This is a genomic window from Janthinobacterium sp. B9-8 (assembly GCF_000969645.2).
In the GTDB taxonomy this organism is placed as follows: Bacteria; Pseudomonadota; Gammaproteobacteria; order Burkholderiales; family Chitinibacteraceae; genus Iodobacter.
Genome location: NZ_CP014222.1, coordinates 4485312 through 4542982 on the forward strand (window position 1 = coordinate 4485312; position 57671 = coordinate 4542982).

Sequence of the window (57671 nt, forward strand, 5' to 3'; positions counted from 1 at the left end):
AAAGATGCTGGCCGTATTGCTGGCCTCGATGTAAAACGTATCATCAATGAGCCAACAGCAGCTGCACTGGCTTTTGGTATGGATAAGAAAGAAAAAGGCGATAGCAAGATTGCCGTGTATGACTTGGGTGGCGGTACATTCGACGTTTCGATTATTGAAATTGCCGATGTGGATGGCGACAAGCAGTTTGAAGTGTTGGCTACCAATGGCGATACATTCTTGGGCGGTGAAGACTTCGACCAACGCATCATCGATTTCATCATTGATGAATTCAAGAAAGACACGGGTATCAACCTGAAGCAAGACGTGATGGCACTGCAACGCCTGAAAGAAGCAGCAGAAAAAGCCAAGATTGAGTTGTCTTCTACCACCACAACAGAAATCAATCTGCCTTACGTGACGATGGATGCGACTGGTCCTAAGCATTTAACACTGAAAATCACCCGCGCTAAGTATGAAAGCTTGGTTGAAGATTTAGTGGCTCGCACGATTGAGCCTTGCCGTATTGCTCTGCAAGACGCTGGCCTGAAAATTACTGATATCGATGACATCATCTTGGTTGGCGGTCAGACCCGTATGCCAATGGTGCAAGATAAAGTTAAAGAATTCTTCGGCAAAGAAGCACGCCGCGATGTAAACCCAGATGAAGCGGTTGCTGTTGGCGCTGCCTTGCAAGGTTCGGTATTGTCCGGGGATCGTACTGATGTATTGCTGCTGGATGTAACCCCGTTGTCCCTAGGTATTGAAACCATGGGTGGCATCTTGACTAAGCTGATCAAGAAAAACACCACGATTCCTACAAAGGCATCGCAAGTATTCTCGACAGCAGAAGATAACCAAACAGCCGTAACCATCCACGTGCTGCAAGGTGAGCGCGAAAAAGCGTCAGCGAATAAGAGCCTTGGCCAGTTTAACCTAGGCGATATTCCAGCTGCTCCACGTGGTGTGCCACAAGTTGAAGTTACTTTTGATATCGATGCTAACGGTATCTTGCACGTTGGCGCTAAAGACAAGGCCAGCGGTAAAGAAGCACGTATCACGATTCAAGCTTCTAGCGGTTTGTCCGAAGCTGAAATCGAAGCAATGGTTCGCGATGCAGAAATGAATGCTGAAGAAGACAAGAAATTGTCTGAACTGGTTGGTGCACGTAACCAAGCTGACGGTATGGTTCACTCGGTGAAAAAATCACTGGCTGAATTTGGCGACAAGATCGGCGCAGACGAAAAAGCCAAGATCGAAGCGGCTATGGCCGAAGTTGAGCTGGTATTGAAAGACCATAGCGATGATAAAGAAAAAATCGAAGCGGCAACAGCAACCCTAACCGAAGCATCACACAAGTTAGCTGAGCAAATGTACGCACAACAACCGGAAGGTGCTGCAGCAGGCGCGGCCGCAGGTGCTGCAAGTGACGCCGATGCTAAGAAAGATGATGGCAATGTGGTTGATGCTGAATTCACCGAAGTAAAAGATAAATAAGCCCCGCTTATTTAAATGAAACAGGCCCGCTGATGCGGGCCTGTTTTTTTTGTGCATTTAAAAAGATCTGTAGACACAGAGATCAGGAAGAACACAGAGCAGAGAAAACCTTAAGTAAGTCATTTTATTTGTTTTTCTCTGTGTGCTCCGTGCCCTTATTTAGCTCTGTGTCTACAGATTTTTTGCAGTAAGTAGGGTGCTCTCGAAGCGAAGCGCCGTGCGTGGCCCCCTGAAAAAATCTGTTCACTTCGCACGATTGTGGCGTACTGCGCTTCTGAGGGCGGCAAAGTCATTACCCTCAGAAGCTTCGAGTACGCCCTACTCTTGAAACCAAGATTTAAGCCAGTTTAAATCGGCTGATTGATTGCTTCAGGCCCGTGGCTAATTGCACCAGTTTGCCTGATGAATTGGCGACTTCTTCTACTGCGGCGCGGTTTTCCTCGGCCATTTGTGCAATGCGCTCTACGTTCTGTGCCAGATCGGTGCTGACCGAGCGCTGCTGGGCTAAAGCGGAGGCGATATCATTAATTGAGGTTTGCACCTTGAACGAGCCCGCTTTGATTTGCTCCATCACCTGATTGGTGCGCTCGGATGCGGTAGAAACCTGGCTCACGCTTTCCTGGCTGGATTGCATGCCGCTCACTGCGGCACGTGTGCCTTGCTGGATGGTTTGGATCATGCCGGTGATTTCTTGTGCCGAGCTTGTTGTGCGCTCTGCCAGTTTGCGTACTTCATCGGCCACCACGGCAAAGCCACGGCCTTGTTCCCCTGCGCGGGCCGCTTCAATGGCGGCGTTTAAGGCGAGTAAATTCGTTTGATCGGCTACATCTTTGATCACGGTGGCGATATTGCCGATATGGGTGGAGCTTTGTTCCAGATCTGCAATATGTGCGCCTGTGCTGTTCACATTTTCTAAAACATTATCGATCAGCGTATTCGCTTTCCTGACTTCTTCGCTGCCAGAGTTAGCCAGATTACCTGCGTCATTGGCCTGCTGGTTGGCTTCGCTGGCGCTGGAAGAAACACTGTCAATGCTGACGGTGAGCTCTTCCACGCCCGCAGCAGATGAAGCCGCAGATTCGGATTGAGTTTGTGAGCTGACAGCGACTTGCTGCGAGGCGCTGGCTAATAAGTCCGACATGCTGACCAGCTCATCACTATTGCTGATAATGCCTCTGATTGTGGCTTTTAAATCGGCTTGCATCTTAAATAAATCTTTTTGCATATTGGCCAGCTCGTCCGAGCCTTCTACTTCAATATGGCCGCTTAAATCTCCTTGGCTGATTTGTTCTAATGAGCGGCGTACATGGGAAACCGGCGTGGTAATGCTTTTGGTTAAGATCAGGCCCAGTGCCGTGCCCAGCACAACGGCAATGAGTGTAATAATGATCGATTCGGTTTTAACCATAGACAGCTCTTCGCCACTTTTGGCAAGTGCCTCATCGGCTAATTTTTTGTTTAAATCAACTAAGGCGCTGAGGTCATCATCTAAGGCCTGAAATGCAGCTGCCACACTGGTCGACATAAGTTCTGAGGCCAGTTTGGAGTCGTTGGCTGTGCCTGCGGCCATAGCGGGTTTGGCTGCTTCAAGATATTTTGGCCAAAGATCATCTATTTTTTTGAGGAGTTCTTCTTCTGATGGGCTTAATTGAGAGGCGCGGTATTTGTCCAGCAAGCTCTTCATTTTTGCCTCATGGCTATTCATGCTTTCTTTAATTTTGGCCATTTTGGCGTCATCGGGCTCTAGCCCGTAGGCGTAGAGTGCTCGGTGATGGTAAATGGCGGCCATATTGGTATTAGCCACATCAATTACGGGGAGTAGCTGGTTGGTGTGCATTTCATATGTAAGTTGCTGCATGGAGGCTGCGCCCTGATAGCCTAAAATACCCAGAACCAGTGTTAAAAATGCGCAAAGTAAAAAGCCGACGATGAGTCTTGTGGAAATCGCAACATTACTTAAAAAACTCATGATCAGACCTCTTTATCTGTAAGTGAAAATATACCTATTCATAGCTACATTAGTGCTTTCATTCAAGCGTAATGTCATAAAGCTCTGGCTTTGTTTACATCGTTTTGACGATTGTAATTACTCATGATTTTTACGCTTTGTTTTTTGTGGCTTATCGGCGGTAGGCCATTGGCAATATTAAAGAGTATTGCCTGGCAAATAATGTGCTGAGCCAAGGGGCTGGCCCAGTTAATACGTAAAATGTGTTGGGTATGATTCAAAAAGCAAGGCCCATGATTGCTTTGGGGGCTTGTAGATTGAAGACTTCGCCCCAATGTGCAATCCGTTGATGAATTCGTGGGGCGCGGCCTCCTGTGCAGGGTTAAAAAGATGGCTAAAAAAGATTTATACGACACGCTGGGCGTGAACCGCGATGCGGGTGATGACGAAATTAAAAAAGCGTATCGCAAACTGGCGATGAAATATCATCCGGACCGTAATCCGGATAGTAAAGACGCGGAAGAAAAATTTAAGGAAGGCAAAGAAGCTTACGAGGTCTTATCCGACGCACAAAAACGTGCTGCCTACGATCAATACGGCCATGCTGGCCTTGATCAGCAATCAGGTATGGGCGGTGGTGGTGGCGCAGGCTTTGGTGACGCCTTCTCTGATATCTTTGGCGATATCTTTGGCGCGGCAGGTGGTGGTGGTCGTGGTGGGCGTTCTAACGTCTACCGTGGTGCTGATCTGCGTTACAACTTAGAGATCAGTCTAGAAGAAGCGGCACGCGGTGTAGAGCGCCAGATTAAGATTCCATCGCACGAAGAGTGCGGTAGCTGCCACGGCAGCGGCGCCAAAGCAGGCACGCAAGCTAAAACTTGCCACACCTGCGGCGGTCACGGCCAGGTCCGCGTTTCGCAAGGCTTCTTTAGCCTGCAACAGACTTGCCCAACTTGCCACGGCAGCGGCAAATATATTCCTGATCCATGTCGTCCGTGTTCGGGCACTGGCCGGGTGAGCACGCATAAAACGCTGGCAGTGAAGATTCCTTCTGGTGTGGATGAAGGTGATCGTATCCGCTTAAGCGGCGAAGGCGAAGCCGGCGTTAATGGCGGTCCATCGGGTGATCTGTATGTTGTGATCCATGTGAAAGCGCATTCGGTATTCCAACGTGATGGCAATGATTTGCATTGCGAAATGCCGATCAGCTTTACTATCGCGGCCTTGGGCGGCGAGATTGAAATTCCGACGCTGGATGGCAAAGCTCGGATTACGATTCCGCCAGAAACGCAAAGCGGCCAGCAATTCCGCTTGCGTAGCAAGGGGATTAAAGGCGTTCGCAGCGCGATTACTGGCGATTTGATGTGCCACGTGATTCTGGAAACGCCAGTGAAACTGACTGCGCGTCAGAAAGAGCTGTTGAAAGAATTTGAAGAAATTAGCCAGGGCGATTCAGATAAGCACAATCCACGTGCTAAATCGTTTATGGATAAAGTAAAAGATTTCTTTGCTTCATGAGCCTGAGCGAGTCTTCCTTTAGCAAAGAGGAAGTTCTTGCTTCGTAGGTGCAAAAAAATAGCGATGGCTCAGCCATCGCTATTTTTTTATCTGATGAATAGCTATCCACAAAAAACATAAACGGTAGGAGGAAACAAGCGATTATTTCTCTTGGTTTTCTCCGTGTAACTCTGTGTTTTCTGTAGTTCAAGGTTTGGGGTTTTTTCGTCTGTCTAAGCAGTTACGATTATTTAATCAAGCGAATCGCAAATGGCAGGCGGTAAGTTTCACCCTTGCTGGCACTGACCGCCGCAATAATGCAAAAAACCAGATTGGCAATACTCAATGCAAAAGCGGCCACAAAGCCAATCAGAATAAGCATCAAAATGCCTGCTATTGCATAGCCCACCATCAGGGTGATGGCCCAGTTGAGTGCTTCTTTAGCGTGATCTTGCACAAAGGGGTCTTCTTTCTTGATGAGATAAACGACCAGTGCGGGGACAAAGCTAAAGAAAATACTGCCAATCCACATCAGAATAGCGATGGTATTGGAATCTGAATGATTGGTGTTATTGCTGGTTTTGACAGGAAACTGGTTTTCATCCATCTTGGTTCTCGGCAGGAAGGTCGAATCTTGATTATGCCTGTGCAAATATCAAATTGGGCTTCTGCTTGATGGCAAAGAGACTAATTAACCATCGTTATGATTAAGTCTTTAGCGCTTAGCTAATAATGGCCCAAAATTGACCAATAATACCCCTGCGGCAATCAGCAGCGCGCCCAAAATCCGCAAGCCGCCAATCTCACGTACCGGCAAGCCCAAAATACCAAAGCGATCGAATAAGAGCGAGGCGACAATCTGGCCACTGATAATCAGCGACACCATCGCCGCTATACCGATTTTAGGCGCAAGCAAGGTGGTGCCAAATACAAACAGCGCACCCATTAGCCCACCGGTCAGCATCCACCAAGAAGCATTGCCCAGATTAGCCAACCCCGCCCATTTTTGCCCACTGAGTAAGGCACACAGCGCTAAAGTTAGCGTGCCGATAGAAAAAGACAATAACGCCGCCAGCAGCGTGCTACCACCAATAACAGCTTTGAGCTGGTTATTAACGGCAGATTGCAGTGGCACGATCAGGCCAATGATGAGGGCGAGTAAAAAGTAAGGAAGTTGCATGGGTTTTGTGGGGGAAAAGTAAGGCAGGCGAGACTAGCATGTTTTTTTGTGAGGCAGTGGAGAGTAGGGCGTACTCGAAGCGAAGCGCAGTGCGCCATCCCGCCATCTCCGCTACACCCCCTCATCAACAATCTTGGCGTACTGCGCTTTTTAGGGGGAATAAACACTCCTCCTGAAAAGCTTCGAGTACGCCCTACGCTTCAAGTACGCGATGCTTTACTAGGCCTTGTGATAAACCTCGGCACCTTTCTTAATAAATTCAATCGACATCGTTTGCATACCGACCTGATTGGCATCCGCTTCTGCAATCCCCTGTTTGGCCGCAAACTCACGCACATCTTGGGTAATTTTCATCGAGCAGAAATGCGGGCCACACATCGAGCAAAAGTGCGCCACTTTGCCACTGTCTTTTGGCATGGTTTCGTCGTGGTAAGAGCGGGCGCGATCCGGATCGAGGCCCAGATTAAACTGGTCTTCCCAGCGGAATTCAAAGCGTGCTTTGGATAGCGCGTTGTCACGAATCTGTGCGCCGGGGTGACCCTTGGCAAGATCCGCAGCGTGTGCTGCCAGCTTATAAGTAATGATGCCTTCTTTTACATCGTCTTTATTGGGCAGGCCTAAATGCTCTTTTGGCGTGACATAGCAAAGCATGGCGGTGCCGTACCAACCAATTTGCGCTGCACCAATGGCCGAGGTGATATGGTCGTAGCCGGGGGCGATATCGGTAGTCAGCGGCCCGAGTGTGTAGAACGGCGCTTCATGACACCATTCCAGTTCCTTATCCATATTTTCTTTAATCAATTGCATAGGTACATGGCCAGGGCCTTCGATCATCACTTGCACATCGTGCTGCCAGGCGATTTGCGTTAGCTCGCCGAGTGTTTTTAGCTCGCCCAGTTGTGCTTCATCATTGGCATCCCAGATCGAGCCAGGGCGCAGGCCATCGCCCAAGCTGAAGGCCACATCGTAGGCTTTCATGATTTCGCAGATGTCGGCAAAGTGGGTGTAAAGGAAGTTTTCTTTATGATGCGCCAAACACCATTTGGCCATAATCGAGCCACCACGGCTCACAATGCCGGTCATGCGGCCAGCGGTCATCGGCACATAGCGGAGCAATACGCCAGCATGGATGGTGAAGTAATCAACGCCTTGCTCGGCTTGCTCGATCAGCGTGTCTTTGAAGATCTCCCAAGTTAGATCTTCAGCCTTGCCGTTTACTTTTTCGAGCGCTTGGTAGATAGGGACGGTGCCGATGGGTACAGGACTGTTGCGTAAAATCCACTCGCGGGTTTCATGGATATTCTTGCCGGTGGACAAATCCATGATGGTGTCCGCACCCCAGCGAATGCCCCAAGTCATTTTTTCTACTTCTTCACTAATGCTGGAGCTGACGGCGGAGTTACCGATATTGCCGTTAATCTTAACCAGAAAATTACGGCCAATAATCATTGGCTCGGATTCTGGGTGGTTAATATTATTGGGAATAATGGCGCGGCCACAGGCGATTTCGCTGCGCACAAATTCCGGGGTGATCTCATCCGGCATCACTGCGCCGTAGTTTTCGCCCTTATGTTGGCGATTCATCATCGCCAGCATTTTTTCACCGGTAGGGCTGCTGTCCCGCAGGCTTTGTAAATAAGCCGCACGATTCATGTTCTCACGAATCGCTACGTATTCCATTTCTGGGGTGATGATGCCTTTACGGGCGTAGTGCATCTGGCTGACGTTGGCACCCAGCTTGGCTTTGCGTGGCTGACGTTTTAGCTCAAAGCGTAATTCATCCAGCTTGGCATCCGCCTCGCGCATACGGCCATAATCGCTCGTGAGCTGGCTCAGCAGTTCGGTGTCATTGCGCTCGCTAATCCATGTGCTACGAATGGCTTGCAGGCCTTTGCGTACATCAATTTTTGCATCTGGATCGGAATAAGGGCCGGAGCAGTCGTAAACAAAGATAGGCGGGTTTTTTTCTGTTGCGCCGCTGATACTCATTTGGAGCGGGGTATCGGCCTGACTGATTTCTCGCATCGGCACACGGATGTCGCTACGTGAGCCTTGAACGTAAATCTTGCGCGAATTGGGGAGTGGCTGGATGGCTGCGTCGTCAACGACGGCAGTGGATGCTAAAAATTGGGCTTTTGCGTTCATGCTCTACTCCACAAAGGCGCGGGTGAGCTAAACGAAGTATCTAGCTCGCTTCCCTACGCCGGTATTAACCGAATCAGGTTCAGAGGGTAATTCTCATCTGCGCCCAAATCTGGCGCAGAACCCCTAGCGATAAAGCAGAGAAGGTATATAAAAAACCAGCAAACAGCAAATTTAAGATGAAGGCCGGCTGATTTATATCAAGGTTAATTGGGCGTGGAGAGTGGGGAGTAGAGCGTGTGAAAGCCGCCGTTTTACTTGTTAATCTTTGGCCTTATCGCTCGCGATCTCAGGCTCTATAGCCACACCGGGCTTGGTCTGTGGGATAATTGCGAAAATTTTCAAACGCTGGGTTTGATCCCAGCTCGCTTTGAGGTGATATAAATGGATTGGGAAAACGCACGTTACTTATTGGTTGAGCAACAAATCCGCCCTTGGGATGTGCTGGATCAAAAGGTGCTCAACCGTGTATTGGCGGTAAAGCGCGAAGAATTTGTACCCGCAGATAAAAAAGAGCTGGCTTTTGTGGATATCGAGCTGCCGCTGGCAAATGGCGCACAAATGCTGGCCCCAAAGATGGAAGCCAAGCTGCTGCAGGATATTGATCCGCAGGTGAGCGATAAAGTACTGGTGGCTGGCGCGGGTACAGGTTACCTGATGGCCTTGGCTGCAGGCTTGGTGGCGCATGTTTATGGTGTGGAAATTGATGCAGCTTTGGTTGATACCGCACGCGCCAATTTGGCAACTGCAGGGATTAAAAACGCCACAGTATCGCAAGGCGATGCGCTTGCTGCTGCTCAGGTGCAAGGCCCGTTTAATGCCATTATCGTGACCGGCTCTTTAGCCGAGGTTCCTGCCAGCTTGAAAGATCAACTGGCTGTGGGCGGACGTTTGATTGCCGTTGTGGGCGAGTTGCCGATTATGTCTGCAACGCTATTCACCTGTGTGGCCAAGGGCAGCTTTAGGGCCACTAAGTTGTTTGAATACAATTTGCCACGCTTGAAAAACGCAAAAGAAAAAGCGGCTTTTGCATTTTAAAAAATGCCAAAAACGCTGTAAACACATCGCCCATCATTCTTTTGTGATACAGGATTGATGGTGCTTTTTGATCTGTGAATCGATGTGTTTATAGCTTTTATTATTTTGTAATGCAGTTATCAGGGCTTTTGAATGCAACAAATTAATCCTCTCGAATTATCCCAATGGCTTAGCGATGCAGAGCGTGCCGACCCTGTGCTATTAGATGTGCGCGAAGTGGGTGAGTATGAGATTTGCCATATTGCAAATAGCCAGCTTATTCCTATGAATACCATTGCTAGCTGCTTTACTGAATTGGATGAAGATGCAACGATTGTAGTGATTTGTCACCACGGCATGCGTAGCTATCAAGTGGCTTCTTTTTTAGAGCGTCAGGGCTTTGCCAATGTCATTAATTTAAATGGCGGGATTGCGCGTTGGGCCGAGGAAGTCGATTTGGCGATGGCTAGGTATTGATGTAATTACTTGTTATTGCGTGTGGCTTCATTAAATTGTCATTATATTGTGACTGCTTTAAGTGGCATGGTTTTAATTTTCCATCACTTCCATATGACAGTCTGAGTTGTTATAGTCTCCCCGCTTGTTTGTCCGCACCCCTTGCCTTTCATAAGATATTACTCACCATGAAATTATCCAGAAGCTCCGCTGTTATTTCACTTTCGCTGCTTTTAGCTGGCCCTGCGTGGTCTGCGACCTGTTTATCTGGTGCTGGTGATTGCCAAACGATGCCGGATGATCCATCTGCATTGACGATGAATCAAGGGCCTTTGCCGCTGCAGAGTAATACGCTGGGCTATCCCCAGCAGGGTATGCAAAATCAGCAGGGGCAGCAGCAGTCTAATCAGCAGCAACAGAAGAGTTTGGCTCAGCAGCTGCAAACGCCAATGGCACCCATTTCTTGTGATGATGTGAGTGGCAAGTCTGTTCTGGATCGCAATAACCGATATAAAACGCCTGCTGCGCCGCTGAATGATTTCCAGAAATATCTCTGCAGTAGCGCAAATTTACCTTTGCCCGTGTTTGGTCAGCAAATATTTCAGATGCAGCAAGCGGCTTATTCACCTTTTGAAGCTGCGCCGGTTTCTGCTGATTACTTGATTGGTGTGGGGGATAATTTCTCGGTTCGCCTTTGGGGCCAGCTGGATGCCGATTTACAGCTCAAAGTAGATCGCTCTGGTGCGGTATTTATCCCTCGGGTGGGGAATGTCAGCGTAGTGGGTATTCCTTTTGGTGCGCTCAAGCAGCATTTAAGCCGCGAAGTAGGCAAGGTTTATCGCAACTTTGATCTGGCCGTTACGATGGGCCAGCTTAAAAGCGTACAAGTTTTTGTGGTGGGTTTTGCACAAAACCCGGGCAGCTATAGCCTTGGATCGCTTTCTACCGTGGTGAATGCCCTGTTTGCTGCGGGTGGCCCATCGGCGAATGGCTCCTTGCGTAAAATTCAGGTGAAGCGCGCTGGCAAAGTGGTCAATGAATTCGATTTATACGATTTGCTGCTTAAAGGCGATAAAAGCCACGACCTGATGCTGCAAGGCGGTGATGTGGTGTATGTGCCACCAGTGGGCGGGCAAGCGGCGATTTCTGGCAGTGTAAAAGCACCGGCTATTTATGAAGTGAAGCCGGGTGAAAATTTGCAAGATCTGATTGCCTGGGCGGGCGGCACAGGCAATTTTGCGCAAGATGGTAAGGTATCGATCGAGCGGGTAGTCGCGCAAAAATCGCGAAAAGTAGAATCGGTCGAGCTAGCCAAGGCCGCTAGTTTTGTCGTGCGTGGTGGCGATGTGGTGCAACTTTATGGTCTAAGCCAGAAAATTGACGATATGGTGTCTTTGCGCGGCAATGTGGCGCAGTCGGTGCGTATGCCTTGGTTTGAGGGCATGAAGGTAAGCGATTTAATTAGCAGTAAAGATATGCTGATCGCGCCGCGTTTTTGGGAAAATAAATACCAAGACAAAACGGCGAGCAGCAAAGATATTCAGGAAGAAGAAGACCAGCAAGAGCTGCTGAAACAGCAGCAAAGTATGCTTAACCCTCCAAGTGCTTTAAACCCGCCGCCGTTAAAACGCAAAGTCGATCGCACGCTTTTGGGCGCTTTGCGTGGCAATCAGCAGGAAATTAACTGGAATTACGCCGCCATCGAGCGTACCAATGAGCTAGATAGCACGACAACGCTCGTGCCATTTAATTTGGGCGCTGTGGTCTTAAAACGTGACGCATCGCAAGATAAGCTCTTGGCTAAGGGCGATGTGATTCATGTCTTCTCTAAGACCGATATCCGTGTTTCTACCCAGCAAAAAAACCGCTTTGTGCATATCGAAGGCGAGGTGGGCACGCCGGGTATTTATCAGGTGAGCGAAGGCGAAACGCTGGCAACCTTGATCGATCGTATCGGTGGTTTAACTTCCAGCGCCTATCTTTACGGTGCTGAATTCTCGCGTGATGAAGTACGCAAAAAGCAGCAGGATGAGCTGGAACGCCTGGCTGATTATGTTGAGCGTAATGCGCAAACATCTGCAGGGCAGTTGGCACAAAACTCTTTAAATGAAGGTGGCGTAAAGGCTGCGACGATTCAGGCCGATCAACAAAAATTGCTTGCCCAGAAAATTCGTACCACTAAAGCAGATGGTCGCGTGGTGCTGGGTTTAAGCCCGGAAAGCAGCAAAGTAGCAGATATTCCTGAAGTAGCGCTGGAAGACGGCGATCGGGTGTTTATCCCTTCGAGATCGAGTACTGTGGCGGTGATGGGCTCGGTATTTAGCCGTAATAACGCGTTTATTTATAGCAAGAATCGTAGCGTTGGCGATTATCTGGCGCTAGCAGGTGGCCCGACCGAAAGTGCTGATGCAGATAGTGTATTTGTGGTGCGTGCTGATGGTTCGGTAGTAAGCGCTCAGCAATTTGGATTGTTGACTCGCTCATTTAAAGGTACTCCTTCCCTACCGGGTGATGTGATCGTGGTGCCAGAAAAGTTTGACCGCACTGGTTTTGTGAAAAACGCGCTGGATTGGACACAAATTCTAGCTAACTTTGGTACCGGCTTGGCGGGTATTAAAGTATTGGGTAATTAATTAAAAAAGCTCATAAGGCAGATTGCTTTATGAGCTTTTAACTTTGATTAAATAAACACGACCTTAACAATTAGAAGCCCATGGAAAACAAAGCAATTACCCAGGAAAATGATCAGGATGATGAAATCAGCCTGATTGATTTATTAATTGTATTGGCAAAGCATAAAAAATTGATTTTTGGTTTGCCTATTGTGTTTGGAATTTTGGCTTTAGTGTATGGCTTAGTTGCAACGCCCATTTTTGAAGCTAAAACAACGATCTTGCCACCGCAGCAACAGCAATCTTCTGCATCGGCAATGTTGGCTCAATTGGGGGGGCTGGCGGGTGGTGCAGGGGCCGCTCTGGGCGTGAAAAGCCCGAACGATATTTATATCGCCATGATGCAAAGCCGCCGTTTGGAAGAAAAGCTAATCGAGCGTTTTAAACTGCAAACAATATATGGGACTAAAACGGCGGGTGAAACCTTGCTTGCCCTTGAGGGCAACAGCAAGATTGCTGCGGGCAAAGATGGCTTAATTTCAGTTACGGTAGAAGACAAAGACCCTAAGCTGGCTGCTGCCATTGCTAATGCGTATGTTGAAGAGTTGCGTAATTTAAGCAAGGTGCTGGCCGTGACCGAGGCCGCACAGCGTCGTCAGTTTTTTGAAGGTCAGATCGTAACGGCGAAAAAAGAGCTGGCTGACGCCGAGGTTGCCTTAAGGCAGTTGCAGGAAAAAACCGGCGTGATGCAGCTTAATGAGCAAGGTAAGGTGGCGATTGAAGCATTAGCGACTTTACGCGCCAAAGTCTCTGCCAAGCAAGTGCAACTGAATGCTATGCGGAACTTTGCCACTGAAAGCAACCCAGAATTACAAAGAGCCAAGGCAGAGCTGGATAGCCTGCAAACCCAGCTGGCAGATATGAGCAAGGGTGGCGAAGAAAATGAAGATGCATTAGTCGCCAAGAGCAAAGCGCCAGGAATTGGCTTGGATTACATTCGCAAAATGCGCGATGTAAAATACCAGGAGACGCTGTTTGAGCTGATGTCTAAGCAGTATGAAATCGCTAAATTAGACGAAGCTAAAGATGGTGCAAACATTCAAGTATTGGATAGCGCTATTGCCCCGGAAAGAAAAGCCAAGCCTAAGCGTGCCATTTTGATTTTATTGGCCCTCTTTGCTGGTTTCTTTCTGGCCATTTTGGCGAGCTTTATCTTAGAAGCATTTAATAAAATGGGCACAAATCCAGACCAAAAACAGCGTTTGGATTTATTAAAGAATACATGGAAGGGCGTAGCATGATTTTAGTCACGGGTGGTGCTGGTTTTATTGGCGGTAATTTTGTATTGGATTGGCTGGCACAATCAGACGAACCCGTTATTAATGTTGATAAGCTCACTTACGCCGGTAATCTAGATACTTTGGTTTCATTAAAAGACGATGCACGGCATATCTTTGTGCGCGCAGATATTGGTGATAAAACAGTCATCAGCGAATTGCTGGCCAAATATCAGCCACGCGCCGTGCTTAATTTTGCGGCTGAATCGCATGTGGACCGATCAATTAGCGGGCCTAGTGAATTTATCCAGACCAATGTAGTGGGCACATTTAATTTACTGGAAGCAGTGCGCGGCTATTGGACAGATTTAGCAACGGATAATAAAGCGGCATTTCGTTTTTTGCATGTATCGACCGATGAAGTTTATGGCTCTTTAGCAGGCGACGATCCTGCGTTTACAGAAACAAAGACTTACGAGCCAAATAGCCCGTATTCCGCATCTAAAGCCGCATCCGATCATTTGGTTCGAGCATGGCACCATACCTATGGCCTACCAGTATTGACCACTAACTGCTCAAATAATTACGGTCCCTATCATTTTCCAGAGAAACTCATTCCGCTGGTGATTTTGAATGCGCTCGCTGGCAAAGCCTTGCCTATTTACGGCGATGGCCAGCAGATCCGCGACTGGCTGTATGTAAAAGACCATTGCAGCGCCATCCGCCGCGTGCTGGAAGCTGGCGTGGTGGGTGAAACATACAATGTAGGTGGTTGGAATGAAAAGCCGAATCTGGATGTAGTGCATACCATTTGCCAAATTCTTGACGAGCGCCAGCCATGCAGTGACGGCAAGGCTTACGCTGAGCAAATTACTTACGTAACAGACCGCCCCGGCCACGATAAACGCTATGCTATTGATGCGAGTAAGCTTGAGCGAGAATTGGGCTGGAAGCCCGCAGAAACCTTTGAAACCGGTATTGCTAAAACGGTTGATTGGTATCTGATACATCAGGATTGGGTGCAGAATGTGACATCTGGCGCTTATCAAAACTGGATTGAGCAGCAATATTCTTAAGATGGGGTATCCAGTATTGGATACCGACTAAAGTATTCGTGGATGACGGTTTAATCAGCGCTTTCAATACTCTAAGTATTTGCCAGTAATAGCAGCCCAAAATATGATGCAAACAAACTCTTCAGCTATGCCTCTACGTATTCTCGTCACCGGCAAAAACGGCCAGCTAGGCTTTGAGCTGCAGCGCAGCCTAGCCGTGCTTGGCTCTGTGATTGCGGTTGATCGGGAAAACTGTGATTTAAGTGATCCGGATGCGATACGAGCATTGGTCGCTAGGATACAACCGCATGTGATTGTGAATCCTGCAGCGCACACTGCGGTGGATAAGGCCGAGAGTGAGCCAGAGCTAGCGCATGCAATTAACACCATTGCTCCGCAAGTCTTTGCAGAGGAAGCGGCCAAGATTGGCGCACTGCTGGTGCATTACTCCACCGATTATGTATTTGATGGCACAAAAGACGGTTGGTATAGCGAGACCGACACGCCCAACCCGCAGTCTGTGTATGGCAAGACCAAGTTAGCCGGTGAGCTGGCGATTGCGGCAGCGAACCCACGACATTTGATTTTTAGAACCAGTTGGGTATTCGGCGCACACGGTGGCAACTTTTTAAAAACCATTTTGCGCTTGGCGGGTGAGCGGGACGAGCTAAAAATCATCGCAGACCAACATGGCGCACCAACCGCGGCAAGCTTATTGGCCGATATGACGGCCCATGCGATACGCCAAGTTTTGCAGATTGAATCAGTGACTGATTCTCAGCTTACAGATTTATACGGCACATATCACTTGGTAGCCGCTGGCAGCACAACATGGCATGGCTATGCAGAGAGCGTGGTTGAGCTAGCAAAAGCGGCTGGCGTTCCGATTAAAGCAGCACAAATTCTAGCTATTCCGGCAAGCAGCTACCCCTTGCCTGCACCAAGGCCAGCAAATTCACAGCTAAGCACGCAAAAGTTGCAAGCCGCATTCGGCCTTTGTCTGCCTGACTGGCATGATGGTGTAGCACAAGTGATGACTCTGTTAAGTAAAAAATAATGCTGCTTTAGTGCTCACAAAGCGCAGTGGAGCAGGTCGCTAAAGTGTGAAATAACTGATTGTTTGGACGATGCAAGCCGCCAAATAAAGACAAGCGAGATCAAGATGACAACTTTTAATGCTTCAGCATCAAGCCGAAAAGGCATTATCCTTGCCGGTGGCAGTGGCACCCGCCTTTATCCAGCCACCTTGGCGGTGAGCAAGCAACTGCTGCCTATTTACGATAAGCCGATGATCTATTACCCGCTCTGTACTCTGTTGCTGGCGGGCATTAAAGAGATCCTGATTATCTCCACCCCGCAGGACACCCCGCGTTTTGAGCAACTGCTTGGCGATGGCAGCCAGTGGGGTATTCAGCTGCAATATGCCGTACAAGCCTCACCAGACGGCCTTGCTCAAGCCTTTATTATTGGCGAAGAATTTATTGGCAAAGATAATTGCGCCCTCGTGTTGGGTGACAACATCTATTACGGCCACGATTTTGCTGGATTACTGCAAGATGCATCGGCTAAAACCAGCGGGGCCAGCGTATTTGCTTACCGTGTTACTGATCCAGAGCGCTACGGCGTAGTGGAGTTTGATGAGCAGGGTAAAGCGGTCAGCCTAGAAGAAAAACCACTCAAACCGAAATCAAACTACGCCGTAACGGGCCTTTATTTCTACGACAACCGTGTCATAGAAATTGCCAAGACCATTAAACCGTCCCCTCGTGGAGAACTAGAAATTACCGACGTAAACGCCGCCTACTTAGCCATGGGCGAGCTAGATGTACAAACCATGGGCCGAGGCTATGCTTGGCTGGATACCGGCACCCACGAATCCTTGCTAGAAGCCAGCCAGTTCATCCAAACCATCGAATCGCGCCAAGGTTTAAAAGTATGCTGCCCAGAAGAAATCGCCTACCGCTCTGGTTGGATTGATGCCGCACAGATACAGAAACTAGCCCAGCCCTTAAAGAAAAACGCTTATGGGCAGTACTTATTGAACATGCTAAAAGACAAAATATTCTGATGATTTATTATGGCAAGCGTGTTTTACTGGCCAACCACTTGTGTTTAGCGCTTTTTTTGATAAAGAAAATCATTCTTAAATAGGAATAAAAGCCCCTCTTCGGCTTGAAAAGTTCAATATGAAAATCACAGATACTGCAATTGCCGATGTGAAAATAATTGAACCGCTAGTCTTCGGAGACGAGCGCGGTTTCTTTTATGAAAGCTTTAACCACGCCAAATTTGAAGCTGCAATTGGCCGTAAAGTTGAATTTGTGCAGGACAACCATTCCCGCTCTGTAAAAGGGGTATTGCGTGGCCTGCATTACCAAATTCAGCATCCACAGGGCAAGCTGGTCCGCTGTACTGTGGGTGAGGTTTACGATGTCGCCGTAGATATCCGCAAATTATCCCCCACTTTTGGGCAATGGGTAGGGGTTACGCTCAGTGCAGAGAACAAACGCCAGTTGTGGATACCAGAAGGCTTTGCCCATGGTTTTGTAGTGGCATCGGATGTGGCAGAATTTTTATATAAAACAACAGATTACTGGTTTCCGGAGTTTGAGCGATCAATGTTATGGAATGATCCGGAACTAAATATTGATTGGCCTTGTACGGATCAAGTGCAATTATCTGCCAAAGATAAATTAGCTAAGGTATTGGCTGAAGCAGAATATTTTAATAATCATAGTGTGGTGATGGAATGAAAGCAGTTATTTTAGCGGGTGGTTTGGGTACTCGAATTAGCGAAGAAACATCAACACGGCCTAAGCCCATGGTTGAAATTGGTGGTAAGCCAATTCTGTGGCATATCATGAAAATTTATTCCCATTATGGGATTAATGATTTCGTGATTTGCTGTGGCTACAAAGGCTATGTAATTAAAGAGTATTTTGCTAATTATTTTTTACATACATCTGATGTTACTTTTGATATGAGCAACAATACCATGGAAGTGCATCATCGCTATGCCGAGCCATGGAAAGTTACTTTAGTGGATACTGGTGAAAGTACATTAACGGGTGGCCGTTTGGCACGTGTTAAAGATTATGTAAAAGACGAGGAAGCTTTTTGCTTTACCTATGGCGATGGTGTGAGTAATGTTGATATTGCCCAGTTGATTGCTTTTCATAAAGAAAAAGGCGTTGATGCCACATTAACAGCGACTTATCCACCTGGTCGATTTGGGGCTTTGGATATTAAATCCAATAAAGTTTTGAGTTTTAAAGAAAAGCCGAAAGGCGATGGCGGCATGATTAATGGCGGTTTCTTTGTATTATCGCCTAAAGTCATTGATTTAATTAGCGGTGATCAATGTACTTGGGAGCGCGAGCCATTGGAAATGCTGGCAGAACAAGGCCAATTGGCGGCATACCCGCATGAAGGCTTCTGGCAACCTATGGATACCCTAAGAGATAAGGTTTACTTAGAAGAATTATGGGAATCTGGTAAAGCTCCCTGGAAGGTTTGGTAAAGGCAGCATGATGAATAAAGTATTTTGGCAGGGAAAAAAGGTTTTCTTAACAGGCCATACAGGTTTCAAAGGCAGCTGGCTCTCTTTATGGTTGCAGCATATGGGAGCGATTGTGACTGGCTTTGCGCTAGCCCCTTCAACCTCGCCTAGCCTATTTGAAGAGGCTAATGTTGCAGCAGGAATGAAATCAATTATCGGGGATATTCGCGATTTCTCTGCGGTGCACGCTGCTCTGAATGAATCAGGGGCCGAGATTGTGATTCATATGGCCGCCCAGCCATTGGTGAGATATTCCTACGCTAATCCAATTGAAACCTATGCCACCAATGTGATGGGGACGGTTCATCTACTGGAAGCGATTCGCCTATCTGAAGGTATTAAAGCTGTGGTGAATGTGACCAGCGATAAATGCTATGAAAATCAGGAATGGCCTTGGGGCTATCGTGAAAATGAGCCTATGGGCGGGCACGATCCTTATAGCAATAGCAAAGGTTGCTCTGAATTAGTAACACGCGCCTATCGTGACTCTTACTTTGGAAGTCATCAACAGGTGGCACTGGCATCCGGCAGAGCAGGCAATGTGATTGGTGGAGGCGATTGGGCAGGGGATCGCTTAATTCCTGATATGATTCGCGCTATTGAAAATAACACTGAAGTTGTGATTCGCAGCCCTCATTCAATTCGCCCTTGGCAGCATGTATTAGAGCCACTCAGTGGTTATTTAACTTTGGCCGAACATCTATATACCCAAGGCCAAGCTGTTGTAGGGGGCTGGAATTTTGGCCCTCATGATCATGATGCTAAGCCAGTAGGCTGGATTATTGAGCAGCTAACTGGCATCTGGGGTGATGGGGCGGCTTATCGTATTGACACCTCAGCAGCAACCTTGCATGAAGCGCATTATTTAAAACTGGACTGCTCCAAGGCGCATATGCAGTTGAATTGGCAGCCTAGATGGTCTTTAAGCCAAGCATTAGTAAAAATATGTGACTGGCACAAAGCACAATTGCAAGGTGCAGATATGCATCAGATTACTTTGCAGCAAATTAAAGAATACGAAAACAGCGAAGGAAACACAGATTAAACCGTCATTTTCGAGCGTTTTTTCGGGGCCGTTGTAAATGTAGAATTTTTTACCTGTGCAGAAATGACGACAGAAAGTAAATCAGAGTTTTTAAATTTCATAAAAATTAACACAATTAAGTATTAGGAATAAATCGTGGAAAAATCTCAAGAAATTCGTTTGCAAATTGCCAAGTTGGTTGAAGAATTTGCTGCTATTACATTAGCTCCGCGTGAATTTACCGCAGGTACTTCGGTTGTTCCGCCATCGGGCAAAGTATTGGATGCTGCCGAGCTTAAAAATATGGTTGAAGCATCCTTAGATGGCTGGCTTACAACTGGTCGTTTTAATGACGCTTTTGAAAAGCGCCTTAGCGAGTATCTGGGTGTTAAATATGTATTAACCACCAACTCTGGTTCATCCGCTAATTTGCTGGCTTTTTCCGCGCTGACTTCACATAAATTAGGCGCCCGTGCTATTTTACCAGGCGATGAAGTGATTGGTGTGGCAGCGGGTTTCCCAACTACAGTGAATCCAATCTTACAATTTGGCGCCGTACCCGTATTTGTAGACGTGGATATCCCAACTTACAATATCGACCCCGCTAAAATTGAAGCCGCAATTAGCCCAAAGACAAAAGCTATCATGCTGGCCCATACCTTGGGTAATCCATACAATCTAGAAGTGATTCGTGAGATTTGTACCCGTCATAAATTGTGGTTAATTGAAGATTGTTGTGATGCACTAGGCTCTACCTACAATGGTCAATTGGTGGGTACATTTGGTGATATCAGCACACTTAGCTTTTACCCTGCACACCATATCACCATGGGTGAAGGCGGTGCGGTATTTACCAATAATTATGAATTAAAACAAATTATTGAATCATTCCGCGATTGGGGCCGTGATTGCTACTGCGGGCCCGGTAAAGACAATACCTGTAATAAACGCTTTTGCCAGAAACTGGGCAATTTGCCAGAAGGCTACGATCATAAATACACCTATTCACATCTGGGCTACAACTTAAAAATCAGCGATATGCAAGCCGCGTGTGCCCTCGCACAAATGGATAAATTAGAAGGCTTTATTGCTGCACGCCAGGCTAATTTTGAATACCTGAAAGAAAAATTAGCAACATGTGCAGAGTTTCTTATTCTGCCAGAAGCCACAGCAAACAGCTCACCATCATGGTTCGGTTTCCCTATCACCATCCGTGAGGATGCTGGCATTAGTCGTGTGGATCTGCTGAATTATTTAGACCAAAACAAAATTGGTACGCGTCTACTATTTGCCGGCAACTTAACCCGCCAGCCATACATGATTGGTCGTAATTTCCGTATTAGCGGCGAATTAACCAATACCGATCGTGTCATGCACAATACTTTCTGGATCGGTGTTTACCCCGGCCTAACTACAGAAATGCTTGATTTTGTAGTTGAGAAAATTGAGACATTTGTTGGTGTGAATTTCTAAATATGCAGCCATCAGTTCCAATTGATGATCTGGATTTTATCTTGGAGCACACGGCCGACGTGTGGTCCAAGTTTTCTGGTGCTCGTCTATTTATTACTGGCGGTACTGGTTTTATAGGCATATGGCTATTAGAAAGTATTGCATGGGCTAATAAAAGGCTGAATGCGAATATATCTATAACTATATTATCCAGAAATCCAGACGCTTTTTTAAAAAAGAACCCTCGATGGAGTAATAGTCAGGGGATTCAATTTATAAAAGGTGATGTTCTTGATTTTGAGTTTCCGCTAGGCTCATATGATATTGCAATTCATGCGGCAACAGATGTTGCAGGTGTAGAGCAGGATTATCTGAATGTATTTGATAGTAATGTGGCAGGCACTCGGCGTGTTTTAGATTTTTGCGTAAAATCGGGCGTTAAAAGTTTTTTACTGACGTCGAGTGGGGCAGTCTATGGTGTTCAACCTCCTGAGATAAGTCATCTGGATGAGAAATATAAAGGTGCTCCAGAATTAAATGACTTGCGCTCAGGTTATGGCGAAGGGAAGCGTGCTGCAGAATGGCTTACAAATTTGTATGCTATTAAGTATGGAATTAACGTAGGTATTGCTCGGATTTTTGCGTTAATTGGCCCTGGAATGCCCTTAGAAGGACCTTTTGCAGCCGGTAATTTTATACGTGATGTGCTAAATGAAAAAAATATAGCGATTCAAAGTGATGGAACCGCATTACGTTCATATTTGTATGCTGCAGATATGACAATTTGGCTTTTGAAGTTACTGGAAAATGAATCATCAGTGAAGGTGTTTAATATTGGCTCTGAGCAAGCTATATCAATACTCGATTTGGCGACTGCCGTAGATAAAAAGCATAAAGAAAAAAGAATGATAACTTTAGGCCAACAGCCGGATCATTCTGTTTTACCCCAGAGATATATACCCGCAACTCAAAAAGCGCAAAGAGAGCTTTTAGTTGTTGAGTATACAGATCTTGAATCTTCAATCAAAAAAACACTTCACTGGTATAAAGGTCTTGTTCATGGATAGTTTTAATGTAAAAAATATAAGAAAAACTATTTTAGATATGGCCTTTAGTGGCTCAACTGTTCATGTGGGTTGCGCTTTTTCTATTGTTGAAATTTTAGCTGTTCTATATAGAAGCCATTTAAATTTTCCTGAAAATGATGTTGAGTCACCAATTAGAGATTATATGGTACTTAGCAAGGGGCATGGTGTGATGGCCCAATATGCCTGTTTGCATGAAAAAGGCTATTTAGCTAACGAAGATATTCAGCAGTATTTTAAGAATGGCTCCCGCTTGAAAGGGCTAGCAGATGCTCATATCCCTGGTATAGAAGCAACAACAGGCTCTTTAGGGCATGGTCTTTCTGTTGCTGTTGGCCTTGCTTTAGCTGCTAAGTTAAATAAAACAGAGCAAATGTGCTATGTGATTGTAGGCGATGGTGAAATTAATGAAGGCCCAATTTGGGAAGCCGCATTATTTGCCTCACAATTTAAATTAGATAATCTGATCGTCATTGTCGATAAAAATGGTTTTCAAGCCATGGGTACAACTGATGAGGTAATGAGTCTTGGCAGTATTGAGAAAAAATTTGCGGCTTTTGAATTTGATGCAGTAACCCTTAATGGGCACTCAGAGCCTGAGTTAGATATAGCTATTAATGCTTTTAAAACAAATAAAAATGGCAGGCCCAAAGTTATTGTGGCAAATACAGTAAAAGGTAAAGGGGTTTCATTTATGGAAAACGATAATATCTGGCATTACACCCGTTTAAATAAAGAAACCTATGCCGCCGCTGTGGCTGAATTGCAGGGAGATAAATAATGAGAGCAGCTTTTTCGGATGCTTTGGTAGCTGCTGCTAAGGCCAACCCTAAAATTTTATTGCTGACTGGAGATCATGGTTACGCCTTGTTTGATGCATTTCGTAAAGAATGCCCACAGCAATATATAAATTGTGGAATTGCCGAACAAAATATGGTCGGCGTTGCCGCAGGTCTGGCAAAAGCGGGCTTTATACCCTTTGTCTATGGGTTATCAGCATTTGTACCTATTCGGGTATTAGAGCAAATAAAAATTGATGTTTGCTATGAATCATTAAAAGTAATTTTTATTGGTGATGGTGCGGGTGTTGTTTATAGCCACCTAGGATCAAGCCATCAATCTACAGAAGATATTGCTGCACTTCGGGCCATCCCAAATCTTAATATATTATCACCGGCGGACCCATATGAATTAAGTTATACAATGTCCCTTGCGCTGAATTCTGAGCATGCTACTTATTTACGAATGGGAAAGGCTGATTTAGGCGAAGTACACAGTGAGCCAGTTCAGGGTGATATCGGTGCACTGATGCCTGTGCAGGTTAATCCACAAGCAAAGACATTAATTCTTGCCACCGGGTCGATGGTTAGTGTGGGTAGTCAGATTGCCAAAAACAATCCCAATATTGATCTTTATTCTGTACCGTCAATTAAGCCGATAAATGCCAGTGCAGTTTTGGATATATGTGCAGGCAGAAATAAAATATATATTTTAGAAGAACACTCGATCTACGGTGGGCTTGGTTCATGTATTGCAGAAATTATTGCAGGTAAATTACTGTGTGATTTTAAAATCATTGGAATTAAGGATCGCTTTTCAGAGCGATGTGGTGACTATGCATATTTAATGGAGGAGCATGGACTAAATGCCATGAAATTAGAGGGGGTATTCCTCTAGAGTAAAAAATATTTTTCTAATTTTTTTGTCAATTTTATTTATAAATAATTTGTCTGGTTTAATTGGTCAGCATTAATGCGCATAATCGTTGGTAATATAGTTAATAAAATTGGTATAGATAAAGCTGTAGCTTATGTACTTTTTGCCAGAGGATGGAGCGTACTTGCTGGATTAATTACTCTTTATTTTATTTCTCATGATTTAACTAAGGTCGAACAAGGATTTTATTACACGTTTTCCAGTGTTTTAGCTATGCAGGTGTTTTTTGAGTTGGGGTTCAGTAGTGTTATTTCCCAGTTTGCAAGTCATGAGATGTCTAAGCTTACATGGCGTGATGGTTTGATTACTGGGAATGAGCAGGCTAAATCCCGCTTATTCTCGCTCTTTAAATTAGCAATAAAATGGTATGGAGTTATCGCTCTCTTAATGCTGCTGATTGTTGCACCAGCTGGATATTTGTTTTTTAATTGCTCCTATCCTGCGTCATCGGTGAGCTGGACTTGGCCATGGGTTGTTTTAGTTCTTTGTACTAGCGGGAATTTATTTATTAGCCCAGTAATTGCACTTTTAGAAGGCACAGGTCTGGTTGCCGCGGTTGCAAAAATGCGACTGTTTCAATCTGTTTTTTCCAGTTCTGCTGCTTGGCTGGCTTTATATCTTGGGTCCGGTTTATTTGCAGCCGCGATTATTGCTTTGGTTACTCTGTGTAGTAACTCTGGCTGGTTATTTCTCAATAAAAGAAGTTTTTTATATAGTGTTTTTATCAGTAAGAAAAGTGAAAATGTAATAAGCTGGAAAAATGAAATTTTTCCCATGCAATGGCGCATTGCAATTAGCTGGCTCAGTGGGTTTTTTATTTTTCAGCTGTTTACTCCATTGGTGTTTAAATATCACAGCCCAGAGGCTGCCGGGCAGGTGGGGATGAGCTTTTCAATTGCTAATGTGCTTAGTTCTTTGGCCATGGCATGGATTACCACCAAAACGCCATTTTTTGGTCAGTTAATTGCAAGTGAAAAATTTGATCAGTTGGATCATTTATTTAAAAAAGTGTTTTGGCAGTCTTGGGGGGTTTTATTCCTATTGGTCGTTACATTTATGTTTGCGTTATTGCTTATTAACTATCTAAATATTCCTTTTTCAGGTCGATTGTTAAAACCTCTGGAGTTTTCTCAGATTTTACTAGCAGTATTAGCAAATCATATTGTTTTTGCTCAAGCAACATATGTAAGAGCTCATAAGTGTGAACCATACTTACAGCACGCAGTTATTCTTGCTATTTTTATAGGTGTTTCATGTTACTTAGCGGGTCGTTACTCTAGTGTTTTAAATTTATTGCTAGCTTATTCGTGTGTTTGTATTTTAATTGGCGTTGGATATTCAAATTATATATTTGTAACTTTCAAATCCAAACGTACTCCCAAAGCTTCTAAGGACATAATTGCATGAGTGAACCATTGCTATCCATATGTATACCTACATATAATCGAGATAAATATTTAAAAGAGTGTCTAGATAGCATTGTTATCCAAGAATGTAAAGATATAGAAGTTGTTATTAGCGATAATGCATCGACTGATAATACTGAGGTGTTGATTTTAGAGTATTCAAAAAAGTTAAATATTAGGTATCAGCGTTTTGATTCGAACCAAGGGTTTGACATTAATTGTACTAAAGTAGTTAGTATGGCAACTGGTCGATATTGTATGATCTTGGGAAGTGATGACTGTTTGCTGCCAGATGCAATTGTCAATATAAAGGGTCTATTGGATAGTGCTAAGCCAGATATTCTACATTATGGTTATCATCAGTATAATTTAACCATGGAGACTTTACTTGCTGTCGTTACATTACCTGGTCAGTTTGCTAAAATTGAAAATTTAGATGATGTTGCTGAGTATATAAAAACGCTTCCAAATCTAAGTTTGTCATTCGCATTTATTTCTAGCTTTATTTTTTTGCGCACACGTTGGCCTAGTTTCGATCAGTATCAAAAATGGTTGGGTTCTCAATATGTGCACTTGTTTTGCATGCATTCAATGATAAATCAAGGTTGTACAATAAAAGCGAGCGAAAATGCATTTGTTGCGGCAAGAGGTGGCAATATTAATGATGCAACAGATAAGCCTGGTAAAATTCTGAACCTTGATTTGATAACATTTAGAAGAATAGTAACGGAAGTTTATAGCGGTAATATGAATGTTCAAAAGTCTTTTTCTTTTGTTTTTAAGCGGTCATATACTGGAAAAGTATTGTTGTATACTTTTTGTTTTGGTGGTGATGAAATAATAAATGCTAGGCATCAAGAGCTTGGTTATTTTATGTATGGTATTTATATATTTTCATTTAAAATTATAGAATTACTGAAAGTAAAAAAAGTCTTAAAAAAATTTATTGAATATAAAGCTAATTTAAAAGTGAAAATACAATGAAGAAAATTCTTGTCGTATTTGGTACAAGGCCAGAGGCCATCAAAATGGCGCCATTGGTTCGAGAGCTTAAACAGCGTAGTGAGTTTGAAACTCGAGTATGTGTAACGGCCCAGCATCGGCAAATGTTGGATCAGGTGCTGGAGTTGTTTAGTATTGTCCCAGAGTACGATTTGAATTTAATGCAACCTGGACAAGATTTGTCTGATATTACTTCAAGAATTTTATTGGCATTAAAACCTGTCTTTGAAGATTTCAAGCCAGATTTGGTGCTTGTTCATGGTGATACAACTACTTCAATGGCCTGTAGTTTGTCTGCATTTTATCATCGTATTCGTGTTGGCCATATTGAAGCTGGTTTGCGTACAGGTGATATATATTCACCTTGGCCAGAAGAATTAAATAGAAAAATTACCAGCCTAATGGCATGGATGCATTTTGCCCCAACAGAAATTGCTAAAAATAATCTTCTAAATGAAGGGATTAAAGAGGAAAGTATTTGTATTACAGGAAATACAGTTATTGATGCTTTATTGGCTACAAGTAAGCAAATCGATTTAGATTCGACATTGTCTGCAAAGCTACATCAGAAATTTTCTTTTATTGATAAAAGTAAAAAACTAATCTTAGTTACAGGTCACAGAAGAGAAAATTTTGGGCAAGGTTTTGAAAATATTTGTGCAGCTTTGAGTGTTTTAGCAATCAGAGATGATGTTCAAGTTGTTTATCCTGTTCATTTAAATCCCAATGTTCAGGTCCCTGTAAATAAGTATTTAAGTAATAGCGAGAATATTTACTTGATTGATCCACAAGATTATTTACCTTTTGTGTATTTGATGAAGCAAAGTTTTTTGATCCTTACTGATAGCGGGGGGATTCAAGAAGAAGCTCCATCACTTGGTAAACCAGTCCTAGTGATGCGTGATACAACAGAACGTCCTGAGGCGGTATTGGCAGGTACTGTTATGCTAACCGGCGCAAATACTTCTCGAATAATTGATGGTGTTGAAAACCTGTTAAAGGAAGGAAAAGATTATCAACAAATGACAGCTGCACATAATCCCTATGGCACAGGAAATGCGTGTAAAACTATTGTTGATTCATTAAGTAGCTCACTTGCAGAGAAATAATTATGCTTGTTTTTATTGCTCCATATCCAGACTGTCATAATGAGCAGGACGGAATGATACAACGTATTGCTTCAATTGACAGTAATTTTGAAACAGAAAATCGAGTTTATTTAGATATATCATTTAGGCGTTTTTTTAAAAAAAGTATAATTATTAAGAATAATTTAACTGTTTATCAGTTGAACTTCTTTTTTTCATTTTTAATTATATTGTCGGTGGTTGCAAAAGCACGGTTATTATATGTCCACTCGGTGTATAACGCCTTGAAGGTACTTCCTTTTTTTTATTTTAAAAAAGTTATCTTGGATATGCATGGTGTTGTACCAGAGGAAATGTTGTTTGAGGGGGGCAATATAGCTGCATATGTTTATAATTGCGTTGAAAAAATAGCGGTTGAAAAAAGTTATAGTATAATTTCTGTAACTAAAATAATGCAGGAGCATTTTAAAAATAAATATGGTAGAAATTGTACTGCTGATTTGGTTATTCCAATTATTACTCAGGGAGTAAATGCTCAAGATCTGTGTTGTAAAAATCAGGAAGATTCTCCTTTGGTAATTTATGCAGGGGGAATTCAGAAATGGCAAAACGTACCTAAAATGCTTGAGGCTGTTAAATGTAATTTAAGTGTGCGATATCGATTTTTAACAGGCAAGCCAGATGAAATGTTACGGTTAGCAGAAAATTATGGCATTGATAATTTAGAAGTGAAAAGTGTTTCTCCCGCATTAGTTGAAAAGCATTATCTTGAATCAGATTACGGGTTTCTACTAAGAGATGATATTTTACTTAATAGGGTGGCATGCCCAACAAAAGGAATAGAATATTTAGCTAATGGTGTAGTGCCAATAGTATTAAGTAAGGATGTTGGTGACTTTTCTAGACACGGATATCAATTTATTCGATATGAAGATTTCATATTATCTAAATTACCATCCTTGTCAGAGCTAAATAAAATGAAGAATAGGAATTATTCTGTAATTCAGTCTATTCAAAATGAAATGAAAGAGGGTATAACTTCTTTAAAGCAGATGGTTCAAGTATGATTTATATTGTTATTTTAAATTGGAATGGGTGGGAGGACACAATCTCTTGCTTGAAAAGCATATTTCAACTGGTTGAATGTGAGTATCGAGTTGTTGTGTGCGATAATAATTCAGAGAATAATTCTTATAATGAAATAAAAGACTGGATTCTTAGTGAAAAAAATAGCAATCCAGACTTGAAAAGAACGAATTTAAAATGCATCAATGCATCGAATGAAAATGAGTATTCTATTCAAGAAAATGATTTTTTCTTATTGCAAAATGGTAAAAATTTGGGGTTTGCAGGGGGCATGAATGCAGGTATAGGTTTAGCTCTTAAAGATCCTCGCATGAAGTATGTTTGGATTTTAAATAATGATACTGAGGTTGATAAATATGCACTTTCAGCATTAGTCAAGCATGCTAAAAGTGATAGTCGTATTGGTATTTGTGGATCAACTCTTTTATATCATGATCAGCCTAATATAATCCAGGCCGTTGGTGGTAAGTACAATTCTTACTTAGGAACAATAGAGCATATTTTAGGCCATATGCAATATTCAGAAGCGTTATGCAAATCTATAAATGCTGATGAATTTGATTATATTGTTGGCGCAGCAATGCTTGTTTCTAAAGAGTTTCTTGAGCAAGTTGGCTTAATGGATGAAGGATATTTCATATATTTTGAAGAGTTAGATTGGGCAATGAGGGCCAAGCGTGCTAATCCTAGATTTAAACTTGGTTATGCGGCAGATAGTATTGTTGTTCACAAAGAAGGCGCAAGTATTGGGAGTAGCACACAAAAGAAAGGGAGGCGCTCAGCATTTGCGGATGAATACTCTTTGCGTAATAGATTAATATTTTCAAAAAAATTTTTTCCGAATCGAATAGTCCATGTCCGGCTATGTATTTTTTTATCAGCATTCCGACGCTTTGCTCAAGGTGATATTCCGGCTGGATTACGTGCATTAACAGCATCTTTTGGAAATGTTATATGTTGCAAAAAATAGTATCTCATAGAGTTTTGCAGTATAGACTTATTACCCAAATTGTTATGTTTGTTGTAGCTCTTTGTATGGTAGTAATGGCATTTCAAGGTGCTGGGTCTGATGATTATTTAAGTAAAATCTTCGCTCTTAACATCGGGATTATTTTTTTTTGTATAGCATGGTGTGGTCTGTACACGTCGTTTTCAAATTATTTTTTCTCCTCTTCTTTTTGGCTAGGTGTGACTGTTTTTTTTTTTTTTGTATTAAAATCTATTGAGCAGTCTGTATTTCAAAATAACGCTGACTTACTAACTCCTCTTTCGCTTGTTCTGTTTTTTTGTTTGTTTTATACCATCGGGTATTCTTTATCTTCTAGTCATGTTTCAAAACGGAGCTTGGCAATAAAGATTAACTGGCCACGCCTCTGTCGATATTCATTACTTGTATTTATTGTACTCAAATTACTCTCAGTGATATGTTTCACGATCTTTTCTGCAGGCGCTTCTACCACACTAGATGTGGCTGCTGAAACTCAGAACATGGGTATGGCATATTTATTTCGAATTTTTACTTTAAGTAGTTTGGCTTATTATATTATTTTGTATCGATTTTATACCTCAGGCGAAAATAGAAAGAGTATTTTTTTGCTTACACTATTCCTAGTGGCTGAGATGGTTTTGAATGCAAGCCGTTCAGGTCTGATTATGTTGTTTTTTATTAACTTAGTATTTAGACATAAATACATTAAACCGGTCCCAATTTTAGCACTGCTACTTCTTTCTCCAATATTAGTTTTCCTTGTGTCATTTTTTGGTTACGTCAGAGATATTGAAATTGGAAATTTGAACGTGTATTGGAATGCATTAGAGATGATGATTGATGATATGGATTTAGTCTTTGTTTTATTCATGGCTCGAATGGATGTTCTGCCATTGATCAGTGACGCAGTTAAACTGTACCACAATGGAGATTTGCACAGCCTTTGGGGAGGGTCATATATTTATTCTATTCTGCATTTTATACCTCGAGGGGTGTGGGCTGATAAACCCCCATTGACAGCTGCGTATGTGACATCTGTTGTGAGACCTGGTTTGTTTGCAGATGGTGTGAATATTTATCCGTCAATAGTGCTTGAAGCATATTTAAATGCGTTGTGGGGCGGTGTTGCAATTGTTGGTTGTACTGTTGGCTTTTTTTGTAGGAAATTTGACGTCTTGTTTAGCTCTAAAAATGTAGTTTCTGTTGTATGGTGCGCTTTCTTTTTTACTTTTCCTATGGGGCTAGTTAATGAAGGTGTTCATAGCAATTATTTTGCTAATATGCTCTATTTATCGTTTTTGATGTATGTTTTTTTGCTCGGAGCAAAAAAGATTAATGCTGTGAAATATACTAGGGGCTAAAATTGATATATATCAATGGTCGTTTTTTATCGCAGCGCTCCACAGGGGTTCAACGGTTTTCATTGCAGCTTTTGATTGCATTTGATTTATATTTGGATGAGATAAATGATCTAACCGAATATACTTTATTATGTCCATGTAATGCTATTCCGCCTGTGTTAAAGAGAATTAAGCTAAAGTACGTTGGCTGGAAAATTAAGGGACATTTATGGGAGCAGTTGGTATTACCATTCTGGTCTTCTTTTTCAATATTGCTTAATTTTTCAGGTGCAGCACCTTTATTTAAAATTAAACAGTTTATAACAATTCATGATTCAGCCTTATATGAGCATCCATCTGCATATACTGCTTTGTTTAGACTTTGGTATAAATTCTGTTTCTCAATATTAAAGAGAACATCAATAAAAATTTTTACAGTGTCGAATTTTTCCAAAGAAAGGCTTGCATATTTTTTAAAGATTGAAGAGGGAAAGGTTAAAGTCTTATATAATGCCTGTGATCATATGACTTCTTTGGTGTCAGATGATAGTATTTTGTATAAATTTAATTTAAAGCCGAGAACATATTCTTTAGCTGTTGGTAGCCTTAATCCAACTAAGAATATTAGTAAATTGATAGAGGCGATGGAGTTTGTGAACTTACCGATTGTTATTGCAGGTGGGGGTAATTCTGGTGTTTTTTCACAAGTGGATTTGAATTCAAATGAAAATACTAAGATTATCTACACCGGTTATATTACTGATGAAATGCTGAAGTCATTGTATGAAAATGCTTTGTTCTTCGTTTTTCCTTCAATCTATGAAGGTTTTGGAATCCCGCCATTAGAAGCTATGTCATGTGGATGTCCTGTCGTTGCATCTAACTCTGCAGCTATTCCAGAAGTATGTGGAGATGCGGCATTATACTTTGACCCTTTGCAACCAAATGCTATTGCTCGGACAATGAATGAATTGTCATATAATAATCAGTTAAGAGAGCAATTAATCTTGTCTGGTAATGAAAGGGTAAAACAATTCAAGTGGAGTAATACGGCAAGAATGCTTCATTGTGAACTCAATAATTGAGTATGTGTTTTGAAGGAAATATAAGTGAAAGTATTACAGTTCGGTAAGTTTTACCCACCTGTGGTTGGTGGTATTGAATCAGTGATGTTCGATTTAACTGAAGGTTTGAACGCACATGGAGTACAAACTGATGTTCTGTGTTCAAATAAAATTAATCAATCATCCTTAGAAACAGTAAATGGTACCTATCAGGTTTCAAGGTCTGCTTCTTGGGGGCAAATATTCTCTACTTCTATTTCTCCTGCGATGATTGTGAAGTTAGCACAAGTAGTAAAAGACTATGATGTACTTCATGTTCATTTACCTGATCCAATGGCCAACCTTGCAATTTGGCTAGTTAGACCTGAGTGCAAAATTGTTATACATTGGCATAGTGATATTGTTAAGCAAAAAAAATTATTAAAACTATATCGACCGCTTCAAGACTGGTTACTTCGTAGAGCCGATTCAATTATTGTTACTTCTGAGGCTTATTTAGAGTCATCTTTAGATTTGGCTCGTTTCAAAAGTAAAGTGGTGATAGTGCCTATTGGAATTAGGGATCCTATTTCATTCACTAGTGAAATAGCCGTGAAAAAATTGCAGGAAAAATATCATTCTAAGAGAATTGTCTTCTCCTTAGGTAGAATGTCATATTATAAAGGCTTTTCCTATCTGGTTGATGCTGCAAAATATTTGGATGATGATACCGTAATACTGATTGGTGGTAGTGGGGAGTTGCTTGCTGGCTTACAAATGAAAATTGATAGTTCTGGGCTTGCTGATAAAGTGAAGTTGTTAGGCAAAATCCCACATGAGGAATTATTTTCCTATTATTCATATTGTGATCTATTTTGCTTGCCTTCTATTTTTAAATCTGAGGCATTTGGTGTTGTTTTGTTGGAGGCGATGGCGTTTTCTAAGCCGATAATTGCCACTGAAATTCCGGACTCTGGTGTTCCATGGGTAAATTGCCATGATGTTTCTGGTATTAATGTTCCTATTATGGATTCCGTTGCTCTTGCAAAGGCGATAAATAGTATACTTTCTGATAAAGATCTTCTTCGTCGTTATGCTGATGGTGCTAGAGATCGTTACCTGTCGATGTTTACTGCCGATAAAATGGTTTTGTCTACTTCAAAACTATATGCGGACATTCTTGCATCTTAATTGTTTTATATATTTTGAGAGCTGTTTTTTGGTTTTCTTGAATAATTCAATGAGTTAATAATTTAGGTCTCCCATGCTTTATCTCATCCTAGCATTCCTAACCTCAGTCATCGTCACCATGCTCGTGATTCGTTTTGATCATTTGCATAGTCATTTTTCTGGTGATCATGATTTAGGTGGAGTGCAGAAGTTTCATTCTCATTCAGTACCGCGGATTGGTGGGCTTTCTATCATGATGGGCATGCTCGCGGTTTTATTGGCAGGGGCGATCAAAGAGACTCAGTGGTTTACGCAATTTGCCATGCTGATTGTGGCTAGTTTGCCTGCTTTTTTAGGTGGATTAATAGAGGATTTAACTAAAAAAGTAGGGGTGTTAATGCGGCTGGGTTTAACTATGCTGGCGGCTTTATTAGGGTACTTTTTATTAGGTGCGGGAATTGTTCGTTTAGATGTGCCTTATATTGATTTAATTATGCAGTTCACGGCTGTTTCATTGTTTTTTACCATGTTTGCCGTGGCAGGCGTGGCAAATGCTTTTAATATTATTGATGGTTTTAATGGCTTATCTGCCGTTGTTGCGATGATGATTTTTGCTGGCTTGGCTTATGTTTCATTTGCATTGAATGATTGGTTTTTGGTGATTGCTAATATGGGCATGATTGGTGCCTGTATGGGGTTTTTGCTTTGGAATTACCCTAGGGGTTTAATATTTTTAGGTGATGGTGGGGCGTATTTTGTTGGCTTTATGGTGGCGGAATTATCTGTATTGCTGATGGCAAGGCATCCTAGCGTTTCTATCTGGTTTCCCTTTTTGCTCTGTATTTATCCGGTATTTGAAACTCTATTCACAATCTATCGCCGTAAATTTGTGAAAGGTGTTTCTCCGGGGTTGCCTGATGGTATTCATTTGCATACGCTTATTTATAAACGAGTGGTGCGTTTGCAATTAGGCGAAGACGTTGCGCGTTATAAAGTGCAGCGTAATGCGCTTACTGCACCTTATTTGTGGGCTCTATCTTCTTTTGCTGCGATTCCGGCAGTTATCTTTTGGGATAAGCCATATATCCTATTGGGTTTTGTATTTTTATTTATTGCTAGTTATATTTTGCTTTACAAAATGATTGTGAATTTTAAAATCCCCCAGTGGATGGTGATTAATAAAGATAGCTAGCTGAGTATATTTGAAGTTTGTAAAAACAGGGGAGGCGAGATGCTTTCCCCTTTGCTTTTTTCTATAAATAAAGCGCCTTTAATTTCTTGCTTGTATTTCTCTGCCAGGCCTTTCCAAGAAAGTTCATTATTTATATATTCCATTGTTTTATGAATCATTTTGTCTAATTGGTCGTCTGGTTTTTTTAGCGCATTTTTTATTGCAGGAAGGAGTGCTTTTGTATTTATATAATGCACCTCCGACTCAAATCTCGTTCCCCTCACGCCAAATTCCGTACTGATAATTGGCAGGCCAGCTGCTGCATATTCAATTAGTTTTAAATTTGATCCGGATCCATTTAGCATTGGGTTCAATGCAATTGAGGCTATTTTAAGCCAGAGTTGTTTTTCTGCCTGGCTTACTACGCCTAAGAATCGTACATTTTCAGGGATATTTTTTTTCTTGAATGCATCTGCTACGCTGCCCAGAATAATATATTGCAACGATAAATTTTGCTCTGCGGCGATCAGTATTTGCTCTGCTGCTTCTATATTGGGGCCGTGATTGCTACCCATAAAAAGCGATAAATTATTTGTGGGTTCCAGCCCCATTTGCTTGCGTATTTCTTTGCGGCCAGCCTGGTCCAGGTACTTAATATTTTGGGTGTCAACGCCATTGGCAATTACGCTGAATTGATGATCTGGGATTTGATACAGGGCTTGCATACGCTGGCTGTCTTCATTGCTGCAGCAAATAATATGCTGTGCGCCCATGGCGCATTGGGATTCTAATTCTTTGATTTTTTGCGCTTCATTAGGGTGCTGCTGATATATTTGCGCCTTCAGGTCGGCTTCTACATTATGCGCTTCATAGAGCCATTGCTTAACGCCAGCCTGTATCATTGCCGGATATGCATAAGGATGGCTGCAGATTACCAGGTTGGCCCATGGGGTGCGGCGTTTAATCTCTATTTGCCATTCTGGTAATAGCTCTGGGTGCTCTGCTGCTAGCCAATCTACACAGGATATATTTAATCTCTTTTCTTCTGCATTTAGTTTTTTTCTGAATTCTTCCCCTATTGGAATGAGTACTTCAATAAAGTTTTCATTTAAGTGCCTGCTTTGTACAGTGTGGGTATTAAAGTCCAAATTTAGTATCTCTATTGAATAACCCAGCATGGATAGCTCTGAATAAAGATGATAAAGCCGTGCTTGCCCTCCACTCACGACGGGGTAGATGGGGAAGGTATTGAGCACTATTATTTTTGGCTGGTATTGCTTGTGCAGATTTAATAATTCTTTAGCTAATGCTGGCCAGGTTATTTCTTTAACGGTGTTGTAGGCTTGTTGGCCCAGCTGGTAGCAAAGCGTTGGGTCTGAGCAGAGTTTTTTAATGGCTCTGGCAATATCATCGCATTCTGGTTTTACTAAAAGGCCGTTTTCCATATCTTTCACTAATTCAGTTACGCCGCCACTGTCGGTGCAGCTTAATACCGCCTTGCCTGCGATCATTGCTTCATAAGTGATCAGGCCGAAGTCTTCGTGTTTGGGTATAAAGGGCACAAATAGGGCATTAGCGTATTCTTGGGCTAATTGCTGCTCGGATATATGCCCAAGCAGGCTAATAGTTGGATGATGGCTAATGAGTTGCTGCAGCTCGGTACTTTGTGGGCCCGTGCCTGCAATTCTTAAAGGCGTTTTTACACCTGATTTGCAATAGGCTTTAATGAGCAAATCAATTCGTTTTGGCGCATCAAGCCTACTGGCGGTGAAAATAGCAGGGCTTATTTGTGAGTCAGCAATAACGCCTGCCTGAGGTAGTGAACTAGGGTGATAGAGCACCTCGGGTTTAATATTTTTAGGGAAGTATTCTTGGCGATTTGCGACTTCATGGGCAATAGCGGTATAGCGTATGATTTGCCCGGGAGCTAAGGCAATAGAGTCAAAGAAATGAATAATTGCGCGTAATAATGGGCTGGGTAGTGCGGTATCTTGGGGGCTAAGGCCTTGTGTGGCTTTAATCTTATTTAATTCATCAAAGCATTCAGCAAGGTGGGTTCTATTGGGTTTTTTAATGCTTAATAGACGATATAGTACAGGCGTCTTTTGTGCTAAATGGGCTATGCTTTTAGATAAATGGCTTGGATAGGTATCGTACAAGCCACGCAGGGTATGCTGCATAAATAGAATATGCCGCGGATGGGATATCATCCAGGCGGGATATTTGGTACTGATGACGATATCGAAATGATTTAAATCAAGCTCAGCAAATCTCTGATAGCTTTGAATAATGCTCCAGAAATCATGTTCCGGACTAGGCAGTTTAATGAGCTCTGCAGTCACTTCATTTTGCTGATTTAAAGCGAGCCACAGGCCTTTCCAAATATTTTCGGCCCCGCCCCATACAAAGGGCACCCCACTTGGCGCAACAATCGCAACTTTCAATTAAGTCTCCAATAATTGGCTAACGACCTTATTCCAGCTAATGCCAAATTCAGGCCATGCTGCTTTTGCCGCTTTTCCCATTTCTGCTGTCTGATTTGGGTGTTGGGCAATCCAGGTTAATACTTCTGCTATGGCTTGAGGGTCTGGCGGGATAATCCAGCCGGTATTGCCGTGCTCAATAAACTCCAGAGGGCCACCAGAATCCGTACAACTAATCATCGCTTTGCCGGAAAGCATGGCTTCGTGAGTAATATAGCCATAGTCTTCATCAAATGGCGCAAAAAAAACAGCACTGGCATGGGCGTAATAGGCGATTTTCTGTGCTTCGCTAATTGCGCCTAGCATTCTTACTCTGTTATTTAAGCCAAGCTGATTAATTAATTGCATCAGTTGCTCTGATTGCCCGCCTGTGCCAGCGATAACAACAGGCAAGGCATTGGGGGCTAATGCGAGTGCTTTAATTAATAAATCTTGTCTTTTTAGCGTTTCAATTCGGCTGGGGCAAAAAATATAGCCTAAGCTTTCTGCTGCATGAAATGCCTGATATGCCGGTGGGGGGTGATATAGGGCAGTGGCTTTTAAATCATTATATTGATATAGGCGCTCTGCCACGCGTTTAGAGTTTGCAAAGCGTTGGTGGCATTGGCCTAATGCGAGTTGGTCAAATTGCTGGATAGCATTTTTAAATTCTGGCTGCGTAGATTGGTTTTGATCATAGAGCTCATAGACCGCTCTATGCTGGTGCATAATCCATGCGGTGTGCTTGTTGTGATTGATTCCATAGCATGGAAATTGCAGACTAATTAGCCGGTCTATTCGATAGCCATTAGGCTGATTTAAATCCAGCGTTTTACACCATTGCATTAAGTCTAAAATGGATTGTTCTGGTGAAAATGTAAATGGTAGGCGCAGGATTTCTACCTGGCAGCCTGCCGCAATTAATGCATCAGCTGTACCCTGTATATGATAATCAGCCCCACCATGCAAAAAGGGGGTGATATTGGCAGCTAGCATGACTCGCATCTTACGCTCCTAGAGTATGCTAATTTGGTGGTATATAGCCGTGTCAAAGAACAGTTTATCGCTTTGCGATTAGTGCATAATCTTGTGGCCCGCAAAGATGGCCGTTCACCCGCTCGGTTAATAGATCATTACCCGGAACTTTTGCAGATTCCGGATAAGGATTTAATCTGAGTATTTCACAATTTTTAAAGCCATGATATTCAGCTAAGAACTGCAGGCTAGTAGGAGTAACCGGGTTTTTATGGCTAAAATCATGATAAAAAGTATGGCTGCCAACTAATATGTTTTCTGGATTAGGTGTTTCTAGTATTAAGACTCCTCCTGGTAATAAAGCTCTATAAGCTTGCTTTAGCAAATTATATAAAATATCAAAGGGAAGATGCTCTACAACGTGAAATGAGCTGATCGCAGCTAATGATTGATCTGGCAAATCGTTTAAATAATCTAAAGCATCAGCATGGATTACGCTGAGGCCCATTGCTCGGCAATGGCGTATCATTTCTTCGCTTTGATCTACGCCTAGAGCTTTTAAACCTTTTTCGGCGATAAGTTTTAACCACTCCCCTCTGCCCATACCAATATCAAGTAAAGGAGCCTGGCTGGATTTTAAAAATGATTCTACATAAGGTGTATATTTTTCTAGTTTGGCTTTGATTTCATGCTCCGGCCCGCGAAACTTTGCTTCAAAAGCCAAATAATAAGCATCAACTGCAGAATCTATTTGTAATGGAGGATTAGCTTGATTTGTTTGTACGGTTGGGTGATTAGTATTGCTGGATTGCTCTAGATGTTTAAGGATACGTTCGTTGAGGTAAAGTGCGGCCTGGCCATTCAGGCTATTAGCATTGGCCATAAAGGCTATTTTTTCTTCATTTTTACACAGCAGGCTTTGAATTAAACTGCTATTTTTATCCAATGTTGTATTGAGTAACTCAGTGTTTTTTTCTAGCTGATCATGCACTGATTCTGCATTGCTGGCGATTGCATCATTTAATGTGGCTTGTTGTATGTTTAATTTATTGTTTTGTTGGCCGATTTCTTGTGTGATATGAGATCTTATATCATTACTTGTGATAGCGATTTGTTCGCTAAGCTTGTTTTGTTGTGCATTAATTGAAAATAGTATTTTTTCTTGCTTAAGCTCTAAATCGTAGCTTTGTTTAGAAAGAATTGCATTATGCTGGATGTGTTTTGAATTAAGTGTACTTAATTGAATCAGCCCATCATGCAGACGGCCAATCAGCCCCGCCCCACGCCTGCCACCCCATACCGAAAGTATTTTGTTTTCCAGTGCAATTAGATATCTGTCTATTTTATTTATTTTTATATGGTGGCTGGCATGTGCCGATTCTGTGCTTGATAGCATTTGTAAAGCAAATTTACGCAGGCTGATTTTGCCTGATGCCAGTAAATCATGGTAGTGGCGAGCACCTTCATGATCCGGGGCTCGGCCTAAAATAGCTTGGTAGCAAAAAAATATAAATAAATATGGGTTATGGATAGAAACGAGTTCTCTGAATGAATGCGGCAGCCATAGCAAATTGTATACTGCAATTTCAGCTTCTATTTTATATACGGCAGAAGGGGCATCTTGGGTAAGCGCATAAGCTTGAACACAATGAATAATTTCATCTAATGTTTTCATATTAACTCGCAATATTGAGTATCAAGTCGAACAACACCAGCAAATACCTGTTCAGAAATAACAGTAATTGTGGCGGCATGATCCCACCAATCATAGTTATTTGATAGATGATGGTAGGATGAGTGCAGTGCAACACTAATATTGTAGCTGCCCGCAGCAAGCCTGAAATCGGGTAATTCAAAGACTACCTGATATTGCCCACCTTGTACAAATGGGGGTGTTTTTTGTAATAAATAAGTGTTGGATCCAAACACTTCATTACCTACACGGTCTTTAATTAAAAAGCCTATGGTTAGATCTGGAATTTTTTCCATAATCTGATAACTAACGCGTAATTTAATTTTACTGCCAGAAAGAACCACCTGGGCCGGTTCATTTTCATTAAAAATATCTACAGCAGTTAGTTTGGCTTCTCCACTGCCGGATCGTACGCCTTCATCAATACTTATTTTATTATTTTCTGCATTGGCAATTAGCGCATTGTAGTAATCAAGGACGGCAGCAGGATTGTCATCTGCCAGCATCATTCCCTTATCGATTAGTATGGCCCGATCGCATAGGGTTTTGACTGCCAGTGGATCATGTGAAACAAATAATAATGATGTACCCAATGCTTGAAATTCTTTAATCCGGTCAAAGCATTTATGCTGAAAATAGGCATCGCCTACTGAAAGCGCTTCGTCCACAATTAAAATTTCCGGCCTTAATGCGGTTGCCACACTAAAAGCTAAACGCATTTGCATGCCGCTGGAGTATTTTTTTAACGGCACATCGATGTATTCTCTTAACTCAGAGAAATTAATAATATCTTCGATATGCTGATCTATTTCTTGCTTGGACATACCTAGTAGCTGGCCAGAAATATATACATTTTCTCTGCCGCTTAATTCTTCATGAAAGCCAATACCCAGCTCCAATAGTGCACCAATTCTGCCATTAACAATAATCCGGCCTTCTGTGGGGCGCAGCGTTTGGCAAATCAACTTAAGCAAGGTACTTTTTCCTGATCCGTTCCGGCCCACAATTGCAACTGATTCTCCTGCAGCTATGGAAAAACTAATTTGCCTGAGTGCCCATTTATGAATGCAATGCTTGCTGCTTTCCATGCCAAATAGTGATGCTAGCTTATGGCGGCGTGATGGATAAATCCGAAAGCATTTTGATAGATTATCTACAGTGATCAGGTCCACGATTATAGATCGTCCATAATTTTTTGAATATTTCTGGAGTAAAAAAAATAAAATATAAAAAAAGAAATAATAGAAAGTAGTATGGCGTTAAATAACCAATTCCAGGCAATAGGCCAGTCTAATACAACTTGCTGCCCTAGCTGCGATACCCAGTACACCGGGTTTAAATAGATATAATCAGCGGCCCATTTAGGAAGAATTTGCGGGGCATAAACAATTGGAGTTGCCCAGAATAAAAGTTGCATAAAGGCATCTACAAACTGGCCTACATCTCTTACATAAGCGTGGGCGAGTGCGAGTAAGCCGGCAATGCTGAATGAAAATAGGGTGATCACTAAAATTTGTAAAATATAAATAGCAAATATTTCAATGGTGAATAAATTTAGAATGATAAGAAATATAAAATAAAACCCAGCTAGAACAAGGCTGTTTACAAGTGCAATAACCACCACTGATAATAGAGGTATTATCTTTGATATATTGTTTTTTCTGAGTAGGCCTGCATTTTCTACTAAGAAAAGCTTTCCTCTGCTAATGACTTCAGAGAAATATTGCCATACCAGCATGCCACTGGTTAGATAAATGGTATAAGCATAGTGGCTATTTATTCCGGGTAGACGTGATTTCATTAAATCAGCAAAGACCAGGCTGTAGGTTAATATCATCAGTACAGGAGCAAAAAAAAGCCAAAATATACCGAGAATAGAACCGCTATATCTGGATTTTATTTCCCTGCTAACCATGGCATGCAACAGCCAGCGCCCGGCAAAAATTCTTTTAATGAATTCCAAAAAAAACTCCCCATAAATGAATGGCTGCAATTGAAGAGATAATTCCGGAGGTATTAGCCAGCTGATCATAAATGCAACATTTTCTGCCTGCTAGCGGTTGAATCATCTCTATGCTGCCACCCATTAAAAAAAGAACAATAAATAATTTTGAATAACTAAGATAGGGGGCAAGCAATAAGCTCAGCAAAAAATAGGATACAAAATGAAGAATTTTATCATTCTGAATTGGAGAGTATTTTTGTAAATTATAAAATGAGCCCGTAATAATCAACAGAAAGGTGATGATAATTAGTGCGCCATTTAATAGTGATTCGCCCATACATCCCTATATGTATCTAGTGTTTTAGACGCGCAGCGATCCCAGGTAAAATAGTGAGATCGAATTAATCCTTCTGTAATATGATCGCAAGCGCATTCAGGTGATAAGGCTAAATTGGTCATATGCTCTGCCAGACCTTCGATATCGCCCCGATTAAAGTAAAAGGGGGCTGCGCCGCCTATTTCCTGAATTGCACCCCCTGAGGTGGTAATAACGGGAGTGCCAACAGTCATTGCTTCTAACACGGGTAAGCCGAATCCTTCATAAGCGGAGGGATAAACCATGCAGCGTGCACCGGCTAATAGAGCAGGCAAATCTTTTTCTGTAACATATTGCAGCCAGCGCACATTTTTGCTGTGCTTGATTCTTTCTAGAATATCTTCGCATTTCCAGCCCACGCCACCAATAATAATCAGAGGCAAAGTGGTTTTTTTATTTTGCACCAGCATTTGATAGGCAGTGAGTAAATCCTCTATTTTTTTTCTTGGTTCAATGGTGCCTAAGAATAAAAAATATTCTTTACTGGGTAAATTGTATTTTTCTAAAATGCGGCTATTGTATGATTCGGGTGAAAATTTTGTATGGTCTACTCCGTTGTAGGTGATATGTAGTTTATTACTTACTTCCGGCATCCAGCGGATTAATTCTTTTTTTACCGATTTTGAAACCACAAAAATAGCATCTGCTTTTTCTAAAGTCAGTGGTAAATGCTCATTTAAGAAACGCACTCTTTCAATAGGGTGCCATTCTGGATTAATAATATGTGAAAGATCATGTACTGTCACTAAGTATGGATATTGCAATACGGTTGGAATGTAGTTTGGCTCGTGGTAAATGTATTTTTTTTCTTTGATGGTATGTACACCACGATTCGCATGGTATTTTTTTCTAAGATAAGATTTGAGCGCAGGAAAGCGGTTAACCATATTTCTTATTTTAGAAAGTAAAAATTCATTATTTGTTTTTTTGCTGACGCGGCCAAATTGATAGTAATCGAGATCAAGATCAGAGCCACGCTCTTGCATGGCTCTGGATAAGCTGGTGGCATAACGCCCTATCCCGGTGAGCGGGGGAATCATGCCTTGCGCAGAAAATAAGATATTCATCTTTTCCATTTTTATCTTTATTTATATTAATCTGTGGTTTTTAAAATTTAAAAATATTGATTAATCAGATTTCAGTAATAAATGATAGATGGCAGATTTTATTATTATGAGGTTTTGCTTGTTTGCTTACTATTTTTACTGATCAGTACTGCTTCGTTATTGAGTGCCACTTTAATTTTATGCGTCTCAAATTTACTGAACTTTGCCATTGCTGGCATGCTTGCCTTATACATCTGGATAGTTTTGCTGACCATTTGATTTGCAGTCAGCTCTTGCTCAAACCGGGCTCTGGCATAGAGTGCCATTTTGTTTCTAAGTACATCATCCTGGCTTAGCATATTGATAGCATCTGCTAAGGCATTGGGATTGGACGGCGGAACAAGTAGCCCAGATTTATTATGCTCATTAACCCAGGAAACACCGGAGCCAGAAATATCGCAAGAAATAATGGGTTTAGAAAAGCTCATGGCTTCTACTTGCACAATGCCATACGCTTCTGATCGATAAATAGATGGCAGGCAAAATATATCGCAAGCGGCGTAATAAGATGCTAATTGTTGATCCGCAATGGTTCCAAGTAATTTTATTTTGTATTCTAGGCCAAGCTTTTTAATCAGCGGCTGGAAGCTCTCTATCCCTGGCCCTCCAATCAAGATCACAATATCATCGTTCGTATATTTGCAGGCTTCGATTAAATATCTAACCCCTTTATAGGCCGCAGATCTACCTATTGATAAAACTATTTTTTTATTTTTGTATTCTGATCTTATTTTGCTAACCAGCTCCGCAGAAACTTGTTTGCTTTTGTCTACTACCCCAATTGGAATAATGGATACTTTATCCATATTGGGAGCTAGCCATTTGGATGATTCAGCATAGCGCTGCGATGTGGCGATAATGCCATCTGCACGGTTGATTAGCCATTTCAACCATGGCGCATAAAGCTTGAGCATATGTTTTTGTTTAACGATATCACTATGCCAGTGCAGGTAAACTTTGCATTTTGGTTGAATAAGCCAAATTGCTAAATTAGCCATGGGATTGGGTAGATGAATATGAATTGCATCGTATTGATGGATGCAATTGTTCAGCTCCTTGATGAGCTTAAGTGAAATCGATGTTGAGTTGATAACGGCTAAGGTGCCAGCTCTGATTACTTGATAGCTGGAGTTGACTAAATCAATTTTTGTCTCTTTGCCCTTGTTACTACAGAGTACATCTGCATTTACACCTTGATTATTCAGGCCTTCAACCAAGTCGAAAGTGACTGTTTCTATTCCACCATATTCAGGCGGGTAGAATTTTCCAAGATGTATTATTTTCATAAATATAGCTCTTATAAGTGATATTTTATTAAGTTTGCTATTTTTAATGATCGATCGCGCTGCAGCAAAAGGCATTGAGGGAGCTTTGTAACTAAGCTGAGTCGATGGTTTGAAGGTCTTGCCCCTTACTTTTTTGATGGCCGATATGCTTCGGCTGTTTTTTATACTAGTAATTGAATTTAATAATTACAAGAAAATTTCTTTGTGCGTGTTTTTGCTTGCTGCTGCTTTGCTAGCTCTGTGCCTTTGGGCAAGGCTTTCTGTAGCAGGGTGATTGTGGTGTTTGCTTGCTTGTTTGCTATGTATTGGCAGCGCGGTGGCATTGCCGGACTATTCGATGGTTATTTTGCCTTGCACAATATGCTGCAGGCGCTCTGGCTCGCGCACGATGAGCGTTTTTCGGTCTTTTTCTGCTATGCCTGTATTGAGTAGCTGGCCGATTGCTCTGGAGACGGTTTCGCGGCTGCAATTGGTCATGCCTGCCAGCGATTGCTGTGGGGGAAGCTCAATAATTTTTAAATTGCCGGGAAGGGTACGGATCAGCGTTGTCAGTACGGTGCAGATACGTTGGTAAGGGTTCTGAATACTGAGCATGGCGCGGTTTTGCGAAGACAGGCGGACTAAATACGCGAGTTTTTTCATGACCCGCTCTGCCAGTACGGGGTGAGAGTAGATAAGCTGTAGCGCGGTGTGGCGGCTCATGACCATCAGCTCGGCGTCGCCAATCGAAACCACACTGGTAGAGCGGGAGCCACCGTCAATCACGGCCAGCTCACCAAAGTATTCCCCTTCATTAATAATATAAATGCAAAGCTCCCGGCCATCTTCTGTCACATCAATCACTTGCAGACGACCTTTAATCAAGAAGAATAGCTCATCGCCTAAAGAGCCTTTGGTAATCACTTGCTGGTTGCGCACTGCTGTCCTAAGGTGAGAGTCGCGCGCAATCGATTTGAGGATGGTTTCTGGAATACCAGAAAAAAATTCTAAAGAGTAGATAGGGTGGCGTGTCATAAGCATTTCCCGATCATAATTGGGCCAAGGAGGGAAGAAAATGCTGAAGCGAGTCGATCAATATCTTTTTATGTTTGCTGTTCTTTTGTCAGCATCGTCTAGTGTTTTAGCACAAGATTTCGCAAATATCGGGACAGTTATTGCAATAATCGGACAGCCGACTCTTTTACGGGATGGCCGGCAGCAGTCATTAGTCAAAGGTGATGTATTGCGCGAAGGGGATGAGCTGCACACTGCCGGGCAAACGAGTGTGTATTTGCGCACGTTTGATCAGGGCTTTATTGCGGTTCGCCCCAATAGTGTTTTGCTGATTGAAAAGTACCGGGTAGGCAAGCAGGGCTCGGCAAGCCAGTTTAAGTTGCAGCTTAAATCCGGGTTGATGCGCTCTGTAACTGGGCAGGATGTGCAAAAAGAAAAAGATAAATATCGTTTGAATACACCCGTGGCTGCCATTGGCTTACGCGGCACTGATTTTGTAGTGTTTACCGATGATCATGCAACACAAGTCGCCGTGCAAAAAGGCGGGGTGGTTATCGAGCCGTTTTCTAAAGCGTGCAGTGTGGAGCTGGGCGGGCCATGCCAGGGGATTAATTCCAGAGAGTTATTTGCTTCCGCAGCGCATATGCTTGAGGTGATCCGCGGGCAGGCGGTGCCGGTCAAAAAAGAATCGTCGCCGGTTTTGCAGAAAGAATTGCAAAAAGAAGTGCCCAAAGATATTGCTAAAGATAAAGGCAAAGAGCCGTTAAAAGACGAGCCTAAGGTTGCCGCATTGGGATCAGAACAAACGCAGATTAATACCAGTGACTTGAGCAACGCCCGTGTGGTTGTTAATAGCAATAGTGTGATTGATGGTTCTTTGGCGGCTAAGCCAGTGATCAGACCGGTGGAAACCAGCCCTGTCCCCGTGCCTGTGCCACCTTCAGTGCCTGTGGTGCTTTTGCCACCAGTTAGTCCTACACCATCGCCGCCCGTTGTGACTGAGCCGCCTAAGCCTGTGGTTGTACTTACCCCTTCTATTCATTGGGGGCGCTGGCAAGAGCTGGCTAATTTACCTGCAACAGCAAAGTTTACTGATATCTATAAGGATGGGCAGGAAGCCGTGAATGCGGGGATTTATTATGTGATGTCGCGGGATAATAGTAGTGTTCGCTATGGGCCGGAATTAGGCGCGGTTAATTTTCAGATGGTTAAACACGATGGCATTTTAGTGAATACGCTGAGTAATGCGGTAACAGCAACGATTGCTAAGGAATCATCTTTACAAATCAATTTTGCAGCGCAAAGTTTTAATACCCATCTACTATTAAATGCCGCAGGTAGGGATATTCCTATTAATGTAAAAGGCACTATCGAGTCGAATGGTTTTTTTATGAATGGAGCAGTAAGTGAAACCCAATTGCGTGGTGTGGTTTCTGGTAAAGATGCTGCTGAAGCGGGCTATACCTATTATTTATCACCGGCTAGTAATGAAATCATGAGCGGAGGCACGTATTGGCTGAGGCAGCGCTAAAATATTTGATTAAATCGTTATTTCTGGCTTTTTTTTGCTGGGAATTCAATCAAAATACGGTATTTCGGCTGGATTGAAGTAATAAGACTGAATACCCTAAATTCCCCATCTTATTAATTTAAGTGAAATGTTTTTCGTAGCTTGGATTAGCAGTCTGCGAGCGAGGTTTACCAAGCTTAGATATATCGCGTAACCCAACATTCTTTTACGCCAAGATGTTGGGTTACGCGGTTTTACCCGCCTAAAATCGGCGAACAAACCCGCTAATCCAAGCTGCAGGAGCATCATTTCGGTGGGTTTTGCTTAAGTTGATAGGATTGTTGCCTATTCCCTAGGATTTTTTCCTTGATAAAACTTTTTTTCCAATGACATGATCAGTTTTCAATCGATCCGGCAAAAAATCCATTTTATTTGGTTAGGGCGAATTTTATTTTTTTTGCTCAGCACACTACTTGTTATTTGGGTGGCCATGCCACGTGGCCATGCCTACCCCTTTCCCCTCGATCTTTTAGATCGCCTGCACGACCAATTAATGAAGCAAAGATTAACGGCTCAGCCAGAGCAGAGAATTGTGCTGGTAGATATTGATGAGGTATCGCTCGCTCAATATGGGCGCTGGCCTTGGTCCAGGCAGCAAATAGCCCAATTGCTTCAGCAATTAAATCAGCATTACCAAGTAGCGCATATTGGCCTGGATATCATTTTCCCTGAAAGTGGTGATTTATTAGGTGATCAGCAGATTGCGCAATTGGCTGCATCAAAGCAGCTGACTTTGGCGCAGACCTTTGGCTTTGATCGCAGCCAAAGTATGCGTGTTGGCCAGCTCAGCGCAGCCATGCCTTTAGTGGCTACACCTTCGACACCTGCTTATGGTTTCTTGGCCAATCATAAGATGCTGGCCTTAGCAGCGCCTTGTGTGGGGCATATTGCGATCACGGCCGATCCTGATGGCGTGGTGCGGCATCAGAGCATGCTGGTGCGCTATCAGGGCCAGCTTTACCCGGCATTTGCCCCGGTTTTATTGCGCTGCTGGCTGGGGCAACAGGCACCGCTTCAAGCGAGTAATGGCAAGGTTGAATGGCTGCAAGGCTTATCAGGGCAGCAAATGGTCGATCAGCACGGCATGGCGGCAATTCCTTTTTTGCGTAAAACTGAAGCTTATATTGCGATACCTGCCAGCGATATTTTATCTGGCAAAGCGCCGCTCTCACTGCTGCATAACCGGCTGGTGATCGTCGGGTCGAGCGCCTTGGGGCTGGGGGATTATGTCGCCACTATTTTGGGTGGCCGCACGCCGGGTATGTTGCTGCATGCACAGTGGCTATCTCAAGCGCTGGATCAGCTGGAGCAAAATAAGCCGGTGGTGGCGATTGGTTTTTCCAGCATGATGGCTGTTTGGGCGGCTTTATTGCTTGGGGTGATTTTACTGCATAGGCGCAGTAATACTTTGCGTCTGGCCTGGGGGTTTTTGCTGCTGATGGCTTGGCTGCTATGGCTAAGCTATACGCCTCAGGAGGTGGGGGCCAATGCGCTGGCTCCTCTGCTGGGCGGAGTGGTGTTATTGATTTTAGAAGGCGGCCTAGAGTGGTGGTATGCCCAGCTGGGACGGCGGCAGCTTTATCTGGCGTTTCATCATTATGTGCCCCCTGCAATTATTGATCAGCTTATTGGCAATAATAGTCAGGCGATTATGTTGCCTCATCGGGCAGAAATCACTTGTCTCTTTGCCGATCTGCAAGGCTATACAGGTATTGCCGAAAGGCTACCGCCTGAAGAGCTGGCGCATTACACTCGCCATGCATTGATGCTCCTTACCCAGGCGGTATTAGATCAGCAAGGTACTTTGGATAAATATATGGGGGACGCCTTATTTGCATTTTGGGGCGCGCCTGTAGCGCAAAGTGATCATGCCAATCGTGCCATTAATGCGGCGATTGCCATGCAGCAGGCGGTGGATAAGCATAACCAGACAGCCGCCATAGATAAGCAAATTAAAGTGCATATCGGTATTCAAACCGGCTTGGTGGTGGTCGGTGATATGGGCACGCCGTTTCGCAGCACTTATACCGCCATTGGTGATGCGGTGAATGTAAGTGCCCGCTTGCAAAACTTAGCCAGTTTGCATAATGAAAAGATTCTGGTGGGGGAAAGCACAGAGCGCCAATTGGCCTACTCGCCGTTGCAGCTATACGGTACCGTATCGCTGAAAGGGCGCAGAGGGGTTGAGCAAGTTTATCGCTTACCTTAGCTGTTTCTTTTTAGCAGCATACAGCTTGCTATATATACTTAATATTATTTCCGTTAATTTCTTACATTAACCCTGTTGTTATAAGTTAAATCAAGCAAGTAAATTCCTAGATTTGTGATCCTGAGCATATACAATCAATAAATGCGACTCTTCCCCTTCGTTTTTATTGCGTTCCTGCAAGTGGCTTACCAGCCTGCGGTTTATGCCCAGACCGGGGATGAGTTGTACCAGCAGGCTATCGACGATATGGCTCAGCAGCAGTGGCAGGAAGCTAGCTGGCTATTAGAAGAAGTACTGGAGCTCAATCCCAATCATCAAGGTGCTAAAGTCGATTTAATGCTGGCTTATTGCCAGTTAGAAGACTTCACAAGGGCTGGCGCTTTGCAGCAGCAATTGCGAGCCTTACCCGTTCTGCCGCAAGCCATTAGTGATCTGATCCGGCAACAAACCGATCAAGGCTGTCGCGAAAAAACGCAGTGGCAGGCTCAGCTGCAAAGTTGGGTGGCGAGCGATAGTAATCTGGATCAGGGCAGCTCTAAGCGCTGGCTGGAAGTCACTCTACCCGATGGGATTTTTAATCTGGAAGTCGACCAAAGTAGCTTGCCACGATCTGGTTGGTTGGCAGGGCTAGAAGTACAAGGCATGGCGACCCCACCCGGAGGGCAACAATGGGCGATTCATGCGGGGGCGGTGCAAAGTTGGCCGAAAAGTAGCCAGAGCATGCGTTGGTTTGGGGGCTTCTGGCAGCCACGGGTGCTCAGCGACTGGGGCGTGGGTGTGCAGCAGTTCTGGCTGCAGAGCGAGCCTTATCAGAGCAGTGTTTTGCTGGAATACCGTGGCCTGCCATCGCTTGGCCGGCTTGAATCTTTGCTGCGTTTGCGTGCACAGTTTGTAGATATCGCCCCACGCTATCAAAGCCTGCATAGTGAATGGCGAGGTCAGCATATCAGCCGGTGGCAGGGGCTGTGGCTGGATAATCGCGCCTTGCTCGGCTTTGAGTTTTCTCCTCTGCGCCCCGGTGGCAATCAATATAGTGGCGAGTTGAGCAGCCGGCTGATTTATCCCTTAGGGCCGCATAGTTTAGAGATGCAGCTGCGCGCCAGAATCGCCCAAGATCAGGAGGGCTATAGCCCCCTGCTGGAGTACAACCAAGCGCGGCAAAGCGTGCAAAGCCAAGCTTCTTTTGCCTATCAGTGGCAGAGTCTGTGGCTGGGTAAATGGCGATTGGAATATCAATATCAGGAACAAAACGACAGATTGCCGCTATTTTCATGGCAAAAGAAAATGATCTCGCTGTCTTATAAACAAGATTTTTAAGGGCGGGTGATGTGGTTTATCCCGCCCCTAAAGTGGCTAAGTCCTTAGTCTATTAAACTGCAGCCAGCGCCTGCTCCAAGTCATCCAGAATATCGTCGATATGCTCAATACCAATCGATAACCTCACCATATCTTCACTCACCCCTGCTTTGGCCAATTCATCAGGCGTGAGCTGGCGGTGAGTCGTGCTGGCAGGGTGGCAAGCCAGTGATTTGGCGTCGCCAATATTCACTAATCTGGTAATCAGCTTCAGCGCATCCTGGAAGCGCGCTCCTGCAGCGGCCCCACCTTTTACGCCAAAAGTCAGCAGCCCCGATGCCTTGCCGTCAAAGTATTTTTGCACCAGAGCATGTGATGGGTGATCGGGCAGGCCTGCGTAATTAACCCACTGCACCTTGCTATGGCCTTGCAGGTATTGCGCCACTTTAAGGGCGTTTTCTACATGTCTATCCATGCGCAGCGCCAGTGTTTCCAAGCCTTGCAGAATCAAAAAGCTATTAAAGGGAGAAATCGCCGCACCCATATTGCGCAGTGGCACGGTACGGGCGCGGCCGATAAAGGCGGCTGGGCCAAATGCTTCGGTGTAAATCACCCCGTGATAGCTGACTTCTGGCTCATTCAGGCGATTGAAGCGTTGCTTATGATCCGCCCAAGGGAATTTGCCGCTGTCTACAATCATGCCGCCGATGCTATTGCCGTGGCCGCCGATATATTTGGTGAGGGAGTGCACCACAATATCTGCACCATGCTCAAAAGGGCGGGTGAGATAAGGCGTGGGCACGGTGTTGTCCACAATCAGCGGCACACCTCCCGCATGGGCAACGGCGGCAAAAGCGGCGAAATCGACCACATTGCCGAGTGGATTACCAATCGATTCGCAAAAAATAGCCTTGGTGCGATCATTAATCAGCGCGGCAGCCGCTTGCGGATCATTGGCATCAACAAATTGGACGCTAATGCCATATTGCGGCAGGGTATGGGCGAGTAGATTGTAAGTGCCGCCATAGAGCGCCGTGGTGGCGATAATATTGTCGCCTGCCTCGGCAATGGTCATGATGGCATAAGTAATAGCGGCCAAGCCTGAGGCCAGTGCCAGCGCGCCAACGCCACCTTCTAGCGCCGCGATACGTTGCTCTAATACATCGGAAGTTGGGTTCATAATCCGTGTATAGATATTGCCTTTAACCTTTAAATCAAATAGATCCGCACCATGCTGTGTATCGTCAAAAGCATAACTGGTGGTTTGGTAAATAGGCACCGCCATTGATTTGGTGGTGGGATCAATTTCATAACCAGCGTGTAGAGCAAGCGTATCAAACTTCATGCAAAGTCTCCGAGGGGATGGAAAGTCCGTTGGAAACTTTAGCAGTTTTATTTAGATCACAAAGCTATTTTTAGATTTTTCTTTAGACTAAATAAAGCTATATACCTTGATATTGAGCTTTAAATATTAAGTAACTTGTCAATTTATATGGGGGCTTTGTAATTTACTTTAAAGCTCACCTAATACCCATGAGCTGGCAAAGGCAAAGTATTCACGCAGCCATGCGTTGTAGCGTATCGGCAGTGGAGTGGGGGCAGAGGCAAGATCTACCAGCGGGAAACCTTGTTTTTTGGCTATTTTAGACGCACGTAGAGCATGAAAATCATTGGTTACAATCAGCACAGGCTCTGCTGCTTTTGCTTTGAGCAGGCGATAGCTAAACAGCAGGTTTTCTTCCGTGCTGGTGCTTTGGTCTTCCTGCAATATGCGCTGCGGAGCAATGCCGTGAGCCAGTAGATAGCGCTGCATGGCGTCGGCCTCGCTGATTTCTTCGCTAAATCCTTGACCACCTGAAACCACAATCTGAGCCTTGGGGTATTGCGCTGCATAAATCAGGGCGGTATCAAGACGGGCACGCAGCATGGGGCTAGGTTGCGTACCATCCAGGCCCGAGCCGAGCACAATCAGGCTTGAGGGCTGGTGTTTGATACGGTCTGGCACGGCGAGCTGATAGAAAAAAGCCAGCAAAGAGATCAGCCATAGCGCCATCGCCCACTTAAACCAAGGCCACAATCGCTGCCGATAGCGCTTAGTTGCCAGCCAGCGCTGCCAACTGGCGTGTTTTAAGCTGAAACTTAATAAACCCAAGCCCAAGATGGCCGGGAAAATAGTGCCTACATTAAATTTAGCCACGCTAAATAGCGCCAGTGCATCGATGAGTAAGATGCTGCCTATGAATATCTGTAAACGTGCCAGCCATTTATTTTGCATTTAGGGGCTTACTCAAGCGATAAAGACAGTGTTCTTGCAAAAGATGGCCCTCTGCCACTTTGGGGTGCATAAAGGTCTGGGCATCGCGCTGCATGCCCAGTTTTTGCATCACGGCCTGTGAGCGCAGATTAGGCAGGGCGGTAAATGACACAATCTCATTCAATTGCAGCGTATTAAAGCCAAAATCTAAGGCTGCCTTTGCTGCTTCGCTGGCGTAACCCTTGCCCCAATGATCAAAAGCCAGCCGCCAGCCTATTTCTATGCAGGGCGAAAACGGCAGCTCGGGGATTGGCGTATGCAGGCCGGTAAAACCAATAAACTGCTGTGTTTCTTTCAGCTCCATCGCCCAAAACCCCCAGCCACGGTCGCTAATCAGCTGTGTAAGCCGCTCTTGCATCGCAAAGCTGGCTACTGCATCCATAGGCCCAAGCAGATATTCCATCACGCGTGGATCGCTGCTCATTAGGGCGAAAGCTTCGGTATCCGACGCCCGCCATTGGCGTAATCGCAAGCGCTCGGTGGATAGTTCGATGATTTTTGGCATGGTAGTCAATTTAAATTGGTTTTGGATTTTATTAGGGTGTGCAAGTCGTTTTTCTTGCGCACCGTTATTTATCCATAAAAAAGCCGGCCCTCATCAGGCCGGCTTTTGCGTGGGCAGTGAAACGATTAGCCAACAAATTGACGCGCATTGCGGAACATACGCATCCATGCGCCGTCGTCGCTCCAATCGCTTGGGTGCCATGAGTTTTGCACGGTGCGGAATACGCGTTCCGGGTGCGGCATCATAATGCTGAAGCGGCCATCGGCGGTGGTTACACCGGCAATTCCCTGAGGGCTGCCGTTTGGATTGGCCGGATAAGCTTCGGTGGTTTTACCGTGGCTATCAACATAACGCATGGCGACCAAGGCTTTGTTGATGTCGCCTTGCTGGCTGAAGTTGGCAAAGCCTTCGCCGTGAGAAATAACCACGGGCATACGGCTGCCGGCCATTTCGCTGAAGAAGAGCGATGGGGATTTAGTCAGCTCAGCCATCACCAAGCGTGCTTCAAACTGCTCGCTTTGATTACGGGTAAATTTAGGCCAGTGCGCCGCGCCGGGGATAATGCCGGAGAGATTCGCCATCATCTGGCAACCGTTACACACACCTAAACCAAAGGTATCTGTGCGGCCAAAGAAGGCTTCAAATTGCGCGCGGGCGCTCGCATTAAACAGAATCGATTTCGCCCAGCCTTCACCCGCACCCAGTACATCGCCGTAGCTAAAGCCACCGCAAGCGGCCAGGCCTTGGAAGCCTGCCAGTTGCACGCGGCCAGAAATCACATCGCTCATGTGTACGTCAACGGCGGTAAAGCCTGCACGGGTAAACGCTGCGGCCATTTCTACATGGCCATTTACGCCTTGCTCACGCAATACGGCGATCTTTGGGCGAATGCCGGTCGCGATATAGGGTGCGGCGATGTCTTCGTTCTGATCAAAGCTCAGCTTGGCGAATAAGCCTTTCTCGTGCTTATCGCTAAGGCGTGCATATTCGGCATCGGCGCCGGCTGGATTGTCGCGTAGACGCTGAATGCGCCAGCTGGTTTCCGACCATGCTTTATGCAGATCAATCCGTGACTCTTCCAATACCAAGCGATTACGTGCCTTGATCTTGAGCTTGTCGTCGTGGTTGGTGCTACCAATCACATGCAGCTCGGAGCGGATATCTACGTTAGCAAAGGCGGCAATCACGGCCGCAGTATCAGTGCGCTTCACTTGCAATACTGCGCCCAGCTCTTCGTTAAACAGCACACCCATCACGCGGGCATTGGCTTCGCGAACCACGTCTTCGGCGGTGAATTCATTTTGCTGGCGCTGACGGCGGCGACGCTCGATACACAGCTCGTCTATCTCCAATGTCACGCCGACATGGCTGGCAAACATCATTTCAGTAATCGTGGCAAACAGGCCACCATCGGAGCGGTCGTGGTAGGCGAGTAATTTGCCTTCTGCATTGAGTTGCTGCACGGTACTAAAGAATGATTTCAGGTGCGGCACATTCACGATGTCTGGTGCGGTATTACCAATCTGCTTATAAACTTGCGCCAGAGCAGAGCCACCCAAGCGGCATTTGCCATCGCCCAAATCGATCAGAATCAGATCAGAATCAACGGCGGCTTGTAGCTCAGGGGTGAGCGTCTTGCGTACATCGGTGACCGGTGCAAAGGCAGAAATCACTAAGGACAATGGCGCAACCACTTGCTTAGCCTCGCCTGCCTCATCCCAAACCGTTTTCATCGAAAGCGAATCCTTACCGACCGGAATCGATACACCTAGCTCGCGGCAAAGCTCTAAACCGACGGCTTGTACGGTGTCATACAGATTAGTGTCTTCACCTGCGTGGCCAGCTGGGGCCATCCAGTTAGCAGACAGTTTTACATCAGATAGCTGACGAATTGGCGCAGCTGCAATATTGGTCAGCGCTTCACCCACGGCCATGCGGCCAGAAGCCGGGCCAGAAATCAGCGCTAGCGGCGTGCGCTCGCCCATCGCCATTGCTTCGCCTAGATAGCTATCGTAAGCCATAGCGGTAACGGCCACGTCAGCCACCGGAACTTGCCAAGGGCCAACCATCTGGTCGCGAGCGGTAAAGCCGCCCACGGTGCGATCGCCAATATTAATCAGGAAAGATTTATCGGCAACCGATGGTAAACGCAATACGCGGTAAGCGGCTTCTTTCAGCTCTAGGTCAGAAGCGTCAAAAGCAGTCAGCTCTGGTGTAATACGGCTCACGTCGCGTGTCATTTTTGGGGGCTTGCCGAGTAAGACATTCATCGGCATATCGACAGGCTTATTGTCGAAATGATCGTCAGCCAGCACCAGTTGTTTTTCGTCAGTGACACGGCCAACCACGGCAAAGGGGCAGCGCTCGCGTTCGCAAATCGCTTCAAATGCCAGCAAATCTTTAGGATCGATCGCTAATACATAACGCTCCTGGCTTTCGTTCGACCAGATTTCCTTAGGCGCCATGCCTTTTTCTTCGATATTTACTTTGCGCAGATTAAACACCGCGCCTTGGCCTGCATCGTTCACCAGCTCAGGGAAGGCATTGGAAATACCGCCCGCTCCCACATCGTGAATCGACAAGACTGGATTATTTGCACCCAGCTGCCAGCAGCGATCGATCACTTCTTGCGCACGGCGTTGGATTTCCGGGTTACCGCGTTGTACTGAATCGAAATCCAGATTGGCTGCATTGTCGCCAGTTGCCATCGAGCTGGCCGCGCTGCCGCCCATACCAATCAACATGCCGGGGCCGCCGATCTGGATGAGGAGCGAGCCATCAGGCAAGCCATTTTTCTTAACGTGCAGGGCGCTGATATTGCCTAAACCACCGGCAATCATAATTGGCTTATGGTAGCCACGACGCTCGCCGTTCAGGTCTTCTTCAAAGGTGCGGAAATAACCGCAGATATTAGGGCGGCCAAATTCATTATTAAATGCGGCTGCGCCAATCGGACCTTCGATCATGATATCCAGCGCGCTGGCAATGCGATCTGGCTTGCCGTAAGGCTGGGCTTCCCAAGGCTGCTCGGCACCCGGGATATTCAAATTAGATACGGTAAAGCCCGCCAAGCCAGCCTTAGGCTTAGAGCCACGGCCGGTTGCGCCTTCATCGCGAATCTCACCCCCCGAGCCGGTTGCAGCACCGGCAAATGGGGAAATAGCGGTTGGGTGGTTATGCGTTTCCACCTTCATCAAAATATGCGTTTGTTCGGTGCTGAATGCGTATTCGGCACTGCCTGCCTGTGGGTAGAAGCGGCCGATTTCTGCGCCTTCGATCACCGAGGAATTATCCGAATAAGCCACTACCGTGCCCGCTGGCGCCGCTTTATGCGTTTCGCGGATCATGCCAAACAGGCTGTAATCTTGCTTCTGGCCGTCGATAATAAAATCGGCGTTAAAAATCTTGTGGCGGCAGTGCTCAGAATTGGCCTGCGCAAACATGGTGAGCTCAACGTCAGTAGGGTTACGGCCCAGCTTGTTGAAGTTTTCTACCAAATAATCAATTTCATCATCGCTGAGTGCTAGGCCAAATTCGCTATTGGCTTTGACTAGCGCGGCTTTACCACCACTCAGAATATCAACAGTCAGAAAAGGCTTAGGCTCGAAGTGGCGGAATAAGTCACGGCCGGCCTCCAAGCTGCTAAATACTTCTTCAGTCATTCTGTCGTGGATTAAAGGCAACAGAATGCTTTGTTCTGCTGCTGACAAGGGGCTGCCGCCTTCCTTGCTGGCGTAAATCACGATGCCGCGCTCAATACGGGCAATCTTGCCAAGGCCACAATGTTGGGCAATATCGGTGGCTTTAGAAGACCAAGGAGAAATCGTCCCTAAGCGCGGCAAGACCATAATCAGGCTACCGACGGCTAAGTCAGGCTGAGCGGGCTCGCCATAGTGCAGAATCTTGCTGAGGATGGTGTTTTCGCCCTGCGTCAGCTCGGCGCTAACTTCGGCGAAGTGCCAATACTCAGCATAAATCTGCGCGCGTGTACCCTTAGCAGCGAGAGCGGCGGTCAGTTTTTCGACCCGGAAAGATGAAAGCGCGGTACCGCCGCGCAATTGGAGAACGTCAGCCATGTCTTTGATCTTTGATTGGAAAGCCTCGGGAAGTCGCAATGATACCCAAAAACGACTTATTTCGCCTTGAATATCGGCAAACTTTGCGAACGCATAAAGAATGTTTAGCAGGGCTAACTGACTTCTGAAAGGTATTTTCTTGGTTTTGCTTACTGTTAATTTTTATTAATATTTTTATATTCTGAATTAATTGATAAGTTATTTTGCTTGCAACTGAGGACCTAAAGAAGGGGGCTGCGCAAAAAAAGCCCAGCATATCTGCTGGGCTTTTGATTGGTTTTTTATGGTGCTGCGTTGCTTAGAATTTGTAGCTACCGCTCATATAGAAAGAACGCATCATTGGGTCTGTATAGCGTGGGTCATAGCCATTTTGATGGCCGTTACCTGTACGCAAACTCATTGGTGGTTCTGTATTTAAGATGTTTTTAACACCCGCGCGGATTTCAAATGCTTTGTTAATGTTGTAAGTACCTTGCCAATCCATAGTGGTATAGGAAGGAACATCTAGTGTGATCAACTCATTTTTGCCTGTGGCTAGATTACGTACGGATGCTTCTGTATCGCCATAGCCTGAACGGAAATTGATCGCCACTGAGTTATTAAATGCGCCCGTTCTTAAGGCGGTGGTTAATTTAATGATATTACGGAAAGATACCGCATTGTTTTCACCCGTATGGCCTAGACTATCCGTCCAATCATTATCTGTACCTGGGCGAGTGTAAGATGAGTCGATTAAGTAAGTTCCTGAGAGTGTGCCGCTAAGTGTACCAAAGTCAAATTTGTAATTACCGTTGAAATCCCAGTCAACCCCTTGTGTGTGTGATTGTCCAATATTCATAGACATATTCTTAAATGCCCAGTACATATCGCCAGTACCTGCTTCAGGATTTGGCGTAAATAAATTAGCGTATTTGGCAGGATTGCTAAAAGCCAATTCTTGACTTACGGCCGAAACTTGGTTGGTGATTGTTACATCCCATAAGTCTGCACCAAATGAGAAGTTGGAAATTGGCTCAAAGCGGAAACCAATTGTGTATTGTTCTGATTCTTCAGGTTTCAGAGCTTGATTGCCGCC

General features: G+C 44.3%; 46 protein-coding genes and 1 riboswitch (2 of these 47 cut by a window edge). Of the genes, 28 read left to right on the top strand and 18 right to left on the bottom strand.

The features are described 5' to 3' along the window. Window positions 1-1476: the 3' portion of a molecular chaperone DnaK gene (gene dnaK, locus VN23_RS20155; RefSeq protein ID WP_046350476.1), read on the top strand. Its footprint begins 462 nt before the window's first position; only the last 1476 of its 1938 coding nucleotides appear in the window; its start codon lies off the left edge, out of view; the stop codon is at window positions 1474-1476. A 337-nt stretch (window positions 1477-1813) separates the two neighbouring features. Here the strand turns inward: dnaK and VN23_RS20160 are convergent, their stop codons facing one another. Continuing rightward, entirely contained in the window at window positions 1814-3445 is a 1632-nt protein-coding gene (locus VN23_RS20160) for a methyl-accepting chemotaxis protein (protein ID WP_052746424.1), read from the bottom strand. Window positions 3446-3814: 369 nt separating this feature from the next. On the opposite strand from VN23_RS20160, the gene dnaJ reads away from it, so the two are divergent. After that, a complete protein-coding gene (gene dnaJ, locus VN23_RS20170; protein ID WP_046350473.1) occupies window positions 3815-4942 on the top strand; it encodes a molecular chaperone DnaJ in 1128 nt (375 codons plus the stop codon). Window positions 4943-5168: 226 nt separating this feature from the next. Here dnaJ and VN23_RS20175 read toward each other — a convergent pair whose 3' ends face one another. From VN23_RS20175 to thiC, 3 genes are all read right to left on the bottom strand, one after another. Then, a complete protein-coding gene (locus VN23_RS20175; RefSeq protein WP_046350472.1) occupies window positions 5169-5528 on the bottom strand; it encodes a DUF4870 domain-containing protein in 360 nt (119 codons plus the stop codon). Between the two features lie 108 nt (window positions 5529-5636). After that, complete coding sequence (locus VN23_RS20180) at window positions 5637-6101, bottom strand: DMT family transporter (protein WP_046350471.1); 465 nt, start codon at window positions 6099-6101, stop codon at window positions 5637-5639. Between the two features lie 219 nt (window positions 6102-6320). Next, the gene (gene thiC, locus VN23_RS20185) at window positions 6321-8246 is read right to left on the bottom strand and encodes a phosphomethylpyrimidine synthase ThiC (RefSeq protein ID WP_046350470.1); all 1926 of its coding nucleotides are present in this window, start codon (window positions 8244-8246) and stop codon (window positions 6321-6323) included. A 33-nt stretch (window positions 8247-8279) separates the two neighbouring features. Further along, window positions 8280-8381, bottom strand: a riboswitch (TPP riboswitch). A gap of 246 nt (window positions 8382-8627) precedes the next feature. Here thiC and VN23_RS20190 point away from each other — a divergent pair. The 23 genes from VN23_RS20190 to VN23_RS20300 all read left to right on the top strand — a co-directional run bounded on the left by VN23_RS20190 (window position 8628) and on the right by VN23_RS20300 (window position 33811). Then, window positions 8628-9281: a protein-L-isoaspartate O-methyltransferase family protein gene (locus VN23_RS20190; protein WP_046350469.1), complete on the top strand. Its 654-nt coding sequence runs from the start codon at window positions 8628-8630 to the stop codon at window positions 9279-9281. A gap of 132 nt (window positions 9282-9413) precedes the next feature. Continuing rightward, on the top strand, window positions 9414-9737 hold the full coding sequence (locus VN23_RS20195; protein WP_046350468.1) for a rhodanese-like domain-containing protein: 324 nt from the start codon (window positions 9414-9416) through the stop codon (window positions 9735-9737). A gap of 167 nt (window positions 9738-9904) precedes the next feature. After that, window positions 9905-12349: an SLBB domain-containing protein gene (locus VN23_RS20200; protein WP_052746423.1), complete on the top strand. Its 2445-nt coding sequence runs from the start codon at window positions 9905-9907 to the stop codon at window positions 12347-12349. Between the two features lie 80 nt (window positions 12350-12429). Beyond that, window positions 12430-13629, top strand: a complete 1200-nt coding sequence (locus VN23_RS20205) for a GumC family protein (protein WP_046350467.1) — start codon at window positions 12430-12432, stop codon at window positions 13627-13629. Continuing rightward, window positions 13626-14681: a dTDP-glucose 4,6-dehydratase gene (gene rfbB, locus VN23_RS20210; protein WP_046350466.1), complete on the top strand. Its 1056-nt coding sequence runs from the start codon at window positions 13626-13628 to the stop codon at window positions 14679-14681. Before VN23_RS20205 ends, rfbB begins: the two co-directional genes overlap by 4 nt. A gap of 106 nt (window positions 14682-14787) precedes the next feature. Next, complete coding sequence (gene rfbD, locus VN23_RS20215) at window positions 14788-15717, top strand: dTDP-4-dehydrorhamnose reductase (RefSeq protein ID WP_046350611.1); 930 nt, start codon at window positions 14788-14790, stop codon at window positions 15715-15717. 105 nt (window positions 15718-15822) lie between these two features. Further along, window positions 15823-16728 (top strand): glucose-1-phosphate thymidylyltransferase RfbA, encoded by a 906-nt coding sequence (rfbA, locus tag VN23_RS20220; RefSeq protein WP_046350465.1) that lies wholly within the window; start codon window positions 15823-15825, stop codon window positions 16726-16728. A gap of 118 nt (window positions 16729-16846) precedes the next feature. Beyond that, the gene (rfbC, locus tag VN23_RS20225; protein WP_046350464.1) at window positions 16847-17413 is read left to right on the top strand and encodes a dTDP-4-dehydrorhamnose 3,5-epimerase; all 567 of its coding nucleotides are present in this window, start codon (window positions 16847-16849) and stop codon (window positions 17411-17413) included. After that, complete coding sequence (gene rfbF / locus VN23_RS20230; RefSeq protein ID WP_046350463.1) at window positions 17410-18180, top strand: glucose-1-phosphate cytidylyltransferase; 771 nt, start codon at window positions 17410-17412, stop codon at window positions 18178-18180. The genes rfbC and rfbF overlap by 4 nt, the downstream gene beginning before the upstream one ends. Before the next feature lie 7 nt (window positions 18181-18187). After that, window positions 18188-19264, top strand: coding sequence for a CDP-glucose 4,6-dehydratase (gene rfbG, locus VN23_RS20235; protein WP_046350462.1), 1077 nt, complete (start codon window positions 18188-18190; stop codon window positions 19262-19264). 135 nt (window positions 19265-19399) lie between these two features. Further along, entirely contained in the window at window positions 19400-20716 is a 1317-nt protein-coding gene (rfbH, locus tag VN23_RS20240; RefSeq protein ID WP_046350461.1) for a lipopolysaccharide biosynthesis protein RfbH, read from the top strand. Between the two features lie 2 nt (window positions 20717-20718). After that, entirely contained in the window at window positions 20719-21762 is a 1044-nt protein-coding gene (locus tag VN23_RS20245; protein WP_046350460.1) for an NAD-dependent epimerase/dehydratase family protein, read from the top strand. Continuing rightward, a complete protein-coding gene (locus VN23_RS20250) occupies window positions 21755-22561 on the top strand; it encodes a transketolase (protein ID WP_046350459.1) in 807 nt (268 codons plus the stop codon). Before VN23_RS20245 ends, VN23_RS20250 begins: the two co-directional genes overlap by 8 nt. After that, window positions 22561-23457, top strand: coding sequence for a transketolase family protein (locus VN23_RS20255; protein WP_046350458.1), 897 nt, complete (start codon window positions 22561-22563; stop codon window positions 23455-23457). Before VN23_RS20250 ends, VN23_RS20255 begins: the two co-directional genes overlap by 1 nt. A 75-nt stretch (window positions 23458-23532) precedes the next feature. After that, window positions 23533-24903: a hypothetical protein gene (locus VN23_RS20260; protein ID WP_046350457.1), complete on the top strand. Its 1371-nt coding sequence runs from the start codon at window positions 23533-23535 to the stop codon at window positions 24901-24903. After that, on the top strand, window positions 24900-25886 hold the full coding sequence (locus VN23_RS20265; protein WP_052746421.1) for a glycosyltransferase family 2 protein: 987 nt from the start codon (window positions 24900-24902) through the stop codon (window positions 25884-25886). The genes VN23_RS20260 and VN23_RS20265 overlap by 4 nt, the downstream gene beginning before the upstream one ends. Continuing rightward, complete coding sequence (wecB, locus tag VN23_RS20270) at window positions 25883-27013, top strand: non-hydrolyzing UDP-N-acetylglucosamine 2-epimerase (RefSeq protein WP_046350456.1); 1131 nt, start codon at window positions 25883-25885, stop codon at window positions 27011-27013. Before VN23_RS20265 ends, wecB begins: the two co-directional genes overlap by 4 nt. Before the next feature lie 2 nt (window positions 27014-27015). Further along, window positions 27016-28059, top strand: coding sequence for a hypothetical protein (locus tag VN23_RS20275; RefSeq protein ID WP_046350455.1), 1044 nt, complete (start codon window positions 27016-27018; stop codon window positions 28057-28059). Continuing rightward, window positions 28056-29048 carry a glycosyltransferase family 2 protein gene (locus tag VN23_RS20280; protein WP_046350454.1) on the top strand — a complete coding sequence of 331 codons (993 nt, stop codon included), beginning with the start codon at window positions 28056-28058 and terminating at the stop codon, window positions 29046-29048. Before VN23_RS20275 ends, VN23_RS20280 begins: the two co-directional genes overlap by 4 nt. Further along, entirely contained in the window at window positions 29033-30427 is a 1395-nt protein-coding gene (locus tag VN23_RS20285) for an O-antigen polymerase (protein ID WP_062654945.1), read from the top strand. The genes VN23_RS20280 and VN23_RS20285 overlap by 16 nt, the downstream gene beginning before the upstream one ends. A 2-nt stretch (window positions 30428-30429) precedes the next feature. Beyond that, the gene (locus tag VN23_RS20290; protein WP_046350452.1) at window positions 30430-31491 is read left to right on the top strand and encodes a glycosyltransferase family 4 protein; all 1062 of its coding nucleotides are present in this window, start codon (window positions 30430-30432) and stop codon (window positions 31489-31491) included. A 24-nt stretch (window positions 31492-31515) separates the two neighbouring features. Next, on the top strand, window positions 31516-32640 hold the full coding sequence (locus tag VN23_RS20295) for a glycosyltransferase (RefSeq protein WP_046350451.1): 1125 nt from the start codon (window positions 31516-31518) through the stop codon (window positions 32638-32640). Between the two features lie 73 nt (window positions 32641-32713). After that, window positions 32714-33811 (top strand): MraY family glycosyltransferase, encoded by a 1098-nt coding sequence (locus VN23_RS20300; RefSeq protein WP_046350450.1) that lies wholly within the window; start codon window positions 32714-32716, stop codon window positions 33809-33811. Here the strand turns inward: VN23_RS20300 and VN23_RS20305 are convergent. From VN23_RS20305 to VN23_RS20345, 9 genes are all read right to left on the bottom strand, one after another. Further along, on the bottom strand, window positions 33808-36234 hold the full coding sequence (locus VN23_RS20305; protein WP_052746420.1) for a glycosyltransferase family 4 protein: 2427 nt from the start codon (window positions 36232-36234) through the stop codon (window positions 33808-33810). The two genes, VN23_RS20300 and VN23_RS20305, sit on opposite strands and share 4 nt — an antisense overlap. Further along, window positions 36235-37257, bottom strand: coding sequence for a glycosyltransferase family 4 protein (locus tag VN23_RS20310; RefSeq protein WP_046350449.1), 1023 nt, complete (start codon window positions 37255-37257; stop codon window positions 36235-36237). It lies immediately after the preceding gene. 55 nt (window positions 37258-37312) lie between these two features. Beyond that, window positions 37313-38902, bottom strand: coding sequence for a methyltransferase domain-containing protein (locus VN23_RS20315; RefSeq protein WP_052746419.1), 1590 nt, complete (start codon window positions 38900-38902; stop codon window positions 37313-37315). After that, complete coding sequence (locus VN23_RS20320; protein WP_046350448.1) at window positions 38899-40092, bottom strand: ABC transporter ATP-binding protein; 1194 nt, start codon at window positions 40090-40092, stop codon at window positions 38899-38901. Before VN23_RS20320 ends, VN23_RS20315 begins: the two co-directional genes overlap by 4 nt. A 2-nt stretch (window positions 40093-40094) precedes the next feature. Beyond that, entirely contained in the window at window positions 40095-40883 is a 789-nt protein-coding gene (locus VN23_RS20325) for an ABC transporter permease (protein WP_046350447.1), read from the bottom strand. Then, complete coding sequence (locus tag VN23_RS22005; protein ID WP_046350446.1) at window positions 40870-41202, bottom strand: hypothetical protein; 333 nt, start codon at window positions 41200-41202, stop codon at window positions 40870-40872. The genes VN23_RS20325 and VN23_RS22005 overlap by 14 nt, the downstream gene beginning before the upstream one ends. After that, entirely contained in the window at window positions 41184-42317 is a 1134-nt protein-coding gene (locus VN23_RS20335; RefSeq protein WP_046350445.1) for a glycosyltransferase family 4 protein, read from the bottom strand. The genes VN23_RS22005 and VN23_RS20335 overlap by 19 nt, the downstream gene beginning before the upstream one ends. A gap of 95 nt (window positions 42318-42412) precedes the next feature. Beyond that, window positions 42413-43708, bottom strand: a complete 1296-nt coding sequence (locus VN23_RS20340) for a glycosyltransferase (protein ID WP_062654947.1) — start codon at window positions 43706-43708, stop codon at window positions 42413-42415. 255 nt (window positions 43709-43963) lie between these two features. Then, on the bottom strand, window positions 43964-44653 hold the full coding sequence (locus VN23_RS20345) for a Crp/Fnr family transcriptional regulator (protein ID WP_082752866.1): 690 nt from the start codon (window positions 44651-44653) through the stop codon (window positions 43964-43966). A 34-nt stretch (window positions 44654-44687) separates the two neighbouring features. On the opposite strand from VN23_RS20345, the gene VN23_RS20350 reads away from it, so the two are divergent. The 3 genes from VN23_RS20350 to VN23_RS20360 all read left to right on the top strand — a co-directional run bounded on the left by VN23_RS20350 (window position 44688) and on the right by VN23_RS20360 (window position 49722). Next, complete coding sequence (locus VN23_RS20350) at window positions 44688-46157, top strand: FecR family protein (RefSeq protein ID WP_046350443.1); 1470 nt, start codon at window positions 44688-44690, stop codon at window positions 46155-46157. 469 nt (window positions 46158-46626) lie between these two features. Continuing rightward, the gene (locus VN23_RS20355; protein WP_197432974.1) at window positions 46627-48405 is read left to right on the top strand and encodes a CHASE2 domain-containing protein; all 1779 of its coding nucleotides are present in this window, start codon (window positions 46627-46629) and stop codon (window positions 48403-48405) included. A gap of 141 nt (window positions 48406-48546) precedes the next feature. Continuing rightward, complete coding sequence (locus VN23_RS20360; RefSeq protein ID WP_046350441.1) at window positions 48547-49722, top strand: hypothetical protein; 1176 nt, start codon at window positions 48547-48549, stop codon at window positions 49720-49722. A 52-nt stretch (window positions 49723-49774) separates the two neighbouring features. Here VN23_RS20360 and VN23_RS20365 read toward each other — a convergent pair whose 3' ends face one another. The 5 genes from VN23_RS20365 to VN23_RS20385 form a co-directional block, all read right to left on the bottom strand. After that, complete coding sequence (locus tag VN23_RS20365) at window positions 49775-51046, bottom strand: O-acetylhomoserine aminocarboxypropyltransferase/cysteine synthase family protein (protein ID WP_046350440.1); 1272 nt, start codon at window positions 51044-51046, stop codon at window positions 49775-49777. A 168-nt stretch (window positions 51047-51214) separates the two neighbouring features. Next, complete coding sequence (locus VN23_RS20370; RefSeq protein WP_046350439.1) at window positions 51215-51976, bottom strand: YdcF family protein; 762 nt, start codon at window positions 51974-51976, stop codon at window positions 51215-51217. Next, the gene (locus VN23_RS20375; protein ID WP_046350438.1) at window positions 51966-52520 is read right to left on the bottom strand and encodes a GNAT family N-acetyltransferase; all 555 of its coding nucleotides are present in this window, start codon (window positions 52518-52520) and stop codon (window positions 51966-51968) included. Before VN23_RS20375 ends, VN23_RS20370 begins: the two co-directional genes overlap by 11 nt. A gap of 125 nt (window positions 52521-52645) precedes the next feature. Further along, entirely contained in the window at window positions 52646-56596 is a 3951-nt protein-coding gene (gene purL, locus VN23_RS20380; protein ID WP_046350437.1) for a phosphoribosylformylglycinamidine synthase, read from the bottom strand. Between the two features lie 298 nt (window positions 56597-56894). Then, window positions 56895-57671: the end of a TonB-dependent receptor plug domain-containing protein gene (locus tag VN23_RS20385; RefSeq protein ID WP_046350436.1), read on the bottom strand. It continues 1947 nt past the right edge of the window; the window shows 777 of its 2724 coding nt (coding positions 1948-2724); the start codon falls outside the window, past its right edge — the gene reads right to left on this strand; the stop codon is at window positions 56895-56897.

Bases quoted from the DNA above. Each gene is read 5' to 3' on its own strand.
- VN23_RS20300 (WP_046350450.1), top strand. From the start codon at position 32,714: ATGCTTTATCTCATCCTAGCATTCCTAACCTCAGTCATCGTCACCATG.
- VN23_RS20345 (WP_082752866.1), bottom strand. From the start codon at position 44,653: ATGCTTATGACACGCCACCCTATCTACTCTTTAGAATTTTTTTCTGGT.
- VN23_RS20275 (WP_046350455.1), top strand. From the start codon at position 27,016: ATGCTTGTTTTTATTGCTCCATATCCAGACTGTCATAATGAGCAGGAC.
- wecB (WP_046350456.1), top strand. From the start codon at position 25,883: ATGAAGAAAATTCTTGTCGTATTTGGTACAAGGCCAGAGGCCATCAAA.
- VN23_RS20375 (WP_046350438.1), bottom strand. From the start codon at position 52,520: ATGCCAAAAATCATCGAACTATCCACCGAGCGCTTGCGATTACGCCAA.
- thiC (WP_046350470.1), bottom strand. From the start codon at position 8,246: ATGAACGCAAAAGCCCAATTTTTAGCATCCACTGCCGTCGTTGACGAC.
- rfbD (WP_046350611.1), top strand. From the start codon at position 14,788: ATGCAAACAAACTCTTCAGCTATGCCTCTACGTATTCTCGTCACCGGC.
- VN23_RS20160 (WP_052746424.1), bottom strand. From the start codon at position 3,445: ATGAGTTTTTTAAGTAATGTTGCGATTTCCACAAGACTCATCGTCGGC.
- rfbG (WP_046350462.1), top strand. From the start codon at position 18,188: ATGATGAATAAAGTATTTTGGCAGGGAAAAAAGGTTTTCTTAACAGGC.
- rfbB (WP_046350466.1), top strand. From the start codon at position 13,626: ATGATTTTAGTCACGGGTGGTGCTGGTTTTATTGGCGGTAATTTTGTA.
- VN23_RS20250 (WP_046350459.1), top strand. From the start codon at position 21,755: ATGGATAGTTTTAATGTAAAAAATATAAGAAAAACTATTTTAGATATG.
- VN23_RS20365 (WP_046350440.1), bottom strand. From the start codon at position 51,046: ATGAAGTTTGATACGCTTGCTCTACACGCTGGTTATGAAATTGATCCC.
- VN23_RS20265 (WP_052746421.1), top strand. From the start codon at position 24,900: ATGAGTGAACCATTGCTATCCATATGTATACCTACATATAATCGAGAT.
- VN23_RS20255 (WP_046350458.1), top strand. From the start codon at position 22,561: ATGAGAGCAGCTTTTTCGGATGCTTTGGTAGCTGCTGCTAAGGCCAAC.
- VN23_RS20245 (WP_046350460.1), top strand. From the start codon at position 20,719: ATGCAGCCATCAGTTCCAATTGATGATCTGGATTTTATCTTGGAGCAC.
- rfbA (WP_046350465.1), top strand. From the start codon at position 15,823: ATGACAACTTTTAATGCTTCAGCATCAAGCCGAAAAGGCATTATCCTT.
- VN23_RS20200 (WP_052746423.1), top strand. From the start codon at position 9,905: ATGAAATTATCCAGAAGCTCCGCTGTTATTTCACTTTCGCTGCTTTTA.
- VN23_RS20355 (WP_197432974.1), top strand. From the start codon at position 46,627: ATGCCACGTGGCCATGCCTACCCCTTTCCCCTCGATCTTTTAGATCGC.
- purL (WP_046350437.1), bottom strand. From the start codon at position 56,596: ATGGCTGACGTTCTCCAATTGCGCGGCGGTACCGCGCTTTCATCTTTC.
- VN23_RS20310 (WP_046350449.1), bottom strand. From the start codon at position 37,257: ATGCGAGTCATGCTAGCTGCCAATATCACCCCCTTTTTGCATGGTGGG.
- VN23_RS20280 (WP_046350454.1), top strand. From the start codon at position 28,056: ATGATTTATATTGTTATTTTAAATTGGAATGGGTGGGAGGACACAATC.
- VN23_RS20285 (WP_062654945.1), top strand. From the start codon at position 29,033: ATGTTGCAAAAAATAGTATCTCATAGAGTTTTGCAGTATAGACTTATT.
- rfbC (WP_046350464.1), top strand. From the start codon at position 16,847: ATGAAAATCACAGATACTGCAATTGCCGATGTGAAAATAATTGAACCG.
- VN23_RS20205 (WP_046350467.1), top strand. From the start codon at position 12,430: ATGGAAAACAAAGCAATTACCCAGGAAAATGATCAGGATGATGAAATC.
- VN23_RS20195 (WP_046350468.1), top strand. From the start codon at position 9,414: ATGCAACAAATTAATCCTCTCGAATTATCCCAATGGCTTAGCGATGCA.
- VN23_RS20190 (WP_046350469.1), top strand. From the start codon at position 8,628: ATGGATTGGGAAAACGCACGTTACTTATTGGTTGAGCAACAAATCCGC.
- VN23_RS20360 (WP_046350441.1), top strand. From the start codon at position 48,547: ATGCGACTCTTCCCCTTCGTTTTTATTGCGTTCCTGCAAGTGGCTTAC.
- VN23_RS20315 (WP_052746419.1), bottom strand. From the start codon at position 38,902: ATGAAAACATTAGATGAAATTATTCATTGTGTTCAAGCTTATGCGCTT.
- VN23_RS20180 (WP_046350471.1), bottom strand. From the start codon at position 6,101: ATGCAACTTCCTTACTTTTTACTCGCCCTCATCATTGGCCTGATCGTG.
- VN23_RS20340 (WP_062654947.1), bottom strand. From the start codon at position 43,708: ATGCCTTTTGCTGCAGCGCGATCGATCATTAAAAATAGCAAACTTAAT.
- VN23_RS20350 (WP_046350443.1), top strand. From the start codon at position 44,688: ATGCTGAAGCGAGTCGATCAATATCTTTTTATGTTTGCTGTTCTTTTG.
- VN23_RS22005 (WP_046350446.1), bottom strand. From the start codon at position 41,202: ATGGGCGAATCACTATTAAATGGCGCACTAATTATCATCACCTTTCTG.
- VN23_RS20335 (WP_046350445.1), bottom strand. From the start codon at position 42,317: ATGGAAAAGATGAATATCTTATTTTCTGCGCAAGGCATGATTCCCCCG.
- VN23_RS20370 (WP_046350439.1), bottom strand. From the start codon at position 51,976: ATGCAAAATAAATGGCTGGCACGTTTACAGATATTCATAGGCAGCATC.
- VN23_RS20175 (WP_046350472.1), bottom strand. From the start codon at position 5,528: ATGGATGAAAACCAGTTTCCTGTCAAAACCAGCAATAACACCAATCAT.
- VN23_RS20260 (WP_046350457.1), top strand. From the start codon at position 23,533: ATGCGCATAATCGTTGGTAATATAGTTAATAAAATTGGTATAGATAAA.
- rfbF (WP_046350463.1), top strand. From the start codon at position 17,410: ATGAAAGCAGTTATTTTAGCGGGTGGTTTGGGTACTCGAATTAGCGAA.
- dnaJ (WP_046350473.1), top strand. From the start codon at position 3,815: ATGGCTAAAAAAGATTTATACGACACGCTGGGCGTGAACCGCGATGCG.